This is a genomic window from Rhizobium sp. YS-1r (assembly GCF_000757525.1).
GTDB classification, from domain to species: Bacteria; Pseudomonadota; Alphaproteobacteria; order Rhizobiales; family Rhizobiaceae; genus Neorhizobium; species Neorhizobium petrolearium.
The window spans coordinates 149,501-207,171 of the sequence record NZ_JPYQ01000025.1 but is presented as its reverse complement, the minus strand read 5'-3'; the positions used below and the strand labels follow the sequence as shown (position 1 = coordinate 207,171).

52 protein-coding genes and 2 riboswitches (1 of these 54 cut by a window edge) are annotated in these 57,671 nt (G+C 61.5%); of the genes, 36 read left to right on the top strand and 16 right to left on the bottom strand.

The features are described from left to right. A protein-coding gene (locus JL39_RS19380; protein WP_037154319.1) for a glycoside hydrolase family 2 protein crosses the window boundary here: on the top strand, nt 1-1,539 show its 3' portion. 888 nt of this gene lie to the left of the window's left edge; 1,539 of the gene's 2,427 nt are visible here — the last part of the coding sequence; its start codon lies beyond the left edge, outside the window; it ends in the stop codon at nt 1,537-1,539. Here the strand turns inward: JL39_RS19380 and JL39_RS19375 are convergent. After that, the gene (locus JL39_RS19375; RefSeq protein WP_052182993.1) at nt 1,507-3,342 is read right to left on the bottom strand and encodes a lysophospholipase; all 1,836 of its coding nucleotides are present in this window, start codon (nt 3,340-3,342) and stop codon (nt 1,507-1,509) included. The genes JL39_RS19380 and JL39_RS19375 overlap by 33 nt on opposite strands. A 424-nt stretch (nt 3,343-3,766) precedes the next feature. Here JL39_RS19375 and purU point away from each other — a divergent pair, with 424 nt between their 5' ends. From purU to JL39_RS19360, 3 genes are all read left to right on the top strand, one after another. Continuing rightward, complete coding sequence (gene purU, locus JL39_RS19370) at nt 3,767-4,651, top strand: formyltetrahydrofolate deformylase (protein WP_037154316.1); 885 nt, start codon at nt 3,767-3,769, stop codon at nt 4,649-4,651. Nucleotides 4,652-4,725: 74 nt separating this feature from the next. Continuing rightward, nucleotides 4,726-7,374 carry an aminotransferase class III-fold pyridoxal phosphate-dependent enzyme gene (locus JL39_RS19365; RefSeq protein ID WP_037154313.1) on the top strand — a complete coding sequence of 883 codons (2,649 nt, stop codon included), beginning with the start codon at nt 4,726-4,728 and terminating at the stop codon, nt 7,372-7,374. A 424-nt stretch (nt 7,375-7,798) separates the two neighbouring features. Then, nucleotides 7,799-7,996, top strand: a complete 198-nt coding sequence (locus JL39_RS19360; protein WP_037154310.1) for a hypothetical protein — start codon at nt 7,799-7,801, stop codon at nt 7,994-7,996. A 56-nt stretch (nt 7,997-8,052) separates the two neighbouring features. Here JL39_RS19360 and JL39_RS19355 read toward each other — a convergent pair whose 3' ends face one another. Together JL39_RS19355 and JL39_RS19350 are read right to left on the bottom strand one after the other, a co-directional pair. Then, nucleotides 8,053-8,289 carry an Lrp/AsnC ligand binding domain-containing protein gene (locus JL39_RS19355; protein ID WP_037154402.1) on the bottom strand — a complete coding sequence of 79 codons (237 nt, stop codon included), beginning with the start codon at nt 8,287-8,289 and terminating at the stop codon, nt 8,053-8,055. 54 nt (nt 8,290-8,343) lie between these two features. After that, nucleotides 8,344-9,267: a LysR family transcriptional regulator gene (locus JL39_RS19350; RefSeq protein ID WP_037154308.1), complete on the bottom strand. Its 924-nt coding sequence runs from the start codon at nt 9,265-9,267 to the stop codon at nt 8,344-8,346. A 99-nt stretch (nt 9,268-9,366) separates the two neighbouring features. Here JL39_RS19350 and JL39_RS19345 point away from each other — a divergent pair, with 99 nt between their 5' ends. Genes JL39_RS19345 through JL39_RS19335 form a run of 3 tightly spaced genes read left to right on the top strand, consistent with a single transcriptional unit; the run spans nt 9,367 to nt 13,261 of the window. Further along, nucleotides 9,367-10,650, top strand: a complete 1,284-nt coding sequence (locus JL39_RS19345) for an FAD-binding oxidoreductase (RefSeq protein ID WP_037154305.1) — start codon at nt 9,367-9,369, stop codon at nt 10,648-10,650. Nucleotides 10,651-10,706: 56 nt separating this feature from the next. Beyond that, nucleotides 10,707-12,248, top strand: a complete 1,542-nt coding sequence (locus tag JL39_RS19340; RefSeq protein WP_037154304.1) for an aldehyde dehydrogenase family protein — start codon at nt 10,707-10,709, stop codon at nt 12,246-12,248. A gap of 5 nt (nt 12,249-12,253) precedes the next feature. Continuing rightward, nucleotides 12,254-13,261, top strand: coding sequence for a P1 family peptidase (locus JL39_RS19335; protein WP_037154301.1), 1,008 nt, complete (start codon nt 12,254-12,256; stop codon nt 13,259-13,261). On the opposite strand, the gene cobD is transcribed toward JL39_RS19335, so the two are convergent. Beyond that, complete coding sequence (gene cobD, locus JL39_RS19330; protein ID WP_037154298.1) at nt 13,254-14,267, bottom strand: threonine-phosphate decarboxylase CobD; 1,014 nt, start codon at nt 14,265-14,267, stop codon at nt 13,254-13,256. The two genes, JL39_RS19335 and cobD, sit on opposite strands and share 8 nt — an antisense overlap. On the opposite strand from cobD, the gene cbiB reads away from it, so the two are divergent. After that, nucleotides 14,266-15,231 carry an adenosylcobinamide-phosphate synthase CbiB gene (gene cbiB, locus JL39_RS19325; RefSeq protein ID WP_037154294.1) on the top strand — a complete coding sequence of 322 codons (966 nt, stop codon included), beginning with the start codon at nt 14,266-14,268 and terminating at the stop codon, nt 15,229-15,231. The two genes, cobD and cbiB, sit on opposite strands and share 2 nt — an antisense overlap. Here the strand turns inward: cbiB and JL39_RS19320 are convergent. From JL39_RS19320 to JL39_RS19305, 4 genes are read right to left on the bottom strand one after another with little or no spacing between them, the layout of a single operon-like run. Next, on the bottom strand, nt 15,215-16,672 hold the full coding sequence (locus JL39_RS19320; RefSeq protein WP_037154291.1) for a cobyric acid synthase: 1,458 nt from the start codon (nt 16,670-16,672) through the stop codon (nt 15,215-15,217). The genes cbiB and JL39_RS19320 overlap by 17 nt on opposite strands. Before the next feature lie 4 nt (nt 16,673-16,676). After that, entirely contained in the window at nt 16,677-17,291 is a 615-nt protein-coding gene (gene cobO, locus JL39_RS19315; protein WP_037154289.1) for a cob(I)yrinic acid a,c-diamide adenosyltransferase, read from the bottom strand. Further along, entirely contained in the window at nt 17,288-18,055 is a 768-nt protein-coding gene (locus JL39_RS19310) for a CbtA family protein (RefSeq protein ID WP_037154286.1), read from the bottom strand. The genes cobO and JL39_RS19310 overlap by 4 nt, the downstream gene beginning before the upstream one ends. 12 nt (nt 18,056-18,067) lie before the next feature. Continuing rightward, the gene (locus JL39_RS19305) at nt 18,068-18,244 is read right to left on the bottom strand and encodes a CbtB-domain containing protein (RefSeq protein ID WP_037154283.1); all 177 of its coding nucleotides are present in this window, start codon (nt 18,242-18,244) and stop codon (nt 18,068-18,070) included. Between the two features lie 36 nt (nt 18,245-18,280). Continuing rightward, a riboswitch (cobalamin riboswitch) is annotated at nt 18,281-18,479 on the bottom strand. A 59-nt stretch (nt 18,480-18,538) separates the two neighbouring features. After that, nucleotides 18,539-18,743: riboswitch (cobalamin riboswitch) on the top strand. 104 nt (nt 18,744-18,847) lie between these two features. Here JL39_RS19305 and JL39_RS19300 point away from each other — a divergent pair. The 7 genes from JL39_RS19300 to JL39_RS19270 all read left to right on the top strand — a co-directional run bounded on the left by JL39_RS19300 (nt 18,848) and on the right by JL39_RS19270 (nt 27,077). Then, nucleotides 18,848-19,243, top strand: coding sequence for a DUF1636 domain-containing protein (locus JL39_RS19300; protein WP_037154280.1), 396 nt, complete (start codon nt 18,848-18,850; stop codon nt 19,241-19,243). After that, a complete protein-coding gene (gene cobW, locus JL39_RS19295) occupies nt 19,240-20,277 on the top strand; it encodes a cobalamin biosynthesis protein CobW (protein ID WP_037154278.1) in 1,038 nt (345 codons plus the stop codon). The genes JL39_RS19300 and cobW overlap by 4 nt, the downstream gene beginning before the upstream one ends. Before the next feature lie 69 nt (nt 20,278-20,346). Beyond that, nucleotides 20,347-23,631, top strand: coding sequence for a cobaltochelatase subunit CobN (gene cobN / locus JL39_RS19290; RefSeq protein ID WP_037154275.1), 3,285 nt, complete (start codon nt 20,347-20,349; stop codon nt 23,629-23,631). Next, on the top strand, nt 23,628-24,941 hold the full coding sequence (gene cobG, locus JL39_RS19285; protein ID WP_052182992.1) for a precorrin-3B synthase: 1,314 nt from the start codon (nt 23,628-23,630) through the stop codon (nt 24,939-24,941). The genes cobN and cobG overlap by 4 nt, the downstream gene beginning before the upstream one ends. Continuing rightward, nucleotides 24,938-25,567: a precorrin-8X methylmutase gene (locus tag JL39_RS19280; protein ID WP_037154272.1), complete on the top strand. Its 630-nt coding sequence runs from the start codon at nt 24,938-24,940 to the stop codon at nt 25,565-25,567. The genes cobG and JL39_RS19280 overlap by 4 nt, the downstream gene beginning before the upstream one ends. Further along, a complete protein-coding gene (locus JL39_RS19275) occupies nt 25,564-26,316 on the top strand; it encodes a precorrin-2 C(20)-methyltransferase (protein WP_037154270.1) in 753 nt (250 codons plus the stop codon). The genes JL39_RS19280 and JL39_RS19275 overlap by 4 nt, the downstream gene beginning before the upstream one ends. Then, complete coding sequence (locus JL39_RS19270; RefSeq protein WP_037154268.1) at nt 26,313-27,077, top strand: precorrin-3B C(17)-methyltransferase; 765 nt, start codon at nt 26,313-26,315, stop codon at nt 27,075-27,077. The genes JL39_RS19275 and JL39_RS19270 overlap by 4 nt, the downstream gene beginning before the upstream one ends. Here the strand turns inward: JL39_RS19270 and JL39_RS19265 are convergent. Continuing rightward, complete coding sequence (locus JL39_RS19265; protein ID WP_037154265.1) at nt 27,041-27,808, bottom strand: cobalt-precorrin-6A reductase; 768 nt, start codon at nt 27,806-27,808, stop codon at nt 27,041-27,043. The genes JL39_RS19270 and JL39_RS19265 overlap by 37 nt on opposite strands. Nucleotide 27,809: 1 nt before the next feature. Here JL39_RS19265 and JL39_RS19260 point away from each other — a divergent pair, with 1 nt between their 5' ends. From JL39_RS19260 to cobM, 3 genes are read left to right on the top strand one after another with little or no spacing between them, the layout of a single operon-like run. Beyond that, nucleotides 27,810-29,063, top strand: coding sequence for a bifunctional cobalt-precorrin-7 (C(5))-methyltransferase/cobalt-precorrin-6B (C(15))-methyltransferase (locus JL39_RS19260; protein ID WP_037154263.1), 1,254 nt, complete (start codon nt 27,810-27,812; stop codon nt 29,061-29,063). Continuing rightward, complete coding sequence (locus JL39_RS19255) at nt 29,060-29,446, top strand: cobalamin biosynthesis protein (protein WP_052182991.1); 387 nt, start codon at nt 29,060-29,062, stop codon at nt 29,444-29,446. Before JL39_RS19260 ends, JL39_RS19255 begins: the two co-directional genes overlap by 4 nt. Further along, complete coding sequence (cobM, locus tag JL39_RS19250; protein WP_037154260.1) at nt 29,443-30,231, top strand: precorrin-4 C(11)-methyltransferase; 789 nt, start codon at nt 29,443-29,445, stop codon at nt 30,229-30,231. The genes JL39_RS19255 and cobM overlap by 4 nt, the downstream gene beginning before the upstream one ends. On the opposite strand, the gene JL39_RS19245 is transcribed toward cobM, so the two are convergent. Continuing rightward, on the bottom strand, nt 30,201-31,316 hold the full coding sequence (locus tag JL39_RS19245) for a cobalt-precorrin-5B (C(1))-methyltransferase (protein ID WP_037154257.1): 1,116 nt from the start codon (nt 31,314-31,316) through the stop codon (nt 30,201-30,203). The two genes, cobM and JL39_RS19245, sit on opposite strands and share 31 nt — an antisense overlap. Before the next feature lie 47 nt (nt 31,317-31,363). On the opposite strand from JL39_RS19245, the gene cobA reads away from it, so the two are divergent. From cobA to JL39_RS19210, 7 genes are all read left to right on the top strand, one after another. Beyond that, nucleotides 31,364-32,149, top strand: coding sequence for a uroporphyrinogen-III C-methyltransferase (gene cobA / locus JL39_RS19240; RefSeq protein WP_037154254.1), 786 nt, complete (start codon nt 31,364-31,366; stop codon nt 32,147-32,149). Beyond that, a complete protein-coding gene (locus JL39_RS19235) occupies nt 32,146-33,459 on the top strand; it encodes a cobyrinate a,c-diamide synthase (RefSeq protein ID WP_037154251.1) in 1,314 nt (437 codons plus the stop codon). Before cobA ends, JL39_RS19235 begins: the two co-directional genes overlap by 4 nt. Before the next feature lie 356 nt (nt 33,460-33,815). Further along, nucleotides 33,816-35,405 (top strand): ABC transporter substrate-binding protein, encoded by a 1,590-nt coding sequence (locus tag JL39_RS19230; RefSeq protein WP_037154248.1) that lies wholly within the window; start codon nt 33,816-33,818, stop codon nt 35,403-35,405. Nucleotides 35,406-35,492: 87 nt separating this feature from the next. After that, a complete protein-coding gene (locus JL39_RS19225; protein ID WP_037154246.1) occupies nt 35,493-36,500 on the top strand; it encodes an ABC transporter permease in 1,008 nt (335 codons plus the stop codon). Next, the gene (locus JL39_RS19220) at nt 36,497-37,324 is read left to right on the top strand and encodes an ABC transporter permease (RefSeq protein ID WP_037154243.1); all 828 of its coding nucleotides are present in this window, start codon (nt 36,497-36,499) and stop codon (nt 37,322-37,324) included. Before JL39_RS19225 ends, JL39_RS19220 begins: the two co-directional genes overlap by 4 nt. Beyond that, nucleotides 37,317-38,948, top strand: a complete 1,632-nt coding sequence (locus JL39_RS19215) for an ABC transporter ATP-binding protein (RefSeq protein WP_037154241.1) — start codon at nt 37,317-37,319, stop codon at nt 38,946-38,948. Before JL39_RS19220 ends, JL39_RS19215 begins: the two co-directional genes overlap by 8 nt. A gap of 28 nt (nt 38,949-38,976) precedes the next feature. After that, complete coding sequence (locus tag JL39_RS19210; protein ID WP_037154238.1) at nt 38,977-40,977, top strand: CocE/NonD family hydrolase; 2,001 nt, start codon at nt 38,977-38,979, stop codon at nt 40,975-40,977. On the opposite strand, the gene JL39_RS19205 is transcribed toward JL39_RS19210, so the two are convergent. After that, entirely contained in the window at nt 40,970-41,377 is a 408-nt protein-coding gene (locus JL39_RS19205; RefSeq protein ID WP_037154235.1) for an ACT domain-containing protein, read from the bottom strand. The genes JL39_RS19210 and JL39_RS19205 overlap by 8 nt on opposite strands. After that, a complete protein-coding gene (locus tag JL39_RS19200) occupies nt 41,374-42,300 on the bottom strand; it encodes an alpha/beta hydrolase (protein WP_037154232.1) in 927 nt (308 codons plus the stop codon). Before JL39_RS19200 ends, JL39_RS19205 begins: the two co-directional genes overlap by 4 nt. Before the next feature lie 176 nt (nt 42,301-42,476). Between JL39_RS19200 and kynU the strand changes: the two genes are divergently transcribed. The 6 genes from kynU (at nt 42,477) to JL39_RS19170 (ending at nt 49,078) form a co-directional block, all read left to right on the top strand. Then, nucleotides 42,477-43,670 (top strand): kynureninase, encoded by a 1,194-nt coding sequence (gene kynU, locus JL39_RS19195; RefSeq protein WP_037154229.1) that lies wholly within the window; start codon nt 42,477-42,479, stop codon nt 43,668-43,670. Between the two features lie 81 nt (nt 43,671-43,751). Further along, nucleotides 43,752-44,189, top strand: a complete 438-nt coding sequence (locus tag JL39_RS19190) for a MarR family transcriptional regulator (RefSeq protein WP_161784776.1) — start codon at nt 43,752-43,754, stop codon at nt 44,187-44,189. 146 nt (nt 44,190-44,335) lie between these two features. Beyond that, nucleotides 44,336-45,484, top strand: a complete 1,149-nt coding sequence (locus JL39_RS19185) for an ABC transporter substrate-binding protein (RefSeq protein WP_037154223.1) — start codon at nt 44,336-44,338, stop codon at nt 45,482-45,484. Between the two features lie 85 nt (nt 45,485-45,569). Further along, nucleotides 45,570-46,595: a branched-chain amino acid ABC transporter permease gene (locus JL39_RS19180; RefSeq protein WP_200883982.1), complete on the top strand. Its 1,026-nt coding sequence runs from the start codon at nt 45,570-45,572 to the stop codon at nt 46,593-46,595. Nucleotides 46,596-46,598: 3 nt separating this feature from the next. Next, nucleotides 46,599-48,368, top strand: a complete 1,770-nt coding sequence (locus JL39_RS19175) for a branched-chain amino acid ABC transporter ATP-binding protein/permease (RefSeq protein ID WP_052182990.1) — start codon at nt 46,599-46,601, stop codon at nt 48,366-48,368. Further along, nucleotides 48,365-49,078: an ABC transporter ATP-binding protein gene (locus tag JL39_RS19170; protein ID WP_037154218.1), complete on the top strand. Its 714-nt coding sequence runs from the start codon at nt 48,365-48,367 to the stop codon at nt 49,076-49,078. The genes JL39_RS19175 and JL39_RS19170 overlap by 4 nt, the downstream gene beginning before the upstream one ends. Nucleotides 49,079-49,084: 6 nt before the next feature. Here the strand turns inward: JL39_RS19170 and JL39_RS19165 are convergent, their stop codons facing one another. The 3 genes from JL39_RS19165 to JL39_RS19155 form a co-directional block, all read right to left on the bottom strand. Further along, complete coding sequence (locus JL39_RS19165; RefSeq protein WP_227704599.1) at nt 49,085-50,665, bottom strand: sulfatase; 1,581 nt, start codon at nt 50,663-50,665, stop codon at nt 49,085-49,087. 144 nt (nt 50,666-50,809) lie between these two features. Further along, nucleotides 50,810-51,556 (bottom strand): FkbM family methyltransferase, encoded by a 747-nt coding sequence (locus JL39_RS19160; RefSeq protein WP_152601189.1) that lies wholly within the window; start codon nt 51,554-51,556, stop codon nt 50,810-50,812. Beyond that, nucleotides 51,546-52,337 (bottom strand): CDP-alcohol phosphatidyltransferase family protein, encoded by a 792-nt coding sequence (locus JL39_RS19155; protein ID WP_244446920.1) that lies wholly within the window; start codon nt 52,335-52,337, stop codon nt 51,546-51,548. Before JL39_RS19155 ends, JL39_RS19160 begins: the two co-directional genes overlap by 11 nt. Before the next feature lie 298 nt (nt 52,338-52,635). On the opposite strand from JL39_RS19155, the gene JL39_RS19150 reads away from it, so the two are divergent. Genes JL39_RS19150 through JL39_RS19135 form a run of 4 tightly spaced genes read left to right on the top strand, consistent with a single transcriptional unit; the run spans nt 52,636 to nt 55,836 of the window. Then, nucleotides 52,636-53,604 (top strand): zinc-binding alcohol dehydrogenase, encoded by a 969-nt coding sequence (locus tag JL39_RS19150; RefSeq protein WP_037154213.1) that lies wholly within the window; start codon nt 52,636-52,638, stop codon nt 53,602-53,604. Between the two features lie 11 nt (nt 53,605-53,615). After that, nucleotides 53,616-54,014, top strand: a complete 399-nt coding sequence (locus tag JL39_RS19145; RefSeq protein WP_037154210.1) for a 6-carboxytetrahydropterin synthase — start codon at nt 53,616-53,618, stop codon at nt 54,012-54,014. After that, entirely contained in the window at nt 54,011-55,054 is a 1,044-nt protein-coding gene (locus tag JL39_RS19140; protein WP_037154208.1) for a glycosyltransferase family 4 protein, read from the top strand. Before JL39_RS19145 ends, JL39_RS19140 begins: the two co-directional genes overlap by 4 nt. Beyond that, entirely contained in the window at nt 55,051-55,836 is a 786-nt protein-coding gene (locus JL39_RS19135) for a class I SAM-dependent methyltransferase (RefSeq protein ID WP_037154204.1), read from the top strand. Before JL39_RS19140 ends, JL39_RS19135 begins: the two co-directional genes overlap by 4 nt. On the opposite strand, the gene JL39_RS19130 is transcribed toward JL39_RS19135, so the two are convergent. Continuing rightward, nucleotides 55,795-56,622: a RibD family protein gene (locus JL39_RS19130; protein ID WP_037154203.1), complete on the bottom strand. Its 828-nt coding sequence runs from the start codon at nt 56,620-56,622 to the stop codon at nt 55,795-55,797. The two genes, JL39_RS19135 and JL39_RS19130, sit on opposite strands and share 42 nt — an antisense overlap. 395 nt (nt 56,623-57,017) lie before the next feature. On the opposite strand from JL39_RS19130, the gene JL39_RS19125 reads away from it, so the two are divergent. Next, a partial coding sequence (locus tag JL39_RS19125) for a nucleotidyltransferase domain-containing protein (protein WP_244446919.1) occupies nt 57,018-57,671 on the top strand: 654 nt, incomplete at its 3' end.

Sequence of the window (57,671 nt, the reverse complement as noted above, 5' to 3'; positions counted from 1 at the left end):
TTCGCACTGATCGTCAATGGAGAGAAAATCTTCTGCCGCGGCGCGGTCTGGACGTCTGCGGATATCGTGAAACTGCCGGGCGACCGCGAAAGCTATGAGCCTTGGCTCAGGCTCGCCAAGGACGCGGGCATGAACATGATCCGCATTCCCGGTATCGCCACCTACGAAAGCCCGGATTTCTTCGCGCTTTGCGACGAATTGGGATTGATGGTCTGGCAGGACTTCATGTTCGCCAATTTCGATTATCCGGCTGCCGATCCGGATTTTGTGATTCACGTGAAAAAGGAAGTGGAGCAATTCCTGGCTGCGACGCAGGTGTCGCCGTCGCTCGTGGTCCTCTGTGGCGGCAGCGAAATCTATCAGCAGGGTGCGATGCTGGGACTGCCCGAGCGCATCTGGAAAGGCCCGCTTTGCGAGGAAACCCTGGCAGGCCTCGCCGGCAAACATAGACCCGACCTGCCCTATGTCGCCAATTCTCCGTCCGACGGCGCACTGCCCTTCTTTCCCAATGCGGGCGTGGCGCACTATTACGGCGTCGGTGCCTACAAGCGCCCGCTTGAAGATGCGCGCCGGGCAAATGTCCGTTTCGCGGCCGAATGCCTCGCCTTCTCCAATCTTTCCGCCACGGAAACGCTCCAGGGCAGCAGGGCCGGCATTCCGCGCGATGCCGGCGCCGACTGGGATTTCGAGGATATACGCGACCATTATCTTTGCGAGCTTTACGGCGTCGATCCGCAAAAGCTCCGGTGCGATGACTTCGATCGCTATCTGGCACTCTCCCGCGCCGTCACGGGCGAAGTGATGGAGGCGACCTTTGCCGAATGGCGACGGCCGGGTTCCACCTGCGACGGCGCGCTCATCTTTACCTTTCAGGATGTCATGCGCGGACCGGGTTGGGGCGTTGTCGGCGCCGATGGCAAGCCGAAACCCGCCTGGCATGCGTTGAAGCGCGCCTTCCGGCCGGTACAGATCATGTTCACCGACGAGGGCACCAACGGGCTGGACCTGCACCTGTTGAACGAAACCGCGTATACCCTGCCGGTCGTGCTCGAAGTCACCTGCCTGCGCGACGGCAGGATACCGGTGGTTTCCGGCCGCCGTGAACTGACACTCCCCGCCCGCGGCAGCGAAAGCCTTGCCTGTGTCGATCTCTTCGGCGCTTTCTTCGATGCCAATTATGCCTATCGTTTCGGCCCGCCCTCCCATGATGTGACCGTTGCCCGGCTCAAGCATGCCGAAACAAGCGAATTGATCGCCGAGGCCTTTCATTTTCCGCTGGGACGCACGAAGGCGCTGCATGATGCCGGCATTTCAGTATCGCTGGAGGAGGATGACGGTGCCTTCTGGCTGCAGCTTTCGACGGATTGTTTTGCACAGTCGGTCAGTATCGATGCCCTGGGCTGCCGTACCGGCGACAACTGGTTCCATCTTGCGCCGAACGCACCGAAACGGGTGCAGCTTGAAGCCTTGCCCGGAGCCGCCGGGCGGCCGGGCGGCACGGTCCGCTCACTCGGCAGCAACCGCGTCGCGCGTTTCTGAGTGGTTGGTATCGACCGCCGGAGCGAAGCGAAAAGCCATCTTCCTCAACGTGTCGAGATAAATCTCGCGCGCGTGATCCGGCGTCAGGTTGTGATCCGCGTCAGGAATGATCGTCGACGATACATTCGGGAAGCGCGAGAGACCCGACCCGTCACGACCGAAATAGAAATCGTATTGTTCGAGGCCAAGATCGTTCTCGCTGTAGATCAGTGAAACCGGCATGCCACGCTGGTGAAGCGCACGAAAAGCGCCATAGATCGCCCGCCCCTCGGGGAGAACGGCGCAGAAAACGTGCAGGAGCTTGTTCCTGATCCGGCTGCCGATACCGTTGACGATGTTGCGGACTGCGGCGAGGACATCGACCTCGCCCTTCAAAATCCGCTTGAACGTCTCTATCCTGAGGGCGCGCTTGCCGTAATCGTCGAGGCTGCGCGTACCGTTGATGATCGCATCCTCGACCGACCGGCCGGGACGCCAGCGGAAGACGGCCGGATTGACCGAGACATTGCCGGCGATACGCGGCTCGACAAGCGATGCCTGGAAACCGAGATAGGCGCCGCTGCAGCGGCCGGATGTCACCACCGGCGTCAACCTGCGGGCTTCGAGGAAATCGATCGCTTCCGATACATCGGCATTCTGGCTTGAATGATAGAGCACCTGTTCCGGCCGTCCGGACACGGGCGGGCTGTCGCCCGCACCGGCAGTATCGAAACGCAATGACGCGATACCCGACCGGGCAAGCGCCCGCGCCATTGTTACGGTCGTGCGCCCCCAGCCGGCATGCCGGTCATAGGCCGAGGTGAGAAAGAGTACCGTCGCGCCCGCACGCCCGTGCAGCGGCTCGCAAAGAACCCCGGATAGCCGGCTGTTGGAGCCGAACCGGACGGGCGTTTCGGCAAAGCGGTCGCCGGCAAGCGGAACAATTGCCGGCCTTTGGCTTTCTCTGACGGAATGCGGCTCGACAGGAAGCGCGGCGATCCAGTCGACCAGGTTCTCCGCAACCGGCAGCGGTAGTTTAGAAATCGCCGGATTGGAGACCAGTCTCTCGTAACCCTGGAATACCTGCTCGATCACATCGGCGCCGAGCCCGCGAAGATGAGTCGCAAAGTCGTGGTCCCCAGGCCGATCAGCCCTTCCGACAACCAGTGTGCGCAGGGCCGGCACCCGGTCAGCCGTCATCAGATTGACCTTGCGAACCTCCTCGGCGACCTCGGCCGGCATCGTCAACGATGCAATCGAGACGCCCGCCTTCTGTCGCTGCTCCTCGGGAAGGCCCAGATTCTCGTCCACCACCCTGGACCAGACGGCAAGTTCGCGGACATGCAACCGACCGGACACGACCGGCGCAAGATAGGCAATGGCTTCGAGACCTTCGATCTTTTCAGCGGCCTTCGCGGCGACGACTGCACCAAGACCTTGCGAAACGACGGCAATGCGCTCGCAGCCGGAAAGAGCCTTCAGATGAGTGCTCGCCGCGACGAGGCTGTCGGACCAGACGCCAAGACCATTCTTGAAATCCACGCCATCCAGCGCGTCACCCGTGCCGGGATAGTCGAAGCGAAGACTGGGGATACCGCGATCGGCAAGCTTTTCGGAGATGATCCGCCAGAACTTGCGCGTGCACATTTCCTCCAATCCCCAGGGGCTGGCGAAGAGCACGGCGAGACCGGACGGCTTGGTGCCGGCGCAAGCAGGCGCGAAAAGCCCGATCGTGCCGCCGAAGGTCAGCGGCTCGGAGGCCGGGCGTGGAATGAGACCTGATGCTTCCCGAACAAGTCGGGATTTCAGTCGAGCGTCCGTCATGGTCGTGCCGGTAATTGAATCACTGCCGGCAGCAATACGCTGAACCTCCCTCGCGAAGCCTTAAGGAATTTCTTGCAATTTTATCGATTACCGACGGAATGTGCCGAAAAGAGGCTGTCGAGCAGGCATCCGTAGCCTCAGCACAGTCAACAGCTCTCCGAATACGTCCGGGCGGCGACAATACGCGCTCGGACGGCGCAAAGGGAATGGAATTTTGATCGGCTGTCCCTAAGGTCAGCGTTATGAAAAACGCTTATGAAAAAAGCCGAGACATGGAACGGATGAAGTGGCTTCTGTACACACAAAGACATCGAGCATCAGCTCATTTGGGCACTTTTCCCTTTCATTCTGGGCTGGGTATTGTCCTGCGCCGTCTTTGTGTATACACGAATTGGCCACCGATGACGGAGGAGGGAGATTTTAGATGAAGAACTATGTCCTGACGGTCACCTGCAGATCCACGCGTGGGATTGTTGCTGCGATTTCCGGTTTCCTTGCGGAAAAGGGTTGCAACATCATCGACAGTTCACAGTTCGACGACCTCGACACCGGCAAGTTCTTCATGCGCGTCAGTTTCCTTTCCGAAGAGGGGGCTGAACGGCCGGCCCTTGTCGAGGAGTTCAAATCGGTTGCCGACAGGTTCGCGATGGGCTGGGACATCTTCGATGCCGAGGACCGCATGAAGGTGCTGCTGATGGTCTCCCGCTTCGGCCATTGCCTCAACGACCTGCTCTACCGCTGGAAGATCGGCGCGCTGCCGATCGACATCGTCGGCGTCGTGTCGAACCATTTCGACTACCAGAAACTGGTGGTCAACAACGACATCCCCTTCCACCACATCAAGGTGACGAAGGAGAACAAGCCGCAGGCGGAAGCGCAGTTGATGGACGTGGTCGAGTCGAGCGGCACCGAGCTGATCGTACTCGCCCGCTACATGCAGGTGCTTTCGGACAGTCTGTGCAGCAAGATGTCGGGCAGGATCATCAACATCCACCATTCCTTCCTGCCGTCCTTCAAGGGCGCCAACCCTTATAAGCAGGCCTACCAGCGCGGCGTGAAGCTGATCGGCGCGACGGCCCATTATGTCACCGCCGATCTCGACGAAGGTCCGATCATCGAGCAGGACACGGTGCGCATCACCCATGCGCAGTCACCGGACGACTATGTGTCGCTCGGCCGGGACGTCGAAAGCCAGGTACTGGCCCGCGCCATCCATGCGCATATCCACCACCGCACCTTCATCAACGGCAACCGCACCGTCGTCTTCCCGCCAAGCCCAGGCTCCTATGCATCCGAGCGCATGGGATAAGCTCGGGTAAAGCCCTATGGACGTGCGGTTCTGCCGCACTATCCTCTTCGGAAGCGCCATTTCCGGAGAGGTTCATGTCCGACGTCATGTCCGACCTCATCGATGTTTCGTCAACCGGTCCGTCGATCGATGCGGTGGAGGAGATCCTCCGCGAGCAATATGGGCTTTCAGGACAGGTTTTTCCGATCGAGGGGCGGAAGAACCCTTACTTTCTGATCGACAACGGCCACATGCGCTACCTCCTGAAGGTGGCACCCGCCGACTGGCCTCTCGATAAGATCGAGACCGAACATGCCCTGATGCGCCATATCCTGCGCGAGCCGGACGGGCCGCGTGTTCCCGAGCCCGTGTCTACCAAGGATGGGAACGACACGATCGTCCTGCCGCTTGCCGGCGAGGATCGACGCATCCGCCTCCTGACCTTTCTCGATGGCACCTCACCACAGGCAGACGAGAAACTGTCGGACGAGGCGATTGCTGCCTTCGGTGCGATGTCCGCCTCGCTTGCAAAGAGCCTCGAAGATTTCGAACATTCGATTCTGGAACAGGAGCCGGAAAGCGACCTGCGCAAGGCAGGTCCGCAGACTGTATCGCTCTTGTCCGCAGTCGCCGACCAGGAGACACGCGACATCATCGCCAAGGCCATGGTGACGGCATTGCGGCGCATACAGCCGCTCGCTCCGGGTTTGCGCACCGCTGTCACACATCAGAACCTCGACGCCGATGCCGTCATCGGCGAGGTGACCGATGGCATCTGGCTTCCGACAGGTCTGACGGACTTCACCGGTCTTTCCAACGGCTGGCTCGTCGCCGGCCTCGCCAATAGCTGCGCCTATATGCTCGCAAACCGCGACGGTGACTCCTCTGCCCTCCTGCCGGCAATCCGCGCCTATCATGACATCTATCCACTGACGCTCGCAGAGCTTGAGGCGCTCTGGCCGCTCATCGTCGCCCGGACCGGAATCCTTTCAGCCAAAGCCGAGAATAGGCGGGTGCAATCCCCGGACGATCAACAGGTGCAAGAGGATGCGGAAAGCCGCCGCGCCGTTCTCCATGCGGCGACCACCGTCTCCCCAGCATGGATGTTCGCAGCCATCCTCGATGTGACGAAGATGACGAAACCTCTGCCGGAGATCGGCCGCCTTCTGCCGGACATCGATCCGGATACGCTCCGGCTCGTCGACCTCAGCGTCACAAGCCCGCTGCTTTATGGCGGTAACTGGACCGATCCGGAAAACGATTGGAAACTGCTGGCACGCGTCGCGTGGGAAACCGGCCGTGGAAGCACGCGTTACGGCGAATATCGCCTTTCGAAGAGTTCAGCCGACCCTCTGCAGGAACCGGAGAGCTTCGCGCTCCATATCGACGCCTGCGTACCGACCGGGACGACAGCGGTGGCACCTTTCACGGGAACGGTGAAGCGCGCCGGCACGCGGCTTGTCTTTGCCGGTCGCGAGCTGACACTGCATGTCGAAGGACTCGAATGCGAAATTGCCGAAGAGACCAAGCTTGAGGCAGGCGAACCGCTTGGAATGGTTGCCGGGGCGGAAAATTCCGTCGGCGGGGTACGTCTGCGCTTCTGCCGCGATCCGGATCTTGTGCCGCCGCACTTCTGTATTCCCGGCGAGGCGGGAACATGGTCCCATCTATGCCCGTCCCCGGCGGCCTTGCTCGGCGTCGATGCCGATGCGCCGGACCCGAAGCATCCAGACCGGCCCGTCCGCGGCTGGAAGGAGTATCTCTTCGATGGCACCGGGCGTAGTCTGCTGGACCTCACCGGCAACGCCCCTTTGATCGGTCACGGTCATCCGGGCATCGCGGCCGCAGCCTACCGGCAGCTCCTGCTGCTGAACACCCCGCCCTCCGGCCCGTCGGAAGCAGAACAGCATCTCTCCCAGCGCCTTGAGGATCTGGCGCCTGAAGGGCTCGCGACCGTGCTTGTTCTGCCCAGCCATCGCGATGCGCTCGATCACGCTCTGAACGTAGCCCGTGCCCATACCGGCAGGCGCGACATCGTCGGTGTCGTCGGCCTGGTGCCGAAGGTCGCTGACGATGCGATGGTCCTTTGTACCAACAGCAGGGAAGAAGCCGCGGCGGCGCTGGGAGAGGACGGCAAGGCCGGGCTGCTGCTGACCGGCTTTCCCCATCCGGCCGACAGCCTCTCGGAAATATTGAACGCACTGGCCCGCAACGAAGGCCTCCTCGTCATCGATGAGACCAGCACGGGCTGGGGAAGGTTGGGCCACCATGCTTGGGGTTTTGAAGCATCCGGCCTCCGGCCCGACCTCGTCATTGCCGGCCTTCCCGGAGAAGATATCGCGGTTCTTTTCATGCGCGAGTCGATCGCCGCGTCCCTGGAACTCACGGCGGGCCGGGTCAGTCCGCTCGCCTGCACGACGGCCGCAACGGCTGTCGAGATCAGCGAGCAAGAGGCGCTTCGCGAAAACGCCCGGCTTGTCGGCGATCATCTGAAATCGGCGCTGCAGGAACTCGCCGCCCGTCATCCGGCGATTCGCGCGGTGCACGGCATGGGGTTGTGCCTGGCCCTTGTATTCGAGGATGACACCAAGGCCAAGGCAATCCGCCAAGGCTTGAGAAAAGACGGCATTCTGATCGCTTCGAACGGTCGCGACGAACTCGTGATAGCGCCGCCGCTGTGCTTCAGCCGCGAAAGTGCCGATCTCCTGGTTGCCCGTCTGAAGGCGCTCCTCTCGGAAAGTTGAGCCTTTCGCAGACCGGAAATTCCTGCACCCGGTTCTTGCGTGAGCCGGAAGGCTCCCTATTTAAACCGTGACGGACGATGGCCGTGGACTTGCGAATGAAATTTCACAATTCCGCCCTTTTCCTGTCATGAGTCGGAAAAAAATTCTAGTTACACTGATTTTTGTTGATAGCGCTGTGGGACTCACCTACAGTCAGTCATCATCCGGTCGGTTGAGCCTGATCGGTTTTTCACGCAACACCAAAAGGGAGAGTGACATGCTTATACCTGTTTTCGTCGCCGCCTTGGGTGAAGGTGCGTCCAAAATGATCGGCACGGATCGCCGCTCCCTTCCGTGCTGTCGAATGTAACGCTTTCGGTTCAATCGTTCCTGAAAATTTTCATTCGCCAGAGCTGTATTTAAGCAGCCACTGCGGGAGTCTGCCATGCAGAAGCAAGTTATTGAGTTCGGCGGGGAACCCGTCGGTATCGTCATTCCGGATGAGGATCGGCTGAAGTTCATCGCCGTGAAATTTCACGTCATCGATCTCGATGAGCAGCGATTCAATTCTGCGGACGAAGTGCGCCTCGCGATTCGCGATCTTGTCCGTTCGCGCAACTTGGCGCCAACGGCACATGTCTGAGATCCTATTGATATTTCCGCAAAAAGCCGCCTTCGGGCGGCTTTTTCGTTTCCCTATCAGAAAGCAGTGAAGGTGATCGTCGTAAGCGAACGTTCGATGCCGGGAATGGATGCGATCTTTTCGTTGACGAACCGGCCGATCTCGTCACTGTCCTTGATGTAGATCTTCAGAAGCAGGTCCCAATCGCCGCTGGTCGAATAGAGTTCGGAAACGAGTTCGGTCTTGTAGATGGCATCGGCGACTTCATAGGTCTTGCCGGGCTTGCAGCGAAGCTGGACGAAAATGGGTTTCATGGACGTCTTCCCGTCGGTCGGATCGCCTGCGCGATCAATGATGGACATACCCGACTATTGGCCGATGCGTCCGCCGTTCGCAAGCATATCCTGCTCGACCTCCTGGACGATCCAATCCCGGAAGGCAGCAAGCGGCGGATAAGTGGCGCGATCGGGCGGATAGGCAAGATGGTATTGCCCGGTTTCCATGACCTGTCCTTCCACAGCCGGTACCAGCAGCCCCTGATCCAGTTCCCGGCTGATCAGGAAACGCGGCAGGAGCGCTGCGCCAAGCCCCGCGGCGGCCGCTTCGACCATGGTCATGAACTGGTCGAGCAGCATGCCATGCAGCGCATCGAACGGGACCTTGTTTCTCGTGAACCACAGCTCCCAGGCATCCGGCCGCGTATTGAGATGCAGGAGCGGCGCCTTCAGCACATCCGCCGGAGCTTTCAGATTATGCCGCATCTTGAAATCAGGGCTGCAGGCCGGCAGCACTTCTTCTTCCATCAGGAAGGTGAGCGCCGCGCCCGGCCAGCGGGCCGCGCCGAAATGGATGGCAGCATCGAGCGTATCGAAGCGAAAATCGAACGGCTCCAGCCGGGTAATGAGATTCACGACAATGCCCGGATGCGCGTCGAGAAAATGCTTGATCCGGGGCGTCAGCCAGCGCGTACCGAAGAACGGCAGGATGGCGAGGTTCAGCGTTCCGCCGGAAGGGTTGGCCTTGAGATTGAGCGAGGCATTGGAAATGCGTCTCAACGCCTCCCGCACCTCGCGGGCATAGCCGTCGCCTGCGAGCGTCAGCCGGATCGTCTGCCGTTCGCGCAGGAAAAGCGCCACGCCGAGCTGATTTTCCAAGGCCGAGATCTGGCGGCTGACGGCACTCTGGGTGAGGCCGAGTTCGTTCGCCGCCGCCGTGACGCTGCCGGTGCGCGCTGCTGCTTCAAAGGCCGAAAGCAGCGAAAACGAGGGAAGGAAGCGCCGGGGCGGCAGCATGTCATTCCTCCAGCGAATGACCTGTTGAGAACATGTCGATATTCATCGATAACAGCTCTCTGTAAAGAGAGAGTGAGTGACGCCTCCGGACAATCCATCATGCTCAACGATCCCCGCTCTCACGGCCTCTGGGAAAAGACCGCGCCCCCGCCTCCACTTGCGCCGCGGCTGGAAGAAGCCGTTTCCACCGACGTGGCGATTGTCGGTGGCGGCTATACCGGCCTCTCTGCTGCGCTGCATCTGGCCGAGGCCGGAGTGAATGTCCGGCTGCTTGAGGCAACCGAGATCGGTTTTGGCGGTGCGGGTCGCAATGTCGGCCTCATCAATGCCGGCATGTGGGTCATGCCGGATGACTTTTTGAAGGAACTCGGGCCTGCCTATGGCGACAGGGCGCTCGAACTGCTTGGCGACGGTCCCTACCTCGTTCGGGACCTGATCGAGAGGCACGGCATCGCCTGCGAACTGGAAAAGAACGGTACATTGCATTGCGCCGTGGGGCCGGAAGGAATGAAGGAGCTGGAGGAACGCGCCCGGCAATGGCAGAAACGCGGCGCGCCGGTGATCCTGCTCGATGCTACCGAGACGGAACGGCGCATCGGCACGAAAGCCTATGCCGGATCGCTCCTTGATATGCGCGCCGGCACGCTGCAACCGCTCGCCTATGCACGGGGATTGGCGCATGCGGCGGTGAAAGCCGGTGCGAAGCTCCATACCGGCAGCGCCGTTATCAATACCGGCGAGGCGAACGGCAGGAAGATCCTAAAGACTGAACGGGGTGAGGTATCCGCCGATTGGATCATCGTGGCGACCGACGCCTACAGCACCGGCCCCTGGGAACAGGTGCGCCGTGAGCAGGTGCATCTGCCCTATTTCAATCTCGCTACCACGCCACTCAGCGACAATCTTCGCCGCTCCATTCTGCCCGGCCGCGAAGGCTGCTGGGACACCAGGGAAATCCTCTCCTCCTTCCGCATGGATCAGGCCGGCCGGCTGGTCTTCGGCTCGGTCGGCGCGCTGCGCGGCACCGGCATCGCCGTTCACAAGGCATGGGCGAAGCGTTCGCTCGCTCGCCTCTTCCCGCAGATTGGCGAGGTGGAGTTCGAGGCGGAATGGTACGGACAGATTGGCATGACCGACAACGCGCTGCCGCGCTTCCACAAATTCGGCCGCAACGTGATCGGTTTTTCCGGCTACAATGGCCGCGGCATCGCGCCCGGCACCACCTTCGGAAAGCTGCTTGCCCGGCATATTCTCGGCGAGGTTTCCGAAGCCGACCTCCCGCTGCCGCTGACGGAGCCGAAAGAACCGGGCTTTCGCGCGCTGAAGGAAGCCTATTACGAGGCGGGCGCGCAAATCGCCCATTTCGCCGGCGAACGGTTCTGATTGCTAAACCGCCGCCGATTTCTAAGATTGACCGAAATTCGATTCCGGAGACTGACATGACCCTTGCCACTCTCGATCTCGCTGCCGAGGTGAAAGCCATCCTGGGCGATCTCGGCGTGAAAGCCGAAAATTATACCGGCGGCACCCTTGCCGTCCGTTCGCCGATCACCGGCGCCGAAATCGGCAAGCTGCCGGAAGAGACACCTGCCGGCGCAAGACAAGCCATCGAAGCCGCCCATGAGGCTTTCCTCGAATGGCGGCTGGTGCCGGCTCCGAAGCGCGGCGAGCTGATACGTCTCCTCGGCGAGGAATTGCGCGCAGCCAAGACCGCGCTGGGCCGGCTGGTTTCGATCGAAGTGGGCAAGGTGACTTCCGAAGGCCTGGGCGAAGTGCAGGAAATGATCGACATCTGCGATTTCGCGGTCGGCCTCTCCCGCCAGCTCTACGGCCTCACCATCGCCACCGAACGCGCCGACCACCGCATGATGGAAACCTGGCATCCGCTGGGCGCGATCGGCATCATTTCCGCCTTTAACTTCCCCGTCGCCGTCTGGTCCTGGAACGCGGCGCTCGCCATCGTCTGCGGCAACTCCACCATCTGGAAACCGTCGGAGAAGACACCGTTGACGGCGCTCGCCACCCAGGCGATCTTCGACAGGGCGCTGACCCGCTATGTCGCCGAAGGCTACACCGCGCCGAAGAACCTTTCGACCCTTCTGATCGGCGGCCGCGAGATCGGCGAGATTCTCGTCGACCACAAGAAAGTGCCGCTCGTCTCCGCCACCGGCTCGACCGCTATGGGCCGCACGGTCGGCCTGCGGCTGGCACAGCGTTTCGCCCGCTCGATCCTCGAACTCGGCGGCAACAATGCCGCTATCGTCGCCCCGACGGCCGATCTCGACCTCACGCTCCGCGGCGTCGCTTTCGCTGCCATGGGCACGGCCGGCCAGCGCTGCACGACGCTGCGCCGTCTCTTCGTGCATGAAAGCGTCTACGACGCGCTGGTGCCTCGCCTGACGAAGGCCTATCAGTCCGTTACGATCGGCAGCCCGCTGGAGAACGGCACACTTGTCGGCCCGCTGATCGACAAGGCGGCCTACGAGAAGATGCAGAAAGCCCTAGAAGCAGCGAAATCCGAAGGCGGCAAGGTGACCGGAGGCGAGCGCGTGCTTGGGAACGAGGCGGCCGACGCCTATTATGTCCGCCCCGCGATTGTCGAAATGCCGGCCCAGACGGGTCCGGTCAAGGACGAGACTTTCGCGCCGATTCTCTATGTGATGAAATATTCGAGTTTCGAAGAGGCACTGGACCTGCATAACGATGTGCCGCAGGGCCTCTCCTCCTCGATCTTCACCAATGACATGCGTGAGGCCGAGACCTTCGTCTCCGCACGCGGTTCGGATTGCGGCATCGCCAACGTCAATATCGGTCCTTCGGGCGCCGAGATCGGCGGTGCCTTCGGTGGTGAAAAAGAAACCGGCGGCGGCCGCGAATCCGGCTCCGATGCGTGGAAGGCCTATATGCGCCGCGCCACCAACACGCTGAACTATGGCCGCACCCTGCCGCTGGCGCAGGGCGTCAAGTTCGACATCGAATGAAGCCTATGATCGGGCCGCTGAACCTCTTGACCGACATCGAAGGCGTCGCCGTCGGCCATGCCACCGATCCCGCACTGGGTTCGGGCGTGACGGCGATCGTCTTCGATGAACCGGCGGTCGCTTCCGGCTCGGTGCTCGGTGGCGCGCCGGGCGGCCGGGATACTGCACTGCTCGACCCGTCGATGACCGTGCAGGCGGTCGACGCCTTCGTGCTGTCCGGCGGTTCGGCCTTCGGACTGGACGCCGCGGGCGGAGTGCAGGCGGGGCTTCGTGAAATCGGCCGTGGCTTCCAAGTCGGCAACGTCCGTGTACCGATCGTACCGCAGGCAATCCTGATGGATCTCCTGAACGGCGGCAACAAGGACTGGGGACTTCACTCGCCCTATCGGGAGATGGGCTACGATGCCTTCAAGGCCACTGCGAAAGGCGCTTTTGCGCTCGGAACTGTAGGAGCAGGCACCGGCGCCACGACTGCGACATTCAAAGGTGGGCTCGGTTCGGCGAGCGCAAGGACGACAGCCGGCCACACGATCGCAGCCCTGCTCGCGGTTAACGCCATGGGTTCGGCGACTGTCGCCGAAGGCCCGCATTTCTGGGCAGCTCCATTTGAGCAGGACGAGGAATTCGGTGGCTTCGGCCTGCCGCAAAAGTTCACCGAAAGCCATTCGGCCCTGCGGCTTAAAGGCGTCAACCTGAAGGCCACGACGATCGGCGTCGTCGTGACCGATGCCTTCCTGACGAAAGCGCAGGCGCATCGGCTTTCGATCATGGCGCATGACGGATTGGCACGCGCTGTTCTGCCGGCGCACCTGCCAGGCGATGGCGATACGATCTTTTCCGCCGCGACGGGGGCAAAACCGCTGGACGACATGGCGGCCTTTGCCGAACTCTGCCACCTGACGACAATCGTGACGGCCCGAGCCGTGGCCCGCGGCGTCTATGAGGCAACCGCCTTACCCGTGCCGAACGCACGGGCCGCATGGCGCGACAAATTCGATTCGCCGGCTAAATAGTTTTCAGAGCGTCTTCCAGTCTTGGCCAGCCATTTTTGTCGGGAAGCCCTATCCTGAGATCAGCCGGCCGTTCTTCGAAGCGGCGGGTGACGATGCCGCGCTCCCCCAAATGCTGGAAAATCGCCTGCGCGCGCGCGTCCCGAACGAAGCGGAATAGCGATGTACCGCCGAAGACTGGAATGCCAGCGCCGATCAGGAAGATATCAAGATTCGCGGCATCATCGCGCAATCGTTGTCGCATCATCGCCTGCCACCAACCGTCGGCCAGCGCTTCGCTGGCGATATGCAACGCCGGACCGGAAACGGCCCAAGGGCCGAGCTGGTCCTCGATCCTTCGGGCGATATCCGGACGAGAGATCGCAAATCCGAGCCTCAGGCCCGCCATGCCGTAAAACTTGCCGAAGGACCGCAGCGCGATAAGTCCGCCGGCATCGACCGCATCCGCTGCGCTCGCCGCTTCCGAGACGTCAACGAAGGCTTCATCGACGACCAGCAATCCGCCTTTTGCTCGCATGATGGCTGCAAGCGCCAGAAGATCACTCTTCGGGACGATTCGGCCGGTCGGATTGTTGGGATTGACGATAACGGCGAGATCTGCAGAAGCCAGCCGATCCAGATCGTCCGTTTCGGTCACCTCAAAACCGGCCATCCGCGCTGCGCGGGCGTGTTCGGCATAGGTCGGCGAAAGGATCGTAGCCTTACCTTGCCCAAGCAGGCTCGCAAGGATCGGCAACAGGATCTGCGTGCCCGGCCCCGCCGCCACATGGGCAGCCGAGGGCGCGCCATAGGCTTCCGCTGCGATCGCCTTCAGCCTTTCTGCCAGTGCGGGGTCCGGCAGGCGTGCAAAGGCATTGTCGGGCAAGGGAGAATGCGGATAGGAATAAGGATTGATACCGGTGGAAAGATCGATCCAGGGTTCAGGCGCGTGCGGAAACAGCGCCCGTGCACGGGACAGATTGCCGCCATGCGCTATCGGACCACCAATCTCAGATGCAGTCACCGGCATGTTCCTTCTCGCATTTTTCGCCCTGATCATAGAGCGCATCTTCGGTTATCCGGACTGGCTCTTCCGGACGATCGGCCACCCGGTCACCTGGATGGGCCGGCTGATATCCCGGCTCGACAACGGCTGGAACCGCGAGGCCGACGATTTCGATACGCGCAAACGCATGGGCGTGCTTGCTCTGTTGACGCTGCTCGGCGTGACAATCGCCGTGGCGTTTGTGATCGAATACGGGCTTCTGACGATCCCTCTGGGAGCGGTCCTGCCGATTCTGATAGCCGCCAGCCTCCCGGCACAGAAAAGCCTTGAAAAGCATGTCGAAGCGGTTGCCGACGCGATGAAGTATGGCGGGCTCGACGCCGGGCGCAAGGCCGTCTCGATGATCGTCGGCCGCGATCCGGAAAAGCTCGACGAGGCCGCCGTCTGCCGTGCGGCGATCGAAAGCCTGGCGGAGAATTTCTCCGACGGCGTGGTGGCGCCGGCTTTCTGGATGGGCGTCGGCGGCCTCGCGGGCGGCGCGGCCTACAAGGCAGCCAATACCGCCGACAGCATGATCGGCCACCGCAATCCGCGACACGAAGCCTTCGGCTGGGCGGCCGCACGTTTCGACGACCTCATTAACCTGCCGGCCTCGCGGCTGAGCGCTTTTCTGTTCGTGCTGGCTGCCTTTTTCGTCGACAAGGCTTCGCCTCGGAATGCAATCAAGGCCATCTTCCGCGACGCACGCCACCATCGCTCTCCGAATGCCGGTTGGCCGGAAGCGGCGATGGCCGGCGCACTCGGCATAGCGCTGGCGGGGCCGCGGAGCTATGGCGGACAGATGATCGAGGCGCGTTTTATGGGCGAAGGCGGGCGCTCGGAACTCACCCAAGTCGATATCCGCCGCGCATTGAAGCTCGCCCGCGTCGCGGACGCGCTCTTTATCGGCCTTTTCGGCTTCCTGGCATGGATCATCTGGCAAGCGTGAGCAATCCATCGAGATCGAGATGCCGTTCCATATGGGCGGCCAGCCGGTCGAGCACATTGTCCACCCCGGTGTGATAGTCCAGGACCGACACCGCGCCGCCAAGCCGTGTCAACCAGGCCGACCTCTGCCGGTCATCCGAAAAAAGCCCATGAAGATAGGTGCCCCAGACCCGGCCATCCGCCGATATCGCACCATCCGGGTTACCGTCGATCACCGAGAACGGGCGTCGGCAATCGGCCCCGGATGTCCGGCCGATATGCATCTCATAGCCGGATAAGGGAACTCCATCGAAGCTTTCGCCCGAAACTGCTTCCAGCCGCTTATCGGCGGACAGGATGGTCTCGACATCCAGCAGGCCCAGCCCTTCGACCGAAGCGGGTGATCCTTCGATGCCATCCGGATCGGAGATCCGTTTGCCCAGCATCTGATAACCGCCGCAAAGGCCGAGCACGCGCCCGCCGCGACGAACGTGAGCGGCGATATCCACGTCAAAACCAGCCTCGCGAAGTGCAGCCAGATCGGAGACGGTTGCTTTCGAGCCGACCAGCAGCACGAGGTCGCAATCCCCCGGAATGGCCTCACCGCGCCTGACACGGATGAGATCGACCTCCGGCTCCGCTTCCAGCGGGTCAAGATCGTCGAAATTGGAGATATGCGGCAGGATCGGCACTGCGATGCGGATTCTTGCGCCGGACTTGCGAGCGAAGGACTGGTTGAGCCCGAGCGCATCCTCCGCCGGCAGAAACGCTGCATCCGCGAAATGCGGCAAAAGCCCGATCGATCGCCAGCCGGTCAGTTCTTCAATCATCCGCATGCCTTCGGCAAACAAGGCCGGATCGCCCCGAAAGCGGTTGACGATGAACCCGCGGATCATCGCCGCATCTTCGGGATCGAGCACAAGTTTCGTGCCGGCAAGGCTGGCAATCACGCCGCCGCGGTCGATATCGCCGATCAGCACGACGGGCACATCCGCCGCCCGCGCAAACCCCATATTGGCAATGTCATTGCGGCGGAGATTGATTTCCGAAGCGCTGCCGGCGCCTTCCACCAGCACCAGATCGGCCTGGTTGCTGAGAAGGTCGAAACTTTCCTGCACCCGCGGCATCAGCTTCCGCTTGAGGCCCTGGTATTCGGCGGCCTTGGCATTGCCTTCGACCTTGCCCTGCACCACGACCTGCGCGCCGACGTCGCTCTGAGGCTTCAGAAGCACAGGATTCATATGTACGCTGAGCGGGACCCCGGCCGCACGCGCCTGCAAGGCCTGCGCCCGTCCGATCTCGCCGCCATCCGCCGTGACTGCCGCGTTGTTCGACATGTTCTGCGGCTTGAACGGCATGATTTTCAGCCCACGCAGCGTAAAGGCGCGGGCAAGCCCGGCCACCACCAGCGACTTGCCCACATCCGAACCCGTACCCTGAAACATCAGCGCGCGAGCGGTCATACCGTTAAAACTCGATGCCGGCCTGGGCCTTCACGCCCGCCTTGAAGTGATGCTTGACCAGCGTCATCTCTGTGACCATATCCGCCGCCTCGATCAGCGCCGGCTTGGCGTTGCGACCGGTGACGACCACGTGAAGGTCCGGCCGCCGCGCCTGAAGTGCTGCGACCACCTTGTCGAGATCGAGATAATCGTAACGAAGCGCGATGTTGAGTTCGTCGAGAATGATGAGTCCGATCGTCTCGTCCGCCATCAGGTCGAGAGCCTTTGCCCAGGCCTTTTCGGCGGCCGCGATATCCCGCGTCAGATCCTGAGTTTCCCAGGTGAAGCCTTCGCCCATCGTGTGCCAGACGACCCGATCGCCGAAAACGGCCAGCGCCGGCTGCTCGCCTGTCGACCAGGCACCCTTGATGAACTGCACGACGCCGACCCGGCGATTGTTGCCGAGCATACGCAAAGCCAGGCCGAAGGCGGCGGTGGATTTTCCCTTGCCGGGACCGGTATGGACGATGAGAAGCCCCTTTTCGACGGTCTTCCCGGCGACTTCCTTGTCCTGCACTGCCTTGCGGTTCACCATCTTGGCGCGATGACGTTCGACCGATGCCTCGTCGATCTCCTTCACCGCGATACGAACTCCCCATCAGACCGCGCCGTGATCTCTTCCCCTGCACGGAAGCGTTCGCGGATCATCCCGGCCAACGCACCGAGTACAGCCCAGAATACCAGGTTCGTGGCGTAGACAGCATTCACGAAGCGGGCGTAGAGTTCCAGCGGCACAGCCGTTTCATGCCCGGGCGGCAGCGGCGCGCCGACGATATGTGGCGCGATCAGCAGAACGATCGCCAGCGCGGCGAATACGGCTGAGCGCGTATAGGCGAGGAGGCCAAGGCCCGCTGCAGTGCAGACTGCGGTCGAAATCCACCAGACCTGACGGGGACCAAGCTCAGCAGCCGGCATGCCCGGAAGTTCCGGGGGGAGGCCGAGCCCTGGAGCCAAGCTGACGGTCAGGAAGCCGGCAATACCGAACATCAGTCCGCTGCGCCAGCCTTTGAGACCGCCCTGGGCTTCTGAAACCGCGATCAGAATAAGACCGAAACCGATCGCGGCCAGCATGTCGGCGGCGGCCGTATAAATGAAGCGCTCGAAACCGTCTGCCGGCATCCATGCTTCTTCGTCGTGATGATGGTCCGCAGGCGCTGCGGCATTGCCGGCGGGAGCGGCCTCATGGCTGTGGCTGTGGCCGACCTCTCCGCCGCCGGCATTCTCGTAGCTCTCCGCTTGCAGGATCAGCGGGACAGTGGAAAAGCTCTGCATGACGGTGAGCAGCAGTCCGGACAACAGCCCGGCGATCACCGCCGTGAAGACGATGTTACGAAACAACGACATGGGAAACTCCCCTCAGTGGCAGGGGAAAGCGAAGGAATGACGCGAATCGTGCGCGGCATTGTGCACGACTTCCATATGCGAGAAGCCGACGAAACCGACGACGAAAAGCCCCAGCAGGGCCGTCATGCTGAGCGGGATGATCTTCGAGGAGGAAATACCGACTGCCGTCGAAGCGGTTTTCGTTGCCATTGCCTTGTCCTTTCGCCCTCCACCCGAGGGCCGTTGAAGTTTTTCCTCGCCTCTGGCAGGTCTCCTGGCTCGCGGATCAGGCATCTTGCGCCCGCCTTCCCGGATTGCTCCAGTGGCATCATGGACGAAGACTTTCCGCTTACAGTTGCGGGGGCAGCCGCGGGTTTGACAGCAGATCCGTCGCACCGCATTCCCTCAAATACCCTTTCGGGGCACCATAGGCTGGCTCACTATAGACGAAATCGGCCTCACGGCAATCGCCTTTGCGACGCATTGACATAAGCATGCGACCGGGCTTACTTGAAAAGAGATGGTCCCTTTCCGGCAACGGGGAGGGCTAAGAGAGAATGCGGTGAGATCCCTTTCGCGATCAATGCCGCGGCTGCCCCCGCAACTGTAAGCGGTGAGCCATTGCCTATAAGCCACTGGGAAACCGGGAAGGCAGGCAAATGGCGGTGACCCGCAAGCCAGGAGACCTGCCATCTGATGTTTTTGCTTCACCGGGCGGGGTGCTCCGGAGGAAGTTCTCGATCACCGCAGGCGGTTTCAGCCCTCTGCTCCGCGCCCCGATTGTTTCGACCCCGGCGGGAACGCGGCTGACCGATGAGTGACCACCGACCAGATGATCCGGCAGATGTGACGATTTTCGTCTGTACCAATTGCCGTGATGTGTCCGACGGCGACGTTCGGCCGGGCATCGCGTTGATCGCAGCGCTACGTGAAGCAGCGGACGGCAAGCCGCTCGCGGTCAAGCCCGTCACCTGCCTTGCCAATTGCGAAAAAAGCCCCAGCGCCGCCTTCAATCACCGCAACGGTTGGTCCTATGTCTTCGGCCATCTGTCCCTCGACAATGTCGAGGACATCGTCACCGGCGCGATGATGCTGGCCGAGGACGAGCGCGGTTTCCTTCCTCTACGCGGCCGCCCGACATGTCTGCGCGGCAAGGGGTTGACGGCCCGTATCCCACCCTTTCATCATCACGAGGACATGCCATCATGAGCGTCAGCTTCGACCGCGTTCCCTGCACCGTCGTCACCGGGTTCCTGGGGGCCGGAAAGACCACGCTGATCCGCAACCTGATCGCGAAGCTTGACGGCAAGCGGCTGGCGATCATCGTCAACGAATTTGGCGATGTCGGCATCGACGGCGAGATACTGAAGGGCTGCGGCATCGAGAGCTGCCCGGAAGACAACGTCATCGAGCTTGCCAACGGCTGCATCTGCTGCACCGTGGCGGATGACTTCGTACCGGCGATCGATCAGATTCTTTCACGCGAACCGCGCGTCGACCACATCCTGATCGAAACCTCCGGCCTTGCGCTGCCGAAGCCGCTCGTTCAGGCTTTTCAGTGGCCGGCCGTCAAGGCACGTGTCACGGTGGACGGCGTTGTCGCCGTTGTGGATGGTGTGGCACTGGCCGAAGGCCGCGTTGCCGATGACCATGAAGCGCTGGAGGCGCAGCGCCAGGCGGACGGCTCCATCGACCACGACGATCCGGTCGAGGAAGTGTTCGAGGATCAGGTCGCCTGCGCCGACATGATCGTGCTGACCAAGAGTGATCTCCTCGATGCTGCGGGCCTTGCTACCGCCCGGGACCGCGTCGCCGCCCATCTGCCGCGTGCCGTGAAGATCGTCTCGGCTGCCAATGGCGCGATCGATCCGGCCGTGCTGATCGGACTTGGCCTCGCCGTCGAGGACGATATCGAAAACCGCAAGACCCATCACGACGACGAACGCGACCACGATCATGATGATTTCGACAGCTTTGTCGTCGATCTCCCGGCTGTTTCCGATGCTGACGAATTGGCTGCCCGCATTTCCGCGACGGCGGAGGCGGAGAACGTACTGCGCATAAAAGGCTTCGTGGAAGTCGCGAACAAACCGATGCGCCTGCAGGTTCAGGCGGTAGGATCGCGCGTAAACCACTATTTCGACCGAGCCTGGGCGCCCGGTGAGGCGCGGATAAGCCGCCTTGTCGTAATCGGCGAAAAGGGCATCGACCGCGCCGCGATCGAAAGGATGCTGGCCGCGTGATAGCAGGAAAAGTGTGAAGCGGTTTTCCGTTGGCAATTGCCGAGAGAAAACAGAAACTCAGAGAGAAGGATGCACATACTCGCCACCACATCGTCGTCGCTCGACGACCTGATCGAACCGGTTGACCTGAACCAGTCGCCGGCCGATGTGGTGGTGCTGTCCTTTTCTGGCAGCGATCTGAACGGCATTTCCGCCGCATGGGGCCAAGGTCAGCCGACCCTGCGATTGACCAATCTCGCTGATCTCAGGCATCCCATGTCTGTCGATCTTTGGATCGAAAAGACGGCGGCACATGCCAAAGTTATTCTCGTGCGCATCCTTGGCGGCTATGATCGCTGGTCATATGGTGTCGAAGAGATTTCGCGGCTGGCGCGGTTCAAGAAGACCGCGCTCGCGCTTCTGCCCGGCGAATGCAGTATCCGCGATGAAAGACTCGCTGCTGCCTCGACCGTTTCCGAAGAGGTGCTTGCCGGCTTTCTTGCCTGTTTCCGCGAGGGCGGACCGGGCAATATGCGTCTGCTTGCAAAGCGTTTGGCCGCGCTGGCGAATGACGAGCAGGAGGTCCTGCCGCAAGCCGCACCGATGTCGAAGATGGGCTATTACAGGCCAGGCAGCGGAATCGTCGGAGTGGACGATCTGCTCGCGGATTTCTCGCCAGACGCCCTGCGACTGCCGGTCCTCTTCTACCGCTCCATATTGTTCGCGAACGACACCGCACCGATCGATGCGCTGTTCGAAGCGCTGCTTGAACGCGGTTTCGCGCCGATCCCGATCTTCGTCAGCGGGTTGAAGGATGTCGAGGCGATAAACTTCGTTGAACAAGCGATCGCAGATCTCGAACCTGCGGCGATCATTGCCACCACCGCTTTTGCCAGCGGCGCGAGCGACAGCGGTGAGACGATCTTCGATCGCACCGGCGTGCCGGTGTTCCAGGTCGTCATCGCTACGACACGGCGTGAAGGCTGGGCGGAAAGCCGCCGCGGTCTCAATCCCGCAGACCTCGCCATGCATGTGGTCCTGCCGGAACTCGACGGGCGCATATTGGCCGGCGCGATCTCTTTCAAGGCCGGCAGCGATTCCGCCAACCTTCTTAGCCGGCCGGAGCCGGACCGGGTCGAGCAGGTCGCCGAGCGCATTGCCGCTTTCCTGCGCCTGAAATCTACGCCGCGATCCGCCCGCAAGATCGTCATCCTGATGCCGGACTATCCGAGTGCGCCCGGCCGCACAGGCTATGCCGTCGGGCTGGACGTGCCGCAAAGCGTGCTGTCCATGCTGCGCGAGCTTTCGATAGCCGGCTATTCCATCCCCGACATACCGGTGACCGCGCGAGACCTTCTTGACTTGCTAAACCGGGAAGCCGGTTCTTATCCGCTCTCCGCTTATCACCCGGCTCCGGGCGCAGAAACCGCCTGGGGGCCGCCCGACGCGGAGCTTGGGGATGGCGCCTTCCGTTTCCGTGCAGCGACTTTCGGCAATATCACCGTAGCGCTGGCACCGGATCGCGGCCGCAACGCAGACCGCCGGGCCGATTATCACGACCCGGATCTGCCGCCACGCCATGCGCTGGTGGCCTTTGGCCAGTGGATGCGCGAGACGCTCGGCGCGCATGCGATCGTGCATGTCGGCGCCCATGGTACGTTGGAATGGTTGCCGGGCAAGACGGTTGCCCTGTCGAAAGATTGCTTTCCAGAGATCGTGACCGGGGGCCTGCCGGTCATCTATCCCTTTATCGTTTCCAATCCGGGCGAGGCAGCGGTCGCCAAGCGACGGATTTCCGCCGTCACCATCGGCCATCTGCCGCCGGTTCTGACCGATGCCGGATTGTCCGACGAACAGAAGAGGCTCGAACTGCTGGTCGATGAATATGCCCAGGCAGACGGGCTCGACCGCCGCCGTCGTGACCGGCTGGCAAAGCTGATCGTCGAGACGGCCCGCGATACCGGCCTGGCTTCCGAAGCCGGCGTTTCCGGCGACGACGATCCGGACACGGCCCTGACCCGTATCGACGCCTTTCTCTGCGATCTCAAGGATTTCGCGATCAAGGACGGCCAGCATGTCTTCGGCGAGGTGGCGGAGGATGATAACGATCCGTTACGGATACTGAGTGCCGAAACCGAGCGCCAAGCCTTGATCGACGCGCTTGACGGCAAGCATATCCGCCCCGGCCCGTCCGGCGCTCCGGCACGCGGCCGCCGCGACGTCATGCCGACCGGCCGCAACCTCTTTGCCAGCGATCCGCGCACGCTACCGACGCCGACTGCCTTCGAGCTTGGCAAACGCGCAGCGGACGAGATTCTTCGGCGTTACCTGCAGGATCACGGCGACTGGCCCAAAAGCCTCGTTTTTGATCTCTGGGGCAGCGCTTCCCTGCGTAGCGGCGGCGAAGAAGTGGCCCAGGCTCTGGCGCTGATGGGCGCAAAGCCGGTACAGGATACAGCGACTGGCCGCGTGACCGGCATCGACGTCCTGCCACCGGCGGCGCTCGGCCGTCCGCGTATCGACGTGACGCTCCGTATCTCCGGCCTGTTTCGCGACATGTTCCCGGCGCTGATCGCGCTGCTGGACGCCGCCATGCGGGCGATCGCGGCCCGCGAGGAAGCGCCGGGCGACAACCCGCTGGCCGAGGAAGCCCGCAGGCTTGGCCATGTGCCGCCACGCATTTTCGGTTCTGCCCCCGGCACATATGGTTCCGGCATTGAGGAAAAGCTCGCAGACGGCACATGGAATGAGCGCGAGGAACTCGGCCACCTCTATCTCGACGCTACCAGCCATGCCTTCGGCGGGGCGGAGGGTGAGGCTTCGGCCGTACCCGGGCGCTTCGCCGAACGCGTTGGAAGCGCTGACCTGCTTGTCCATACTGGTGACGACCCCGGCCGTGATCTTTTGGACGGTTCGGCGGACGTTGCTTTCATCGGCGGGTTTTCGGCAGCGGTCGCGGCACTTGGCGGCAAGGCGGATGTGATCGCGCTCGATACCACCGATCCGCAGAAGCCGAAGGCCCGTTCGCTCTCGGAAGCCGTGACCCGTGTGGTGCGCGCTCGCGCCGTCAATCCGCGCTTCATCGCAGGCCAGATGCGCCACGGGCCGCGTGGTGCGGCCGAACTGGTGGAAACCGTCGATCGGTTGATCGGCTTTGCCGAGACCACCCGTGCTATCCCGCAATCGCTGATCGACGCAACCTACGATGCCTATCTCGGTGACGAAGCAGTACGCGATTTCCTGCTCTCGCAGAACCCCGAAGGTGCGCGCTACATGGGCGAACGTTTCCGCTCGGCGCTCCGCCGCGGCCTTTGGCACCCGCGCCGGAATGCGATCGACGCCGAACTCGAGATGTTGACAAGGAGGTCGGCATGACCGCGCCCTCGCTCGAGCGCAAAGCTTTGGACATGCGACGCGGCGCCTGCCCGGCGCTTTCCGCTCCGATGATGACCGGTGACGGGCTTCTGGCCCGCATCGCGCTGATCGATGCGATTTCTCCGGGGCAACTGGCTGAACTCTGCAGGCTGGCACAGCGTCACGGCAACGGCATTCTTGATATCTCCGCCCGGGGAAATCTCCAGGCTCGCGGACTGACGGAAATCTCCGCTCCGATGTTGGACACGGAAGTCCGGGCGCTGAATCTGCCCTTGCGTGAAGGACTTGCGGTCGAGGTTCCCCCCTTTGCCGGTCTGGATGAAACCGAAATCGTCGATCCGAGACCGGTTGCCGAAGCAATCCGGCAAGCTGCGCGCGGCATCGAGGGTCTCGCACCAAAGATGTGCCTCGTGGTAGACGGGCATGGCAGATTGCGGCTCTCCCATCTGCTGGCGGATATCCGGCTGGTCGCCGTTCGATCCGGCGAAAACATCTGCTGGAAACTGATGCTCGGCGGACCGGAGACAACGGGTAAGATTTGCGGAGTGTTCGACGACGCCGACGCCATCGCGACCGCCATTTCTTTGCTTCAGAAGCTCGCAGCGATGGGAAACAAAGCACGAGGCAGCGATCTTGCAAACGGGCTTCCGGTGAATGCGGATGCGCAACCCTCGATCTCGCCCTTCGGCCTGTTTGCTCTTTCGAACGGCTTCCATGCCATCGGCCTCGGTCCCGCGTTCGGCCAGGCAAAGGCTGAAAACCTCATCGCACTTTGCTATGAAGCCGAGCGGCTGGGGATCAAATCTCTGAAGCCGGCATTGGATCACTCGCTGTTGTTCTTCGGAACGCACGAAGCCTGTAAAGCGCTCGCCACTTTCGCGGGAAGGGCCGGCTTCATCACGTCCTCCGCCGACCCGCGGGGACATATCGCCGCCTGCCCGGGAAGCCCGGCCTGCACGTCGGCGACGATCGCAACCCACGCCATTGCGTCTGAGGCCGCAGCCGAATGTGCAGACCTGCTCGACGGGTCATTCAAGCTGCATGTGACGGGCTGCCCGAAAGGCTGCGCCCATCCGGAGCCGTCCGCGTTGACCCTCTGCGGGACGGCCGACGGCATTTCCCTGATCGGGCGGGGCAAAGCAGCCAAACCGCCCTTTGCCTCCATCTCTTTTGCCAATACCAGCGCCTCTCTTCGCCGTATCGCCGATCTCGTTCGGATCGAACGACGCGAAGGGGAAAATTCCGCCGCCTGCCTAGCCCGACTCGGAACTGATCGGCTCGCTGCGGCTGTAACGTCAGGACGACCATGAACAACTATGACTATATTCGTGAAGGCGACTCGATCTACGAAAAGTCCTTCGCGATCATCCGCCAGGAAGCCGATCTTTCCGCCTTTTCCGCTGAACAGGCGGAAATCGCCGTGCGCATGATCCATGCCTGCGGGCTTGTTGAGGCGGCGCAGCAATTCCACTTTTCGAAGGATTTCGTCGCTCGGGCGCGTGGCGCGCTTTATGACGGCAGGCCGATCTACTGCGACGCCGAAATGGTTGCGCATGGCATCACCCGCGCCCGGCTGCCCGCCGATAACGATGTGATCTGCACGCTGCGAGACAGCCGCACGATCGAGCTTGCCAGGACGATCGGCAACACCCGATCAGCTGCCGCATTGGACCTCTGGGATGAAATGGAAGGCGCGCTGGTGGCGATCGGCAATGCGCCGACGGCGCTCTTCCGCCTGCTCGAAATGCTGGATGCCGGCGCGCCGCGCCCGGCCGCGATCATCGGCATGCCGGTCGGTTTCGTCGGAGCGGCAGAGTCCAAGGAAGCGCTGATGGAATCGGCGCTCGGCATTCCCTATGCCGTGGTGCGAGGCCGCTTGGGCGGCTCCGCCATGACGGCAGCCTGCGTCAACGCGCTTGCGAGGGCAGGCCTTTGAACGCGGTGGTCCTCAAAGGCAAGCTCACCGGCGTCGGCACGGGGCCGGGCGATCCGGAACTGCTGACGCTGAAGGCGGCGCGTACCATCAGCGAGGCGGATGTCATCGCCTTCTTCTGCAAGAAGGGCAGCACGGGCAATGGCCGCGCCATTGTAGGAGCCCATGTCCGACCGGGCACGCTGGAACTGCCGCTTGTCTATCCGGTGACGACCGAGACCAGCAAGGATGAGGCGGAGTATCGCGGTCCGATCTCCGACTTCTTCGACCGCTCGGCGGAGGAAATCGCCGCCTATCTCGACGCTGGGAAAAATGTGGCTGTGCTCAGCGAAGGTGATCCGCTGTTCTACGGCTCCTACATGCACCTGCATGTGCGGCTGGCGAGCCGCTATCCGGCAGAAGTCGTGGCAGGCGTCACCGCCATGTCCGGCTGCTGGTCGATGACGGGCCTGCCGCTGGTTCAGGGCGACGACATCTTGAGCGTGCTGCCGGGCACGCTTGCTGAGGAAAAGCTGGCCGAACGCCTGGCAAATACGGACGGCGCTGTTATCATGAAGGTCGGCCGCAACTTGCCGAAGATCCGCCGTGCGCTTGCGTCGGTTGGGAAACTGTCCGGCGCGCTCTACGTGGAACGCGGCACCATGGCGAACGGCGCGGCCCAGAAACTGGAAGAGCGTGACGAGAGCCCGGCGCCCTATTTCTCGATCGTGCTGGTTCCCGGCTGGAAGGCGCGGCCGGGAGACGACCGATGAGCGGTTCGCTGACAGTCGTCGGCCTTGGGCCAGGCAATCCGGATCAGATGACGCCGGAAGCTTTGGCAGCCGTGGCGGCAGCGGAAGATTTCTTCGGCTATTTTCCCTATATCGACCGACTGAACCTTCGGCCGGACCAGCGGCGCCATGCATCCGACAACCGCGAGGAACTGGCGCGTGCCCGGGCCGCTTTGGAGATGGCCGCCAATGGCGGCAAAGTCTGCGTCGTCTCCGGCGGCGATCCCGGCGTCTTCGCCATGGCGGCGGCGGTTTGCGAAGCGATCGATGAAGGCCCGGTCGAATGGCGCAGTATCGATTTTTCCGTCGTGCCGGGGGTGACAGCCATGCTGGCGGTGGCAGCCAGGGCCGGCGCGCCGCTGGGGCATGATTTCTGCGCCATCTCGCTCTCCAACAACCTGAAGCCCTGGAAAATCATCGAGAAGAGACTGATTGCGGCGGCAGAAGCCGGTTTCGTCATGGCCTTCTACAATCCGGTCAGCAAGGCGCGGCCGCACCAGCTCGGCGACGCCTTCGCCCTGCTGCGCCGGCATTTGCCGGGCGAGGTTCCGGTAATCTTCGGCCGCGCAGCGGGTCGGCCGGACGAAACGATCCGGATCGTGCCCCTTTCCGAGGCCGAAAGCGGCATGGCCGACATGGCGACCTGTGTGATCGTCGGGACGGCGGAAACCCGGATCATCGAGCGGGAAGGCCAGCGGCCGATCGTTTATTCGCCGCGTTCTTTCAAGGGCGCCGGGACATGATCGAGCCAGGCAAGCATCTCCTCCACGGTCTCCACCGACGGCATATCCGGCAAATCCGGACGGCGCGCGAGGATCACCTCGATACCGAGCGCACGGGCGGCGCAGATCTTGCCGTAGCTCGAAGGCCCGCCGCTGTTCTTGGCAACGATCACCTCGATACCCTGCTCTTTCAGCAACCGTGCCTCGTCCGTTTCGGCAAACGGGCCGCGCTCCGTCAGATAGATCGCATGCGGCACAGCAAGCGGCGGTTCAACGGGATCGACGCTGCGGATGAGGTAATGATGCTGCGGCGCCGCCTCGAAAGGCAGAAGTTCCTGCCGGCCGAGGGTGAGGAAGACTTTTCTCGGGCTTTTGCCCAATGCCGTGACAGCCTCATGAATACTGGCGACTTCAATCCAACGGTCACCCTGCTGCTGGCGCCAGGGAGAACGGCGGAGCGCAATCAAAGGCACATCCGCCCGCTTCGCAGCCTCTGCCGCATTACGGGAGATCTGCGCCGCATAGGGGTGGGTTGCATCGATCAGGATCGTGATACCCTTGTCCCGCAGATAGGCAGCCAGGCCTTCCGCACCGCCAAAACCGCCGATCCGTACCGGCACGGGCTGTTCTGCCGGTGCGCGCGTGCGGCCGGCCAGCGAAAGTTCGGTCGTGAAGCGCGGATCACCGGCGAGCCCTGCCGCCAGTTTTCTGGCCTCCGCCGTGCCGCCGAGAATGAGGATGGAATGTTTCACTATGCCTCCTGAATCAGCAGGTAAAGCTTTAAACCAAAGCTGCTGGCTGTCCATCGTCGGCATCGGCGAGGACGGCGTGAAGGGTCTCGGCGAGGGTGCGCGTTCCGCAGTTTCTTCCGCCTCGGTCGTCTTCGGCGGCAAACGGCATCTGGAATTGGCCGCACCCTTGATCGCCGGCGAGGCGCGCACGTGGCCGGCGCCTTTCGATCCGACAATGCGCGATGTCATGGCACTGCGTGGACAGAACGTTTGTGTGCTGGCATCGGGGGATCCTTTCTTTTTCGGAGTCGGCGCCACACTTTCGCGGCACGTTCCAGCAGAAGAATTCATCACCTATCCAACACCCTCGTCCTTTTCGCTGGCGGCATCTCGGCTCGGCTGGCCTTTGCAGGAGATCGAAACCGTGTCGCTGCACGGCCGGCCGCTCGACCTCATCCGACCGTTTCTGCATCCCGGCCGGCGGATTATTGCGCTGACGTCGGATGAAAAAGCGCCAGTGGAACTTGCCTCTCTCCTGACAGAGACGGGTTTCGGTCCATCACACCTGACAGTGCTGGAGGCTTTGGGTGGAGGGGACGAGCGTATCCGCTCTGCAGCCGCAAATGAATTTGCATTGCTGGCTATCAATGTTCTCAATGTCGTCGCGGTCGAAGTTAAGGCGGAAGCCGGCGCACGCGTTCTGCCACGAGCCTCCGGTTTGGATGACGCACTTTTCGAGCATGACGGGCAGATCACCAAGCGGGAAATCCGGGCGCTGACGCTTTCGGCGCTCGCCCCCCGGCGCGGGGAGCTGCTTTGGGACATCGGCGCCGGTTCCGGCTCGATCGGTATAGAATGGATGCTGGCCGATCCTTCTCTGAAAGCCATTGCGATCGAGGCCGATCCGAGACGGGCAGCACGCATCAAGCGAAACGCTTCTGCCTTCGGTGTGCCGGGGCTTAAGATTGTCGAAGGTGAAGCACCGGCCGCGCTGGCCGGTCTTCCCATGCCCGATGTGATCTTCATCGGCGGCGGGGGCAGTGAGGTGGGCGTCTTCGATGCGGCCATCGATGCATTGAAACCCGGCGGGCGGCTGGCCGCCAACGCCGTGACATTGGAAATGGAAGCGGTCCTCCTCGCCGCGCATGCCCGCCTGGCTGGCGAGCTGATCCGGATGGAGATATCGCGCGCCGCCCCGATCGGCAGCATGACCGGCTGGCGGCCCGCCATGCCGGTCACCCAATGGCGATGGACAAAACCGGGAGAACAGAGGTGATCGTCGCGGGACTTGGCTGCCGGAAAGGAACGTCAGCGGAAGCTGTGCTTACCGCACTGGATGCCGCCTGCATCGAGGCTGGTATTTCACGTGAATCAGTAACGGCGCTGGCTACCGGCGAAATCAAGCGGCATGAACCGGGCATTGTTGATCTGGCGACCAAGCTTGGCCTGCCCATGCATATTCTTGATGAACACGCGCTGAAGCAAGCGGAAACTCGAACGAAAACCGTGTCGAAACACAGCCTTGCGCAGACTGCGACACCAAGCCTTTCCGAAGCGGCAGCCCTCGCTCTCGCCGGCGAGACTTCGGAACTTATCGTGCCTCGGCTGATCGCCAATGGCGCCACGTGCGCGCTTGCCCGCTCGAAGGACAATCCATGACCGTCCATTTCATCGGCGCCGGCCCAGGCGCTGCCGACCTCATCACCGTTCGCGGCAGGGACATTCTCGCCCGGTCGCCGGTCTGCCTCTATGCCGGTTCGATCATGCCGAAGGAACTGCTCGACTATTGCCCGCAGGATGCGCGGATCGTCGACACAGGCTCCCTCTCGCTCGATGATATCGAGGCGGAATACGTCGCGGCCCACAAGGCAGGCAAGGACGTGGCACGGCTGCATTCCGGTGACCTCTCCGTCTGGAGCGCGGTGGCCGAGCAGATCCGCCGGCTGAAAAAACACGGCATCGACTACACGCTGACGCCCGGCGTACCGTCATTTGCTGCGGCGGCAGCAGCGCTCAGGCGCGAGCTGACCATTCCGGAAGTGACACAGAGCCTTGTTTTGACTCGTGTCTCCGGACGTGCGTCGAAAATGCCGGAAGGCGAGACACTGGCGGCTTTCGGGGCGACGGGCGCCACGCTGGCGATCCATCTCGCCATCCACGCACTTGACCAGATCGTCGCTGAACTGATGCCGCTTTATGGGCCGGACTGTCCGGTGGCGATCGTCGTGCGCGCCTCCTGGCCGGAAGAACGGATCGTCCGGGGCACGCTGGCCGACATAAAGGCGAAACTTGCTGAGGAACCGGCAGAACGCACGGCGCTGATTTTCGTCGGCAAGGGGCTTGGTTCGACGGATTTTGCCGAAAGCCAGCTTTACAACGCCGACTATGTACGCCGCTTCCGGCCCGGCTGGCCTCAGACGGACAAAGGCAGAGATTCCGAATGATCCGAAGGTGTAAATGGCGCCTGGCCCACCAAGCGGCCCTCGCGATTATAGACCAGGATTTCCAGCGCGATCTGCGGATCGCGGAGCACCTTGGCAGCGGTTTTCCAGGCAAGATTCGCGGTACGGTCGCCAAGCGGCAATCCACTTTTGCCCGCGAGTGCGAAGGCTTCGGCAACAGTATTCGCAGCCGCAATCCGCTCGACAAGCTCGGGCGCCGCGCCGGCTTCTGCCGCGACCTTGGCCAAAGCTTCGAGGTCGGCAAGGCCGCGCTTGGAGTGGACGTCGAGCATGCCTTGGGCGAGCTTGGTCATCTTGGCAACGCCGCCGGCGATGGTGACTTTCGGCACGGGATGGTCACGCAGGTATTTGAGCATGCCGCCAACGAAATCGCCCATGTCGATCAGCGCGATTTCGGGCAGGTCGTGATGGGCCTGCACCGCCTTTTCCGACGTGTTGCCGGTGGAGCCGACGACATGAATGAGACCCGCCGCCCGTGCCACATCGATGCCGCGCCAAATGGAATGGATCCAGGCCGAACAGGAAAAGGGAATGACGATACCGGTCGTGCCGAGGATCGAGATACCGCCCAAAATGCCGAGCCGGCCGTTCAACGTCTTTTCCGCGATCTTCTCGCCATCAGCGACCGAAATCTCCACCTCGAAATCGGTCTCGCCGCCCGCCACCTCTGCGATCGCCTCGGCGATTATTTTGCGCGGCACCGGATTGATAGAAGGCTCGCCTGGCGGCAGAGGCAAGCCGGGGCGCGTCACCGTTCCCACGCCTTTGCCAGCCTTGAAGCTAATGCCGCTGCCGGCAGCACCGCGACGCACGGTGCTCATGATGAGCGCCCCATGCGTGACGTCCGGATCGTCGCCGGCGTCCTTGACGATGCCGGCCTTGGCGAAACCTTCGCCCGTCTCCTCCATGGCCAACGCGAAGCTCGGCCGCTGGCCGCCCGGCAGCGTCACCTCCACCATGTCCGGAAATCTGCCGGAAACGAGCGCAAGGCAGGCAGCCTTGCTGGCCGCCGCCGCGCAGGTTCCCGTGGTCCAGCCACGGCGCAGGTTCTTGCCATCCGTTTCCATGGCCGTTTCTATAGCCCGACCGGCGAATGCCGGCAAAAGGTTTGCATATGCATCTGAATGAAAACATCCAGGCCATCATAGAGGCGCCCGTCTTTCAGCCGGGCCATGTCTGGCTCGCAGGTGCCGGGCCGGGCCATCCGCGCTACCTGACTTTGGAAGTAGCGGATGCGATCGGCAAGGCGGATGTGATCGTCCACGACGCTCTGGTCTCCGAGGACGTGCTGTCGCTGGCGAAAACGGCGGATCTGATCTTTGTGGGAAAACGGGGCGGCAAACCATCGGTGGCGCAGGACGATATCACCACGAAACTCATCGAGCTCGCGCGGGAAGGAAAACGCGTGTTGCGTCTGAAAGGCGGCGATCCTTTCGTCTTCGGGCGTGGCGGTGAAGAAGCGGAAGCGCTTGCCATGGAGAACATTTCTTTCCGTATCCTGCCCGGCATGACTTCGGCGCTCGCCGCACTGGCGGCGGCCAATATCCCCGCCACCATGCGCGGCATCAGCCGCGCGATCACGCTTGCTACAGGACATGCAGCCGGCACCCCAGGTGACCTGGACTGGAAAGCGCTGGCGAAAACCGGCGAACCGATCGTCGTCTATATGGGAGTGAGCACGATCGGCACGATTGCGAAGCTGCTGATGGAGGGCGGTCTGCCATCCGAAACGCCGGTGGCTGTGCTGATGGCCGCCACCATGCCGGGGGAACGCTCGATGATCGCGACGCTCGCCACGGTCGAGGCTGAGATCGAGCGCCAGAACTTTGCCGCACCGGCTTTGATCGTCATCGGTAGGATCGTCTCGATGCAGACAGCCCTTTCAGGTCAGCACCGATGACTGCCCGTGCACTCATCATCGGCGCGCCGCGCTCCGGTTCCGGCAAGACCAGCGTCACGATCGGCCTGCTGCGCGCCTTTGCCCGCCGTGGCGTGAAAGTGCGCGGCATCAAAACGGGACCGGATTATATCGATCCCGGCTTTCATGAGGCTGCAACTCATGTGCCCGGCCTCAACCTCGATAGCTGGGCCATGGCGCCGGATCTCCTTCGGTATCTCGCGCGGCAACAGGCGGATGATGCGGAACTGCTGTTGATCGAAAGCGCCATGGGCCTTTTCGACGGTATCGTCGGCGAGAAAAACCGCTCCGGCGCGGCTTCCGATCTCGCCCGTCTCTTCGGTCTGCCGGTCCTGCTGGTACTGGACGTCTCCGGCCAGTCGCAGACTGCCGCAGCCATCGCTTATGGTTTCACGCATTACGATCCGCAGGTGAAGATCGCCGCCTGCATTCTGAACCGTGCCGGCAGCGAGCGGCACAGGAAGCTCTCCGGCGATGCGATCGAGGCTATCGGCCTGCCGGTTGTCGGCACGATCCTGCGCGATCCGACATTGATCCTGCCGGAACGGCATCTCGGCCTCGTGCAGGCGAGCGAACATCCTGAAATGGATGCACATATCGAACGGCTTGCCGATGCCATGGAAGCGTCACTTGATCTCGATGCGATCTACGCTGCGGCAAACCCCTTCGACATTCCTCCCGGTTCGCCGGCAAAGGCGCTGCCGCCGCCCGGACAGCGCATCGCGCTGGCGCGGGATGCTGCCTTCACCTTTCTCTATCCACACCTGATGCGCGGCTGGCGTGAAGCCGGCGCAGAGGTGGTGCCATTCTCACCATTGGCCGACGAGGCTCCTTCTACCGATTGCGACGTCTGCTGGCTGCCGGGTGGCTATCCGGAACTTCATGCCGGCAGGCTGGCGGCTGCCGAAAACTTCAGAGAAGGCCTCAAGCGCTTCGCGGAGACGAAACCGGTTCACGGCGAATGCGGCGGCTATATGGTGCTCGGCGAGGCGCTGGAAGACGCGGACGGCGCGACCCACGCCATGACCGGCCTGCTTTCCCATCGCACCAGTTTCGCCAAACGAAAGATGAACCTTGGCTACCGGCAGGCACGCCTGCTCGGCCCCTGCGCGATAGGTCAGAAGGGCGAGACTGTACGCGGCCACGAGTTTCACTATGCGCGGGTGTTTTGCCCCGGAACCGACCCACCTCTCGCCATGATTGCAGACGGCATCGGCAACGAAATCGGTCCGTCGGGCGGTTGGCGCGGGAATGTCACCGGCACCTTTTTCCATGCCATTGCGGGCATCTGAGCAAAATTTCCCTGCTTGAGCAAATGTCAATTTTTCGCAACCGATAGATGGTTGCCAAAACTGTCGTATCGACGGCAATTAATGTCGTATCGAAGGCACCACCCGCGCAGTAAACGCGCCCTTATTCATCCAAAGCCTCGCAGAAGGCCTTCGATCTAACGCAGGATAGCCCTGAGGCAAAAGAGCTCAAGTCATGAGCCGGGGTCTGCAGAAGAAAGGAAGATATGTCGGCGGCAACCGAACCATTTCCCAGGATCGATAGGATGACGCGCCAACCGTTACGGAAGAGGAAACCGTATCGCCCGGCGCCTGGCATGAAAGCAGAAATCTGCATCAGATAAGAGAGGAACAGGGGAATGACCGATTTTACTAGACATCTCGCCGGTCGCGTGACCGCGGGAGGCATGAGCCGCCGGGAATTCATGGGTCGCGCCATGGCCGCTGGCATGACGTTGACCGCAGCGAGCCATCTCTTTGCGACGAGCGCGTCCGCGCAGGAGCCAAAGAAGGGCGGTCATTTCAAGCTCGGGCTTGAGGGCGGCGCTGCAACTGACTCGATCGACCCCGCCAAGGCTACGTCTCAGGTCATGTTCATGGCTGTGCGCACCTGGGGCGACACGCTGGTCGAGACCCATCCGGAAACCCGCGCACCAATCCCGTCGCTGGCCGAATCCTGGTCGCCGTCTCCGGATGCGACCGTCTGGACCTTCAAGATCCGCAAGGGCGTGCCGTTCCACGATGGCAAGGAGATGACTACGGACGACGTGGTTGCCACTTTGAAGCGTCACAGCGACAGCAAGACGGAATCCGGCGCGGCAGGCGTCCTGAAATCCATCAAGAACATCGAGAACAAGGGCGGCGACCTGGTTGTCACGCTCGACTCCGGCAACGCCGACCTGCCGGCAATCTTCACCGATTACCATCTCGTCATTCAGCCCAATGGAGGAATCGACAACCCGACGGCCGGCATCGGAACCGGGGCTTATAAGGTTACCACCTTCGAGCCCGGCGTGCGCATGACCTTCGAAAAGAACCCCAACGACTGGCGCTCCGACCGCGGCTTTGTCCAGACGGTGGAAGTCATCAACATGAACGATGCGACCGCCCGCATCGCCGCCCTCTCTTCCGGCCAGGTGCATTTCATCAACCGCGTCGATCCGAAAACCGTCTCGCTGCTGAAGCGTGCGCCCAATGTCGAACTCCTGACGACGTCCGGCGGCGGTCACTATGTCTTCATCATGCATTGCGACAAGGCACCGTTCGACAATAACGACCTGCGGCTCGCACTGAAATATGCGATCGACCGCGAGGAATTGGTCACGCGCATCCTCGGCGGCTACGGCAAGGTGGGCAACGACTTCCCGATCAACGATACCTATGCGCTCTTTCCCGAGGGCATCGAGCAGCGCAAATACGATCCCGACAAAGCAGCCTTTCACTATAAGAAGTCGGGCCATAGCGGCTCCATTCTTCTGCGCACCTCAGAGGTTGCTTTCCCCGGTGCGGTCGACGCATCGGTCCTCTTCCAGCAGAGCGCGAAGAAGGCCGGCATTACGCTGGAGATCAAGCGCGAACCGGGCGACGGCTATTGGTCGAACGTCTGGAACGTCCAGCCATTCTCCGCCTCCTATTGGGGCAGCCGCGCGACCCAGGATCAGTTCTATTCCGGCGCCTATCTTTCCACCGCCGACTGGAACGACACGAAGTTCAAGAACGAGAAGTTCGACAAGCTCCTCATCGCCGCCCGCGGCGAGCTGGACGAGGCCAAACGCAAGGACATGTATCGCGAGATGGCGATGATGGTGCGCGACGAGGGCGGCACCATCCTGCCGATGTTCAACGATTTCGTGAATGCTGCGACCAAAAAGGTGAAGGGCTATGTCAGCGACATCGGCAACGACATGTCGAATGGCTATGTCGCAACCCGCGTCTGGTTGGACGCCTGAATTCTGAGGCCGCGGTTCCCCGCTTGACCGAGGCATCGCGGGTCTTTCCGCGATCCTCCCTCCGTTTCAGAACGAGGCTTCTCGCCGATGTCCAACTCCACCGAAACAGACAGCCTGCCCGGCCAGAGATTCAGGGAGCGGTTTCCACTTCTCGCCCTGGTCATCGAGCGCATGCTTTTGTCGATCCTGCTCCTCTTCGCCGTCTCGGTGCTGATCTTCGGCGGTGTCGAGGCGCTCCCCGGCGATTTCGCGACCACCTATCTCGGCCAGTCCGCGACACCCCAGGCGGTCGCCAATATCCGCTCCGAACTCGGGCTCGACCGGCCGATCGTCACCCGATACTTCGAATGGCTTGGCGGCGCCGTTCAGGGCGATTTCGGCACGTCCTGGGCAAGCAGAAACTCGGTTTCGGAACAGGTGGGCAAGCGGCTTGGCAACTCGCTCTTTCTCGCCGGGTTCGCGGCGGTGATCGCAGTGCCGCTCGCAGTCGGGCTCGGCATGCTGTCCGTGCACTTCCGCAACCGCATGCCGGACAAGATCATCAACGTTATCTCGCTCGCTGCGATCTCACTGCCGGAATTCTTCATCGGCTATCTGCTGATCCTCTATTTCGCCGTCAATTTCGGCGTCGCGACTTTCCCGGCCACCGTCTACGACGGCATGGCTTTCCTCGATCGGATCAAGGCCATTGCGCTTCCGACCGCAACGCTGGTGCTTGTGGTGCTCGCCCATATGATGCGTATGACGCGGGCGGCGATCCTTTCCGTCATGTCCTCGGCTTATATGGAAACCGCCGAGCTCAAGGGGCTTTCCGCCTGGCGGGCGATCGCCCGGCACGCCGCACCCAACGCGCTGGCCCCGATCATCAATGTCGTGGCGCTGAATCTTGCCTATCTGGTGGTCGGCGTTGTCGTGGTGGAAGTGGTCTTCGTCTATCCTGGGATGGGCCAATACATGGTCGATGCCGTGACCGTGCGTGACATGCCCGTCGTGCAGGCTTGCGGGCTGATTTTTGCCGCCGTCTACATTTTCCTCAACATGCTGGCCGATATCCTTGCGATCATCGCCAACCCGCGCCTGAGGCATCCGCGATGAGGCTGAGAGAAATCCCCATCACCGCCTGGATCGGCATGTTCGGCATTGCCATCGCTTTTTTCTGCGCCCTTTTCGCGCCGCTGGTCGCACCCTATGGCGAGACGGAGGTGGTCGGCGGCGTCTGGCAGGAGGCGGATGCGCAGTTCTTCTTCGGGCTGGACAATCTCGGGCGGGACATTCTCTCCCGACTGATCTACGGCGCCCGGACCACGCTGTTCGTAGCGCTCGCGGCGACGGTCATCTCCTTCTCGCTCGGGATCCTTTTAAGCTTCATAGCCGCGGTATCCGGCGGCATTATCGATACGGCATTTTCCCGTTTCAACGACCTGATGATGTCGATCCCGACCCTGATCTTCGCACTCGTCGTGCTCGCCGTCCTGCCGCAGCACCTGATTGTGCTCATTCTCGTCATGGCGATCCTCGATTCCACTCGCGTCTATCGCCTCGGACGCGCTGTGGCGCTGGACGTCGCGGTGATGGAGTTCGTAGAAGCCGCCAAGCTGCGCGGCGAAGGCACGGCCTGGATCATCTTCCGCGAGATCCTGCCGAACACGCTCTCGCCGCTGCTGGCCGAATTCGGCCTGCGTTTCGCTTTCTCCATCCTCTTTCTCTCGACGCTTTCCTTTCTGGGCCTCGGCATTCAGCCACCGGCAGCGGATTGGGGCGGCATGGTGAAGGACAACAAGGACGGCATCATCTTCGGCATTCCGGCGGCACTCGTGCCTGGCGCGGCGATCGCCGCGCTCGCCGTCTGCGTCAACCTCGTCGTCGACTGGTTGCTCAAACGAACCTCCAGCCTCAAGGGAGGTCGCGGCGATGCCTGAGCTTCTGTCCGTCCGCAACCTCAGGATCGAGGCGGTGAGCCATCCGCCCGGCGAGCCGCCGAGGCGCATCACGATTGTCGACGATGTCTCCTTCGACCTTCAGAAAGGCAAGGTGCTCGGCCTGATCGGCGAATCCGGCGCCGGCAAGTCAACGATCGGCCTTTCCGCTCTCGCCTACGGCCGCGGCGGTGCCGAGATTACCGGCGGCGAGGTTATCCTCAACGGCACCGATCTTCTGCCCCTCGACAATACCGGCATCCGTAAGGTGCGCGGTGCCCGCGTCTGCTACGTGGCGCAATCGGCCGCCGCCGCCTTCAACCCGGCCCATCGGCTAGGCGATCAGGTGATCGAAGCCTCGGTCAGGCACGGGCTGATGACGAAGGAAGAAGCCAGGAAACGGGCGCTCTACCTTTTCCGCGTGCTCGGCCTGCCGAGCCCCGAAACCTTCGGCAACCGGTTTCCGCATCAGGTCTCGGGCGGCCAGCTCCAGCGCGCCATGACGGCCATGGCGCTCTGTCCGAACCCGGAACTGATCGTCTTCGACGAACCGACGACCGCGCTCGACGTCACAACCCAGATCGACGTCCTGGCTGCAATCAAGCATGCGATCGAAGAAACCCATACAGCGGCGCTCTACATCACCCACGACCTTGCGGTGGTCGCGCAGATTTCCGACGACATCATGGTCCTGCGCCATGGCAAGACGGTGGAATACGGCTCGGTCCAGCAGATCATCGAGGCACCCACACAGGATTACACGCGTGCGCTTGTAAACGTTCGCCAGACGGCACACGCAGAAGCCTCCGACCAGACAAGCCCGCTCCTGAAGGTCGATAATGTCAGCGCGCAATATGGCAATGGCTTCAAGGTGCTGCACGGCGTTTCGCTGCATCTCTGCAAGGGCCAGACGCTGGCGATCGTCGGGGAATCCGGTTCCGGCAAATCGACGCTCGCGCGTGTCATCACCGGCCTCCTTCCGCCGAGCGAAGGCAAGATCACCTTCGATGGCAAAACGCTGGCGCCGGCCTTGAAGAATCGCTCGCGCGACGATCTGCGCCGCATCCAGCTCATCTATCAGATGGCGGATACTGCAATGAACCCGCGCCAGACGGTGCGCGACATCATCGGCCGGCCCCTGACCTTCTATGACGGACTGCGCGGTGCTGCGAAAACGGCGCGGGTGAGGGAACTGCTCGAGCAGATCGAGATGAGCAACGGTTTCATCGACCGCTATCCGGCCGAGCTTTCCGGCGGCCAGAAACAGCGTGTCGCAATCGCGCGGGCGCTGGCCGCCAAGCCGGAGCTCATTCTCTGTGACGAGCCCACCTCCGCGCTAGACCCGCTGGTGGCGGAAGGCATATTGAAGCTCTTGATGAAACTGCAGGAAGAGGAAAAGCTTTCCTATGTCTTCATCACCCATGACATCGCGATCGTCCGGGCAATCGCCGATTCCGTCGCGGTCATGCATCGTGGCCGGTTGGTGCGTTTCGGACCCAAATCCCAGGCGCTCTCGCCGCCCTTCGACGATTATACCGATCTGCTCCTGAAATCCGTGCCGGAAATGGAGATAGGCTGGCTGGAACGGGTACTTGACACGCGGCGCATGGAAAGTGCCGGGAATTGAATCCGCTGTTCTTGAAAGTGCACACCAAATGACTGAACGCTCCTTCTCCGTCATCGAAAACCAATGGATCACGCTGAGGGATGGGACGCGTCTTGCCGCCCGTATCTGGATGCCGGATGGGGCCGAGGCCGATCCCGTGCCCGCAGTCTTCGAATTCCTGCCATACCGCAAGCGCGACGGAACAAGCGCACGCGACGAGTCGACCTATCCCGTTTTCGCGGCAGCGGGCATTGCCGGCGTGCGAGTCGATATTCGCGGCTCGGGCGAATCCGGTGGTGTCATCGACGGCGAATACACGGAACTGGAACTCTCAAACGCCTGCGAGATGATCGCCTGGATCGCAAGACAGCCGTGGTCGAACGGCAATGTCGGCATGATGGGTATTTCCTGGGGTGGCTTCAACAGCCTGCAGGTCGCCGCCCTCCGCCCGCCGGCCTTGAAGGCGGTGATTTCGATCGCCTCCACGACGGACCGTTACAACGACGATATCCACTACAAGAACGGGTGCCACCTCTCCGCCCAGCTTTCCTGGGCTGCAACCATGCTCGCTTACCAGTCCCGCCCGCCGGATCCTGAACTGGTCGGCAATCACTGGATGGAAATGTGGATAGAGCGGCTGGATAACGAACCCTTCTTCATGGAGGAATGGCTGTCGCATCAGCGGCGCGACGCCTTCTGGCAGCACGGCTCGATCTCGCAAGATTACTCGGCTATCGAAATACCGACGCTGGTGATTGCTGGCTGGGCCGATGGCTACCGCAATACGCCGTTGCTTGCTGCTGAAGGGCTCGGCGAAAAATCCAGGGCACTGATTGGTCCGTGGATCCACAAATATCCGCATTTCGCCTGGCCGAAGCCGCGTGCCGATTTTTTTGGTGAAGCGATTGCCTTCTGGAACCGCTGGCTGCGCGGCGAGGAAAATGGCATCGAAGCCCTGCCCCAGGTGCGTGCCTATATTCTTGACGGCCCGAAGCCGGCGCCACGCCGCGATAGCGATCCCGGCTTCTGGATTTGCAAACAGAAATGGTCCGAACCGGAGGCGCAGTGCTTTTATGTCGACCAGTTCGGCACGCTTGTTGAAGGTCTCCCGATCCCCCATGCGCCGGCTCATGAGGTCTATCTCAAGTCGCCGCTCGATATCGGCACGGCCTCCGGCGAGTGGTTCACGCTGAAACCGGATGCCGAGCTTGCCGGCGACCAGCGCATCGACGACGCCGGTTCGCTCGTATTTGAAACCTCGCCGCTTGCCGAACCGCAGGACTACCTTGGCCGGCCGATCCTCACGCTGACGCTCAGTTGCGAAGCCGAACTTACCAATCTCTGCGCCCGCATCGTCGACGTGCATCCGGATGGCACGGCAACACGGGTTTCCTTCGGGGTCATCAACCTCGCCCATCGCGAAGGCAACGCCGAACCCAAGCCGTTGATACCCGGCGAACCGGTTACGATCCGTCTCGTCCTCGATGCCTGCGGCTACCGCTTTGGCAAGGGTCATCGCGTCCGGCTGTCGCTTTCGACCGCCTATTGGCCGACGGTGCTGCCGCCGCCTGTCGATCCAGGTTTGACGATCGACATCGGCTCTCTGGGCTTGGCACTGCCGAAGCTCGGCACACACGAAGCCTTCCAGATGCGAGAGCCGGACAACCCCGATCCGTTACCGAAGTATATCGCCCATACGCCTCCCGTGACGCGGCGCAGCGTCACGCGCGATCTTTCCGCCAACCGTACAGATTACCTGATTCACGAAGATACCGGACTTGCCGAACATCCCGGAACCGGCCTCTCGACCCGCCAGCTTCGCGAGGAAGTCTGGTCGATCTCGCCGGACGATCCGCTCTCGATGAGGGGCACGGCCATCTGGACCTGCGACATGCAGCGGACAGGCTGGTCGGTGCGAACCATATCGACTGCGAAGATCACCTGCACGGCGGAGGATTGGCTGATCAGCGCTTCGGTTGTTGCTTATGACGGCAAGAAACAGGTGTTTGAGAAAACGTTTGAAAAGATAATCCCCCGCGACCTCATGTAGCGGGCGACGAAAGAGCCTTGAGCGCAGCCACGGCTCGGTCCGCATCCACCGCCGGGACGAAGATGTGGTCGTGATAATAGGCTGCCACAACGTTGGCGCTGATGCCTTCCTTGGTGAGCGCCGATGCCATTGCCGCCGTCATGCCGACTGCGTCCAGTGAGGAATGTACCATCATGGTGATGCAGCGGAGTGGAGCGCTGACCGCAAGACCGGCCTGCACGGCGGACGCGTTCGGCAGGATCAGCGTCAGACCCTCCGCCTCGAAGAACATTCCGATCGGCTTCAGCGGCAGGTAATCATCCAGTTTTTCGTGTGGCACGGTCGTATAGACGAATTCCCCATCCAGGAGCGTCGGTTCCAGACTGGCGAGCAGCTTGGAAAGATCGGTGACTCCGCTCATGTCTCGCTCCCTGCAAGCTGCCGGACTGCCTCACAAACTGCCAGGAATCCGTCCCCGGCGCCGCCGCTTATATGCCGGGCACGTAGCCAAGCATGCACCATCTGCGGCTCCTCACGCAAGGTGACGGTGACGCCCGCCGCAGCCAGCCGTTCGGCATATTGACGTCCATCGTCACACAGCGGATCGAAATGCGCGACAGTGATATAGGCGGGTGGCAGGCCGGAGAAATCGGCCTCCAGCAGCGGATGCGCCACGGGTTCGTCAGCCGGCGCTTTCAGGATCGCTCGATAGTAGGTGACATCCTGCGTCGTCAGGCCGGGGGCGTGCGCCATCTCTTGATAGGAGCCTGAGACGAGATCGCCACCGAGCGCCGGATAGATCAACACTTGCCCGATAATGCCGGAAAGCCGCTCGTCGCGTGCGCGCAGCGCCAGTCCCGCTGCAAGATTGCCGCCGGCGCTGTCGCCGATCACGACGATCTTCCTTTCCTGACCAAGAAGCTGTTTCAGCACCGCGAAACAATCGTCCGTCTGGGCCGGCCAGACATGCTCGGGCGCCAGGCGATAATCGACCGAGACGAGTTCCGCCCCGGCGAAATCGGAAATCTCGGTGCAGATCGCGTGATGGCTCTGGAGCGACCCGACAACAAAGCCGCCGCCATGCAGATAAAGCAGCACCGTCTTCGTGCGGATCTCCGCCGGTCGGTATTGCCGAACCGGCACGAACAGCATCTCGTCCCCAAAGGTGAGCCCATGCGGCAGAGGCCGGTCAAAATGGGCGCAGAGTGCGTCGTACCAGGTGCGCTGCTGCTCGATCGATGCATGGACGGCATCGGGAGGATAGAAATTGTCGCAGATCTTCAGGAACTCCAGAATTCCCGGCTCTTCGGGAAACGGCCCGGTCTCGGAAACGGGATTGTCCATCGGCATCAGATCCTTGTCTGGGAACCGGATGCGGTGAGGTTACGGCGGCAACCGCCTGACCACAAGCTCAGAATGCGCGGCGAATTTGCCGGATCAGGATGCGAATCCATCTTGCGTGCCCTGCTCCAGCTTCTAGTCTGCCTGCAATTGTATCGGCTCGAATATAAGGTGTACCTGTGACGGATTTCGAAAAGACCCGCTCGCTCTTCTATCTTCCGGAGGGCATCGTTTATCTCGACGGCAATTCGCTGGGACCTCTGCCGCTTGCCGCCAAGGAACGTGTCGCCAGGCTGATGACCGACGAATGGGGGGAGCTACTCATCAAGGGCTGGAACAAGGCTGGCTGGATGATGATGCCGCGCAAAGTCGGCGACCGGGTCGGTAGGCTGATCGGCGCACCCGAAGGCACGGTCGTCATGGGTGATACGCTATCGATCAAGGTCTATCAGGCGCTCGCCTCCGCGCTTGAGTTGAGGCCTGAGCGCAAGGTCATTCTCTCCGACAGCGGCAACTTCCCCTCCGATCTCTATATGGCTGATGGCCTGATCCGCTCGCTCGGCAGGAGCCATGAACTGAAAATCGTCGAGCCGGAGGAGGTGGAAGCGGCGATCGACGAAACCGTCGGCGTTCTGATGCTGACCGAAGTGGATTACCGCACCGGTCGGCTGCATGACATGAAGTCGTTGACGAAAAAGGCACATGACAAAGGCGCCATCGCCGTCTGGGACCTCGCCCATTCGGCTGGCGCTCTACCCGTCGACCTGACGGGAGCGGATGCTGATTTTGCGGTCGGCTGCACCTACAAATACCTCAACGGCGGTCCGGGCGCGCCGGCCTTCATCTATGTTGCGCCACGCCTTGCGGACAAGGTACGCCCGGCGCTTTCCGGCTGGTTGGGACACGAGACGCCTTTCGCCTTCGATCTCGGGTACCGGCCAGGCGGCGGCATCGACCGAATGCGGGTGGGCACGCCGCCAATCCTCGGACTCGTCGCGCTCGATGCCGCGCTGGATGCCTGGGAAGGCGTGGACATGGCCGATCTGCGCCAGCAATCGATCAAACTGTGTGATCTTTTCGTGGCCGAAGTGGAAAAGCGTTGCCCCATGCTGACGCTCGGTTCGCCACGTAATGGGGAAAAGCGCGGCAGCCAGATCTCATTCCTGCATCGGGAAGGTTATGCAATCATGCAGGCACTGATTGCCCGCGGCGTAATCGGCGATTTCCGCGCTCCGGATGCAATCCGTTTTGGATTCACGCCGCTCTATATCGGCGAACGCGACGTGTTGAAGGCGGTCAGCATTCTCGCAGACATCATGACGAACCGGCTCTGGGATGCCGCCGAATATAAGCAGCGGGCACTGGTGACCTGACATATGACCGACGAACGGCCTGATTCGGCCAGAAAACTCTCCAAGGTCGTGCCTTACAGGCTTGCGCGCAGCAACGCGGAAATGGTGAAGCTGCTCAGCCTCCTTTGCGAAGTCCACGGCTTCAAACTGAATATCTGGCGGGTGATGTCCGCGATCGGCAGCTATCAGCCGATCTCGCCGATGGAAATCGGCCGTCACACGACCATCGACAAGGCCATGGTCTCGCGCGCGATCCGGGAACTCGTCGATCGTGGTCTGATAGACCGCCGTTCAGATGAACGCGATGCACGGTGGGCCCAGATCGAATTTACACCTGCGGGAACAGCCGTCTACAACAGTATGGTAGCTGAGATAGATGCTCTCGAAAAACATCTCTTCGGCGATTTTCCGGCCGAAAAGATCAATGAATTCATGGATATGCTGGGGCTCGTGGAACGACGTGTCAGGCGGGCGCGTGAGACGGTGGAACTGAACAGAAAGACGGGCTTCGCACGTCTGCTGGGATCCGACCTACCCTGACCTTCCTTTCAGTCGGATCATCTGGGAGCGCTCGCATCATGAAGTGCCGATCTCGCCTCCGCTAGATTGTTTACAAAGAAACAATCTCCATGTAAACAAACAGCGGGCGAAGAGGAGATCGCCCGCTTTTGTCCTGGGAGGATCCTATGAAGAACCCTTTTTTTACTGGGATAGCGGTGATTGCCGCCCTGTCCCTTCCTGTATTGGCGGGTCCAGCACTCGCTGACGTAACCATCGGCGTCACCGTTTCGTCAACCGGGCCGGGCGCTGCGCTCGGCATTCCGCTCAAGAATTCCGTCGAACTCTGGCCGGCTGACGTCGGCGGCGAGAAACTCAAGGTCATCGTTCTCGACGATGCCGGCGATCCTTCGGTCGCCACGACCAATGCCCGCCGTTTCGTCAATGACGAAAAAGTCGATGTGATCGTCGGTTCGGCGCTCACTCCCGCTTCGATCGCCGTTGCCGGTGTTGCCGCCGAAACCAGCACGCCGCATTTCTCGGCTTCGCCTGTCCCGCCGAACATTTCCAAAGGCAAGTGGACCTTCGTCCTGCCGCAGGATGCCGGCCTGATCGCCCGGACCTTGTTTGCAAAAATGAAGGCCGACGGCGTCAAGACCTTCGGCTATATCGGTTTTTCCGACTCCTACGGCGATCTCTGGGTCAACCAGTACAAGGCGATCGGCGAGCAGTACGGTCTGAAAATGGTGGCGGAGGAACGTTATGCACGTCCCGACACCTCCGTTTCCGGCCAGGTCCTGAAGCTTGTCGCTTCTCGCCCGGACGCCGTCTTCGTCGGCGCCTCCGGCACCGGCGCAGCACTTCCGCAGATCGCACTGCGCGAACGCGGCTTCACCGGCAAGATCTATCAGACCCATGGCGCCGTGACGTTCGATTTCCTGCGCATCGCCGGCAAGGCGGCCGACAACACGATCTTCGCTTCAGGCCCTGTCATGGTGCCGGAATTCCAGCCGGATTCGTCGGAGACGAAGCAGGAGGGCCTCGCTTACGTTACGGCCTATGAGAAGAAATTCGGTGCCGGCACCCGCACCCAGTTCGGCGCGCATATTCACGACGCCATGGCGATCCTGAAAAAGGCGATCCCGGTCGCGCTCAAAACCGCAAAGCCGGGCACACCGGAATTCCGCGCAGCACTTCGTGACGCGATCGAGACGGGTGGGCCGTTCCCGGCAAGCCAGGGCGTCTTCGAATACAAGGCCGATGATCACCTCGGTCTCGACGAGCGGGCCGTTGTCCTGCTCACGACCAAGGACGGCAAGTTCGAGTTGGTGAAATAAAGGCCATTCATCAAAGGCCCGGCATTCATTGCCGGGCTTCCTATCGGCGTCGGTTCAATAATCGGGGGGAAATTCTTTGGACGCGATGATTGCGACCTTCCTGATCCAGGACGGGGTCACCAGCGGCGCAATCTATGCGCTTCTTGGTCTCGCGCTGGTTCTCGTTTTCTCCGTCACGCGGGTGATCTTCATCCCACAGGGCGAGTTCGTCGCCTATGGCGCACTCACGCTGGCGCTGCTCGACAACAGCCGCGTGCCCGCGACGACATCCCTGCTTGTCTGCTTTGGCGCAATTGCATTCCTGACTGATCTCTGGAGCTGGCGGCGAGGCACAGATGCTCGCACCTTCCTGCGCAGCCTGGCAATGAACCTCATCCTGCCGGCTGTCATCTACGGCGTAGCAACCATGCTCGCGCCGCTCGGCCTGCCGGCCTTCGCCAAGGCACTGCTCACCATCCTGATCATCGCTCCCATGGGTTATTACGTATATCGCATCGCCTACCGACCGCTTGCCGACGCTTCGGTGCTGGTGCTGCTCATCGCTTCGGTCGGCGTGCATCTGGCGATGATGGGTCTTGGCCTCGTCTTCTTCGGTGCGGAAGGGCTGCGCGCCCAGCCGCTGGCGGAGACAAACTACACGATCGGCTCACTGATGGTGCCGGCGCAGAGCCTCTGGATCTATGGCTCGACGATCGCGATCATCATTGCCCTCTATATGTTCTTCGAGCGTACGCTGCTCGGAAAGGCTCTGCGTGCCACGGCCGTCAACCGTCTCGGTGCCCGGCTGGTCGGTGTGCGCACCCATTTGACAGGCATCACCGCATTCACGCTGGCTGCCACCATCGGCGCAATCTCAGGCGTTCTGATCGGCCCGATCACCACGATCTATTACGATACCGGCTTCCTGATCGGCCTCAAGGGTTTCGTTGCGGCCATCATCGGCGGACTTGCGAGTTTCCCGATCACGGCGGTTGCCGCTATTGGCGTCGGGTTGATCGAAGCCTTCGCCTCCTTCTTCGCCAGTTCCTACAAGGAGGTCATCGTCTTTGGGCTGATCATCCCCGTGCTGATCTGGCTGTCGCTCAGCCACGCATTCCATGAGGAGGAGTGAGCGATGAACATTCGGCGCATGCTGCCCGGATTTGTCGGCATCCTTTTCCTGTCGGTTGTACCGGCCCTGCCGGTTCCTCCTTTCTGGATTACGCTGCTCAACAATATCGGCCTCGCCTCACTGGTGACGATCGGCCTGGTTCTGCTGACCGGCGTCGGCGGATTGACCTCCTTCGGCCAGGCGGCCTTCTGTGGTTTCGGCGCCTACACGACCGCTGTGCTCAGCACAAACTACGGCGTCTCGCCCTGGCTTACATTGCCACTATCGCTGATCGTCGGCGCTGTGATCGCGTTGCCGCTCGGCCTGATCACCGTGCGCCTTTCCGGTCATTTCCTTCCGCTCGGCACGATCGCCTGGGGATTGGCGCTCTACTACCTCTTCGGGAAGATCGACCTGCTCGGCCGCTATGACGGCATTTCCGGCATCCCGCCGATCGAATTCGCCGGCTATCGTTTCTTAAGCGACGGCTCCATCTACTATCTCATCTGGTTTTTCGTGATTGCGGTGGCGATCGGCGCCAGGAACCTGCTCGATTCCCGCATCGGCCGCGCCATTCGTGCGCTGCGCGGCGGCAGTCAGGCGGCCGAAGCCTTCGGCGTCAATATTGTTCGGGCCAAGCTCACCGTCTTCGTCTTCGCCGGCGTTGTCGCGGCACTCTCCGGTTGGCTCTATGCCCATATGCAGCGCTCGGTGAACCCGACCCCCTTCGGCCTTTCCATGGGCATCGAATACCTGCTGATGGCAGTGGTCGGCGGCGCCGGCCATGTCTGGGGCGCGATCTTTGGGGCAAGCATCGTGCTGATTCTCAAGGACGTCCTGCAGCGTTTCCTACCGGACATCATCGGCACGACCGCCAATTTCGAGATGATCGTCTTTGGCATCCTGCTTGTCCTAATCCTGCAGCTTTCCCGCGACGGACTCTGGCCCCTCGTGTTGAAACTCCTGCCGAAACGCCCTCCGCGGCCGATCCCGGCTTCCAGCGATAAGCTCGCCAGACGCACGCTCGCAGCGGCCGGCTCTCCGCTCATCAAAGTGGAAAAGGCGCGCAAGGCCTTCGGTGGATTGGTGGCGGTCAACGACGTCAGCTTCCAGGTAAAGGCCGGTCAGGTTGTCGGCCTGATCGGTCCCAATGGCGCCGGCAAGAGCACGACTTTCAACCTCATTACCGGCATCGCTTCGCTGACGAGCGGTTCCATCTTCTATGAGGGCCAACCGCTTACCGGTGACAGCCCGCGCGAAATTGCCCAGCATGGCATTGCTCGAACCTTTCAGCACGCCAAGATCCTGCCGGATATGTCGGTGCTGGAAAATGTCGCACTCGGCGCGCATCTGCGCGGCTCCGCCGGCGTTTTCCGCAGTTTCTTCCGGCTGGAGCGGGAAGAGGAGGCAACTTTGCTGACCGAAGCCGCTGTTCAGCTCGAACGTGTCGGTCTTGGTCAATATCGCGACCGGCCGGCGGGCGATCTCGCACTCGGCCAGATCCGTATCCTCGAAATCGCTCGAGCACTCGCGGCTGATCCGGCCGTTCTGTTGCTCGATGAGCCAGCCGCCGGCCTGCGCCATGGCGAAAAGCAGGAACTTGCCAGCCTGCTCCGCAAACTCCGCGAAGAGGGTGTCAGTGTACTGCTGGTCGAGCATGACATGGGTTTCGTCATGGGCCTGGTTGATCACCTCGTCGTGCTGGATTTCGGCACGCTGATCGCCGACGGCAAGCCAACGGAGGTCCGTAAACATCCGGCTGTGATCGCCGCCTATCTCGGAGGTGTGGCATGAGCGGGAACCTGCTCGAACTCTCGGACATCCACGTCTCTTATGGCCGCGCCGAAGTGCTGCACGGCATTTCGCTTGCCATGAGGCCGGGCAGCATCGTGACCGTCATCGGCGCGAACGGAGCCGGCAAGACGACCCTGCTCAATGCGGTGATGGGCATCGTGCCGGCAAAAGGCACGATCCTGTATAATAGTGCACCGGTACCGCACTCGGTAGAGGCCCGCGTCGCCGAAGGTCTCTGCCTCGTGCCGGAAAAGCGCGAGCTTTTCTCGACCATGTCGGTTGAAGACAATATCGAACTCGGCGGCTTTCTGCGCAACGCGTCGGAACGTGCCGAAACACGCGAGGAACTTTACGCCCGCTTTCCGCGGCTCGCGGAGCGTCGCAAGCAGCTCGCGGGCACGCTCTCCGGCGGCGAGCGGCAGATGCTGGCGCTGGCACGCGCGCTGATGAGCCGCCCTCGCCTGCTGCTGCTCGATGAGCCGAGCCTGGGGCTGGCGCCGAAGATCGTCGCCGATATTCTCAACATCGTCTCGGAACTTCGGACGACCGGCGTTTCGATCCTGCTTGTCGAGCAGAATGCGCGCGCTGCGCTGGAGATCGCCGACGAAGGCTATCTGGTCGAGCTTGGCGAAGTGAAACGCTCCGGTCCGGCAGCCGAATTGGCAGTCGATCCGGCCCTGATGGAAAGCTATCTCGGCAGCCATGCTTAGAGACCGCTAGTCAAAGCTCTCGACCAGTTTCCTGCGGAACTCATCCATCCGGTAGACCGGCGTTTCTTTCGTTGGGATCATTCCCCTCTGCAAGTTCCAGCCGTCGAGGCGATCCAGGAGCTCTGGGTTGCCCGCAACGATATGCATTGGCACGTCACGGGAAGCCTCCTCGCCGGTGATGATCGCGGCCGGCTGATGGTCGCCGAGCAGAATGAATAAGGTATTCCTGCCGTAGCGCACCATGTAGGAGCCCAGCGTTTCGAGCGTGTAATCAATCGAGGCGATATATTGAGTGCGGACGCGCGCTGGATCGGCCCAGATGACAGACGGCGACTCGCCGCCTTCCGCTTGAGGGTTGAACACGGTTCCGTCGCCTACCTGATCCCAATCGACCAACGACGGGATCGGCGTCCAGGGCGCGTGACTGGAGATCAGCGCCATTTCAGCCATGACCGGCGTGTGGCCTGGTTCGTCACGTCCCTGGCGCTCCAGCCGCTCGAAGGCTGAAAGCGTATACTGGTCCGGCATCGTCACCCAGTTGAACGGCTTGCCCTTGTAGCCGAGGCCATGGGCATCATGCACGCTGTCATAACCGAAATAGCCTGCCTCCGGCCAGTCCATGGTAATCGCCGGCATCACCGCCGTGGTCCGCCAGCCGGCCGCGTGAAACAGGCTGTTGAGACTTCGCCGCTCGCTGGTAATCATCCGGTCGTAATGCGCCTGGCTATCGATCCAGAGGCCGGAAAGCAGCGTGCCATGCGCCAGCCAGCTTATGCCGCCGACCGTTGGCGAAGTGAGCCAGCCGCTGCGCGCCTGCAATCCCGCCGCCTCGATTTCCCGCTCCATCAAGTCGAGGCGATCGTTGATGCGGGTGGCATAACGCGGGTCTTCGATCGCGCTGCGGCCATAGGACTCGATGAAGATCAGCACCACGTCCGTGCCGGCGAGCGCCGAGAAATGCCGTCCGGCGGAAACCGGATCCTGTTTCACCTCATCCTCGAACCGGGCAAGATCGGCGACCGAATCTTTCACCATCGCGACGCGATTGACAAAATAGGGAACGGCCCGTGCCTCTATGCCGAGATTGCGATGATCGCGATCCTGGACGATGAAGGCCGCCAACCCGACAAGGAAAAGGATGCCGCTTGCGAGGACGGATTTTCGTCGAGCCTCAACGGCTGAATGCCGAAAGCCGTCGAACGACCAGTAAAGCACGACCGTCACCAGAAGCCATGCGACGAGGCCGGCGCAGATGATGCCGACCGCTACCGCCACTCCCACCGTGCCGCTCAAGAGATTCCATCCGTCCGTCAGGATTTTGAGATCGAGATAGGGATTGAACGGACGCTGGAAGACCATGCCGGTGCCGATATCCGCAAGCTTCAGGAACAGCATCGCGGCAAGCGACAGGGTAATGCCCCACTTCAGGATAGCAAAGCCGGCGCCGTCGAGCACCAATGCGAACAGCACGATGCCGATCACCTCCAGCGGAAACCGGATCTCCGAGACATTGGTGAGTGCCTCCGGCCTGGAGGGCAGCGCGAGGATCACCGCAACGATCACCGACGCAATTGCGATCCGCGGCAAGGACCGCCGATTTGGCTGCCGGGCGTCCCCTTTGCTTGCATTGTCCTTCGTACGAAAAGACCGGTACTCATTCATGGCCACTCTTTCCGTCAGTGCTTCGACTCCACCGGCCATGGCTTTCCGGACTGAGACGTCGCTGATCCGTCATGCATCACGCCGAGCATAGATATCGCCGGACAACTGCCGTCCCGCCAATCCCGGGAGCTCAGCCAATATGGATTCGGCCGAGACCCATTCACCATGCGCGAAGCGGTGCCCCTCGCCTTCCACCCGATTGAAACGGTAGGGCCCAAGTTTCCGCATATGGCCAATTGCCTCCTCGGCAATTTCCATCGCCGCCGGAATATATTCGAAAGCAAGCAGCGGGATCGGATGATGCAAGCTGGCAAGAATATCCGCTTCCGCACCTTCCACATCGATCTTGCAGAAGGCCGGCAGACCATATTCATCGATCAACACGTCGAGCGTCGTCATTTCGACGCGTTCGACGCGGTTCCAAGTGACACTGCGGAATCCGATGGTCTTCTCCATCTTTGAAATCCAGGACGGCGAAATACTCGTCACCGTCGGATGCCGGTCGGAAATATGAAGATCAACTGTGCCCGGTTGCTTGCCTACCGCCTTGCGCAGCAGAACCAGTTCTTCGCCGGCAAAAGACCGCGCGATGAAATCGGCAAATATCGGCTGCGGCTCCACTGCGATGACCTTGGCACCGAGGGAAAGAAGCGTCCGACTGCGATTGCCCGCATGTGCGCCAATATCGAAGATAAGATCGCCGGGCTTGATGAACTCGGCATAGAATCGTTTCAGTGAAGACCGTCGCCAGGGCTGGCCGTAATAAATGAGCAGTGAGCGCGCAAGCCCCAGCGAAGCCGATAGGTCATGACGCATGTTCATCTCGACTTGCGCGCAGAAGGAAAATCACATCCCTCGCGAAGGAATAGGCAAGCGCGGCTAGCGCCCACGCCGCAAGCATGGTCGAAACGGGCGGCACAATGAACGGGAACAGCATCAGACACAGTGCCGCCCCCTGCACGACGCAGATCAGCTTGCGGCGCATGGAAGGCGGCAGCTCGCCCCGCAGCCTGGGGAGGACGCTTTGTGCCGCGCCATAAGCATAGCGCATCAGGCCGATCAGCAGGACCCAGACGCCCGCTTTGCCGAGCAGAAAAGCGGCAATCGACAGGAAGAGTATCAGCAGAGCATCGACTTCCATGTCGAACCGGGCGCCGAAACGCGTAGCGGTACGGGTTCGGCGGGCAAGATGGCCGTCGACACCGTCCAGGGCGAGCGCGAAGGCAACGATCGAGCCGATGAGCCACAAAGCTTCGGCGCGGGAGGCCTGGCCGAACTGATCGGACACCAGCACCAATCCGCCTACGGTGGCAGTAATTGCCGCCCGCACTGTCGTTACCATATTCGCCGCGCCGAAACGGCTGTGCCCATGCGCGTGAAGATTGCCGAGCGCGATTGTGCAGATTGCGGCATAGATGACGAAGGCTGTGCCGATGGCAACCGTGTCCATGCCGAGACGATCTCCCAAACGATCCATCGCAACAATGAAGACTACGGCAACCGACACCGTCACAGTAGAAGCATTGAGCAAGAGCGAGCGGAAAGCTCGGCGGGCCGCCATTTCGTCCGGGTGGCCGGCATTCATCCATTCAACCACCGGACCCGCCTTTCGGTGCCGTCGCGAAGATCGGCCATCCAATCTCTACGCAGCGCTCACGCCCCTCCCAACGCTGATGTGAAACAATCATGACGCTCTCCTCCGGATATTACATGGAAAGGATTGCACCGAGCCGCCAAGCCTGAATCAAAAAAACGGCGTCAAATAAACGTGATATCTTTATCCTCTTCTCGAAGTTCTGATCCCTTGCCCTCATCGTTGAGGCCTCTAGGTGTGATTTTGGTAAATCTGAAAGGGCTAATATGTGACAAGGCATGAGACGGCTCAACCACCCGTGATGGAAGAGCATAGCCGTGCCCTCTGGTTCGAGGAGACGGGCCGCTGTGGGCTCCGCGATGAGCCGCTTCCGCCGGAACGCGAGGGCGATGTCCTGGTTCGCACGCTTTATAGCGGCATCAGCCGCGGCACTGAGTCGCTTATCTTCCGCGGGCAAGTGCCGGAAAGCGAATATCAGCGCATGCGCGCTCCGCACCAGGCTGGGCAGTTCCCCTTTCCCGTGAAATACGGTTATGCCGCCGTCGGCGTCGTCGAGGAAGGGTCGGAAGCGGCCATAGGCAGGCAGGTCTTCTGCTTGCACCCGCATCAGGACCGTTTTCGCGTGCCGGCCCCAGCGGTACATCCATTGCCGCAAAGCCTTCCACCACAGCGAGCGGTATTGGCCGCAAACATGGAAACAGCACTCAACATCATCTGGGATGGTGGCATTCAGCCAGGCGATCGGGTAGCGGTCTTTGGCGCCGGCGTCGTCGGACTTCTGGTCGCCTGGCTCGCCTCGCGGATCGCCGGAACGGAAGTCATGATTTCCGATATCGAGCCGGAACGCGCCGAGATTGCCCGGGCTCTCGGCCTTCATTTCGCACTGCCTGACGCAATGCAGAATGATTGCGACGTCCTGATCAACGCCTCCGCATCTTCCACGGCCCTGGCAGAAGCGCTGAGCCATGCCGGCTTCGAAGCCCGTATCGTCGAAGCGAGCTGGTACGGTGAAAAACACGTCGAGCTTCCTCTCGGCGGCGCCTTCCATGCCAAGCGGCTCTCCGTCGTCAGCTCCCAGGTTGGCGCATTGCCGCCCGGACGACGGGCTCGCTGGGATACGCGCCGCCGCATGGCCAAGGCACTTGAGCTTCTGGATGACGACCGGCTCGACCGCTTGATTTCAGGCGAGACCCCGTTCGAAACGATGGCGCGCGATTACCCCGGCATTATCCGTTCATCTGCCACGCTCTGCCACCGCATCCGCTACTGAGGAAAATTTGCATGTTCGCCATCGAAGTCCGCGATCACATCATGGTTGCGCACAGCCTTCCCCGACCGGTCTTCGGTCCTGCCCAGGGACTGCATGGCGCGACATTCACCGTGGATGCAGCTTTCTTTACCGACAATCTCGACGAGAACGGCCTTGCGGTCGATATCGGGCTCGCCACCGACGTGCTAAAGGAGGTGCTGGCGCCGTTGAACTACCAGAACCTTGACACATTGGATATTTTCGCTGGAAAGGTGACCACGACGGAGTTCCTGGCGAAGCACATCTTCGATCGCATCGCCGAGGCGATCGACAACGGCCGGCTTGGCGGGGGCGGTCAGCGCATACGCAAGCTTAGGGTTATACTGAATGAATCCCACACCGCACGCGGCTGGTACGAGGCTGAGCTGTGAGCCGTGATCTCATCTTCGCCTACCCGGGCGACATCGAAACCCGCACCGGCGGGTATGGATATGATCGGCGCGTGATCGCAGCCCTTCGCGATATCGGCTGGAATGTCGAGCCGCTTTCTCTTGGCGAGGGTTTTCCGAACCCGAGCGCAGCCCAGCTTGAAGCAGCCGGTCGGATGCTTTCCGAGCTTCCGGAGAGCAGCCTCGTGCTGATCGATGGTTTGGCTTTCGGCGTCATGGATGAATGCGCCGTCCGCGAGGCAAAGCGGCTCAAAATCATGGCGCTGGTGCATCATCCGCTGGCTCTGGAAACGGGGCTCGAACATAGGCAGCAAAAGACCCTTGCCTCGCGCGAAAAAACCGCACTGGCGCAGACCCGCGGGATCATCGTCACTTCGCATACGACCGCGGCAGAACTTTCTGCCAATTATGCGGTGCCGGCGGAGAAAATTACGGTCGCCATTCCCGGCATGGATCCCGCGCCTCTTTCAAAGGCTCGTGGCGAGCCGCCCCTGATCCTCAGTATCGGCACGCTGACCCGCCGGAAGGGCCACGACGTGCTGATTGCAGCGCTGGAAAAGCTGTCCGATCTTTCCTGGGACTGTCGCATTGTCGGCAGCAGGACGCTTGATCCCGACACCTCGGCTGCGCTGGAAAGGCAGATCATCCAATCGGGTCTTGGTGATCGGATTGAGCTCGCAGGTCAGATCGACGATCCACGCAACGAGTTTTCCAGGGCCGATATTTTCGCGCTGGCCAGCCGTTACGAGGGCTACGGCATGGTCTTTGCCGAAGCGCTTGCCCAAGGCCTGCCGATCGTCGGCTGCGCGGCCGGCGCTGTACCGGAAGTCGTGCCGAGAAGCGCAGGCTTCCTTGTTCCTCCGGATGATCCCAAGGCATTTGCTGTGGCTCTGCGCCGGCTGCTCGAAGAACCGGAAACCCGAATCGCTATGGCGGACGCTGCGGCGACCGCCGGCGCCAAATTGCCCTCCTGGAGGGATACGGCCGCTATCATCTCCGACGTCCTGGAGGCAGCATCGTGAGCGGCTTCGACAAAAATTGGCTGGCCCTGCGGGAACCGGTAGATGCCCGTTCGCGTGACAAGGCTTTGCTGGCCGCCGCAGTCGAAGCCATCGAGAACGCTCCCGGCAGCACCATCCTTGATATCGGCTGCGGGACGGGAGCGACCTTCCGCGCACTTTCGCCGAAAATTGAGAGGAAAGTCCACTGGCAGCTGTTCGATAACGACAGGCGGCTGCTGGATGAAGCCCGACGGCTTCATGGTAACGCGGTCGAGTTTATCCGCTGCGATCTCAACAATATCGAAGCGCTGCCATTGACGGATGCGAGGCTGGTAACGGCATCGGCATTGTTCGACCTCTGTTCCGAGCAATTCATCCGCCGGTTCGCCGAACGGATTTCCACGACCGGTATCGGCCTTTACGCCGCACTGAACTACGACGGGGAAATGACTTGGTCGAAGCCGCATCCGCTGGACCAGGCGATCGCAGGAAGTTTCAATGCGCATCAACTGAGTGACAAGGGGTTTGGCGTTTCGCTTGGGCCGGCCGGTTGGAAGACGCTGGTCGAATGCCTGAAGGAGAGGGACTATACGCTGCAGGTTGCCCCGTCTCCATGGATCATGACGGCAGCCGATGCCGGTCTGCAGCGGCGATTTATCGATGGCGTTATCCGCGCGATCTATGAATACGGCCAACTTGACGAGAACGAAATTGGCGATTGGGCCGGTTTCCGACACCGCATGGTCGACGTTGAAGGCAGTCTATGCCGTGTTGGCCATCAGGATATCCTCGCGCTTAGGTAAGGCGGTCTGCTGTCGAGCCTCGGCACGCAAATTGCAGTCGAAGACGATATCCGTGCCGATATTGTAGATCTGCACCTCGGGGCGGCGTGCTTCGGAAAGCCGCTCGATTGGCGCAAGCCGGATTCCAGCCGGTCCCGAACCGATGATGATCGGCGATACCGACACATGCAAATGGTCGATCAACTGCGCATCGACGAAACGGGAAATCGTTCTTGCGCCGCCTTCCACCAGGACTGTGGCAAGGTCGCGTTCTGCAAGTGCTGTCAGGATATCGTTGGGCAACAGCCCGCCATCGGCCTGACGCGGCAGACGAATGACCTCATGGGCATCATAGCGACGCGACGCATCGTCTGCCTGCATCACGAGGACGGGTGTGCCGCCGTCATGCAGCATCTTGGCGCGTTCGGGCATACGGCCGTTGCAATCCACCACGACCCGAACCGGGCTTCTGCCGCGGACTGCGCGGACGGAAAGGCTCGGATTGTCGGCGACAACCGTCCCCACACCGACGATAACCGCATCCACCAGCGCGCGGCAGCGGTGAAGATGAGCGATCCCGTCGGATCCCGAAACATTCTGGGCGTCACCCGCCGGGGTTGCGATGCGCCCATCCAGCGACTGACCGACCTGAGCCAGGGCAAAAGGCCTCTCCCGCAGCGCTAGCGGCCTGTAAAGCGACAGGCACGAGACATCGACATCTTCAGGAAGCGCAACCGGGTCAATCGAATCCTCCCGCAGCGAAAGCAGATGCTGCCACAGCTCTTCGGTCATCCTGACTGATTGCATATGCTGCCTCGTTATCCGGCCGAAAACCTAAAATGTCGATGCACGCAAAATAGTTCCTCGCCCGAAGATCTGATATAGTCTTAATTCGTACGGGGAATTTCACCAGATCAACATTCCATTCCCTGCATCATAGGCAAACTCCGCGAATTTGCTTGGCCATTGGGCGATACATCGCAATTACAGGGTCGTGGATTGAGGTCGGGTTTTCCCCGATGACTTGCGCCGCGCTTGCGGCGACCGCCCAAATAAGGTGTATGATTAAATACGTCGGCGCATGTGCTCAATCTTGGGTAGCGCAACGCTTGGCTAGCGCTTGTTTTGGGTGATTTTGAGTCTGGCCAGATACAGAGGCGTAGACTTGCATTGCCGCAATGGCTGCAGGTTACGACAGGGCAATGGACACAGGTGTTTTGGTGACGGACGACAATGACGGCCTCGGCCATCTTCCGGAGCGCAAGCAGCGGGAGCTTTCGCTTGCCTTGAAGATCATCTTTGAGGAATTCGATGCGGCGCAGCAATCGAAGCTTTCCGAAAAGCAGAAGGCCGGGCGGATCTTGAAGGTCATTCTCTTCGGTTCCTATAGCCGCGGCGACTGGGTGGAAGATCGCAAGAGCGGTTACAGGTCCGATTTCGATATCCTCGTTGTCGTCAACCTGAAGAGCTTCGGGGAAGACAATGATCTCTGGCACGACGTGTCCGATCATTTCCTGCGCGAATTGACGATCACCAAGGAAATCGAGACGCCGGTCAACATCATCGTTCACACGCTGCAGGACGTGAACGACCAGCTGGCACGCGGCAGGCCTTTCTTTATCGACATCATCCGCGACGGCATCATGCTCTACGAGAAGGAAGGCCATCCGTTCGTGGCACCGAAGCCGCTGGATCAGGAAGATGCGAGGAAGGAGGCTGAGGGTTATTTCGAGCGCTGGTTCAAGCTTTCAAGGGAAGCGCTCCGCGGAGCAGAATTGATGCTAGATGACGGAATCTGGCGACACGGCTCCTTTATGCTGCATCAGGCGACGGAAGAAGCGTATCACTGCGTCCTG

Bases quoted from the DNA above. Each gene is read 5' to 3' on its own strand.
- JL39_RS19130 (WP_037154203.1), bottom strand. From the start codon at position 56,622: ATGCAATCAGTCAGGATGACCGAAGAGCTGTGGCAGCATCTGCTTTCG.
- JL39_RS19310 (WP_037154286.1), bottom strand. From the start codon at position 18,055: ATGTCGTTGTTTCGTAACATCGTCTTCACGGCGGTGATCGCCGGGCTG.
- JL39_RS19145 (WP_037154210.1), top strand. From the start codon at position 53,616: ATGTTCGCCATCGAAGTCCGCGATCACATCATGGTTGCGCACAGCCTT.
- JL39_RS19210 (WP_037154238.1), top strand. From the start codon at position 38,977: ATGACTGAACGCTCCTTCTCCGTCATCGAAAACCAATGGATCACGCTG.
- JL39_RS19185 (WP_037154223.1), top strand. From the start codon at position 44,336: ATGAAGAACCCTTTTTTTACTGGGATAGCGGTGATTGCCGCCCTGTCC.
- cobW (WP_037154278.1), top strand. From the start codon at position 19,240: ATGAGCGTCAGCTTCGACCGCGTTCCCTGCACCGTCGTCACCGGGTTC.
- JL39_RS19200 (WP_037154232.1), bottom strand. From the start codon at position 42,300: ATGGACAATCCCGTTTCCGAGACCGGGCCGTTTCCCGAAGAGCCGGGA.
- JL39_RS19300 (WP_037154280.1), top strand. From the start codon at position 18,848: ATGAGTGACCACCGACCAGATGATCCGGCAGATGTGACGATTTTCGTC.
- JL39_RS19230 (WP_037154248.1), top strand. From the start codon at position 33,816: ATGACCGATTTTACTAGACATCTCGCCGGTCGCGTGACCGCGGGAGGC.
- JL39_RS19260 (WP_037154263.1), top strand. From the start codon at position 27,810: ATGCCTCCTGAATCAGCAGGTAAAGCTTTAAACCAAAGCTGCTGGCTG.
- JL39_RS19170 (WP_037154218.1), top strand. From the start codon at position 48,365: ATGAGCGGGAACCTGCTCGAACTCTCGGACATCCACGTCTCTTATGGC.
- cobA (WP_037154254.1), top strand. From the start codon at position 31,364: ATGCATCTGAATGAAAACATCCAGGCCATCATAGAGGCGCCCGTCTTT.
- cobD (WP_037154298.1), bottom strand. From the start codon at position 14,267: ATGCCGGTGACTGCATCTGAGATTGGTGGTCCGATAGCGCATGGCGGC.
- JL39_RS19150 (WP_037154213.1), top strand. From the start codon at position 52,636: ATGGAAGAGCATAGCCGTGCCCTCTGGTTCGAGGAGACGGGCCGCTGT.
- JL39_RS19305 (WP_037154283.1), bottom strand. From the start codon at position 18,244: ATGGCAACGAAAACCGCTTCGACGGCAGTCGGTATTTCCTCCTCGAAG.
- JL39_RS19215 (WP_037154241.1), top strand. From the start codon at position 37,317: ATGCCTGAGCTTCTGTCCGTCCGCAACCTCAGGATCGAGGCGGTGAGC.
- JL39_RS19180 (WP_200883982.1), top strand. From the start codon at position 45,570: ATGATTGCGACCTTCCTGATCCAGGACGGGGTCACCAGCGGCGCAATC.
- JL39_RS19345 (WP_037154305.1), top strand. From the start codon at position 9,367: ATGCTCAACGATCCCCGCTCTCACGGCCTCTGGGAAAAGACCGCGCCC.
- JL39_RS19360 (WP_037154310.1), top strand. From the start codon at position 7,799: ATGCAGAAGCAAGTTATTGAGTTCGGCGGGGAACCCGTCGGTATCGTC.
- JL39_RS19280 (WP_037154272.1), top strand. From the start codon at position 24,938: ATGAACAACTATGACTATATTCGTGAAGGCGACTCGATCTACGAAAAG.
- JL39_RS19365 (WP_037154313.1), top strand. From the start codon at position 4,726: ATGTCCGACGTCATGTCCGACCTCATCGATGTTTCGTCAACCGGTCCG.
- cbiB (WP_037154294.1), top strand. From the start codon at position 14,266: ATGTTCCTTCTCGCATTTTTCGCCCTGATCATAGAGCGCATCTTCGGT.
- JL39_RS19220 (WP_037154243.1), top strand. From the start codon at position 36,497: ATGAGGCTGAGAGAAATCCCCATCACCGCCTGGATCGGCATGTTCGGC.
- JL39_RS19270 (WP_037154268.1), top strand. From the start codon at position 26,313: ATGAGCGGTTCGCTGACAGTCGTCGGCCTTGGGCCAGGCAATCCGGAT.
- cobN (WP_037154275.1), top strand. From the start codon at position 20,347: ATGCACATACTCGCCACCACATCGTCGTCGCTCGACGACCTGATCGAA.
- JL39_RS19235 (WP_037154251.1), top strand. From the start codon at position 32,146: ATGACTGCCCGTGCACTCATCATCGGCGCGCCGCGCTCCGGTTCCGGC.
- JL39_RS19190 (WP_161784776.1), top strand. From the start codon at position 43,752: ATGGTGAAGCTGCTCAGCCTCCTTTGCGAAGTCCACGGCTTCAAACTG.
- JL39_RS19335 (WP_037154301.1), top strand. From the start codon at position 12,254: ATGATCGGGCCGCTGAACCTCTTGACCGACATCGAAGGCGTCGCCGTC.
- JL39_RS19205 (WP_037154235.1), bottom strand. From the start codon at position 41,377: ATGAGCGGAGTCACCGATCTTTCCAAGCTGCTCGCCAGTCTGGAACCG.
- JL39_RS19375 (WP_052182993.1), bottom strand. From the start codon at position 3,342: ATGACGGACGCTCGACTGAAATCCCGACTTGTTCGGGAAGCATCAGGT.
- JL39_RS19355 (WP_037154402.1), bottom strand. From the start codon at position 8,289: ATGAAACCCATTTTCGTCCAGCTTCGCTGCAAGCCCGGCAAGACCTAT.
- JL39_RS19320 (WP_037154291.1), bottom strand. From the start codon at position 16,672: ATGACCGCTCGCGCGCTGATGTTTCAGGGTACGGGTTCGGATGTGGGC.
- purU (WP_037154316.1), top strand. From the start codon at position 3,767: ATGAAGAACTATGTCCTGACGGTCACCTGCAGATCCACGCGTGGGATT.
- JL39_RS19225 (WP_037154246.1), top strand. From the start codon at position 35,493: ATGTCCAACTCCACCGAAACAGACAGCCTGCCCGGCCAGAGATTCAGG.
- cobG (WP_052182992.1), top strand. From the start codon at position 23,628: ATGACCGCGCCCTCGCTCGAGCGCAAAGCTTTGGACATGCGACGCGGC.
- JL39_RS19350 (WP_037154308.1), bottom strand. From the start codon at position 9,267: ATGCTGCCGCCCCGGCGCTTCCTTCCCTCGTTTTCGCTGCTTTCGGCC.
- JL39_RS19160 (WP_152601189.1), bottom strand. From the start codon at position 51,556: ATGCGTCATGACCTATCGGCTTCGCTGGGGCTTGCGCGCTCACTGCTC.
- cobM (WP_037154260.1), top strand. From the start codon at position 29,443: ATGACCGTCCATTTCATCGGCGCCGGCCCAGGCGCTGCCGACCTCATC.
- JL39_RS19340 (WP_037154304.1), top strand. From the start codon at position 10,707: ATGACCCTTGCCACTCTCGATCTCGCTGCCGAGGTGAAAGCCATCCTG.
- JL39_RS19175 (WP_052182990.1), top strand. From the start codon at position 46,599: ATGAACATTCGGCGCATGCTGCCCGGATTTGTCGGCATCCTTTTCCTG.
- JL39_RS19245 (WP_037154257.1), bottom strand. From the start codon at position 31,316: ATGGAAACGGATGGCAAGAACCTGCGCCGTGGCTGGACCACGGGAACC.